At 68.1% G+C, this 55624-nt stretch carries 63 protein-coding genes; 34 read left to right on the top strand and 29 right to left on the bottom strand.

All coding sequences use genetic code 11. The features are described from left to right. The coding region (locus tag IEY88_RS18790; protein ID WP_189156097.1) for an aldose 1-epimerase family protein at window positions 1-887 on the bottom strand (887 nt) is incomplete at its 3' end. Between the two features lie 38 nt (window positions 888-925). Here IEY88_RS18790 and IEY88_RS44320 point away from each other — a divergent pair. After that, window positions 926-1702, top strand: a complete 777-nt coding sequence (locus tag IEY88_RS44320; protein WP_229693530.1) for an MBL fold metallo-hydrolase — start codon at window positions 926-928, stop codon at window positions 1700-1702. Continuing rightward, on the top strand, window positions 1699-2415 hold the full coding sequence (locus tag IEY88_RS44325) for an AAA family ATPase (RefSeq protein WP_229693531.1): 717 nt from the start codon (window positions 1699-1701) through the stop codon (window positions 2413-2415). Before IEY88_RS44320 ends, IEY88_RS44325 begins: the two co-directional genes overlap by 4 nt. A 15-nt stretch (window positions 2416-2430) precedes the next feature. On the opposite strand, the gene IEY88_RS18800 is transcribed toward IEY88_RS44325, so the two are convergent. Then, window positions 2431-3825, bottom strand: coding sequence for an APC family permease (locus tag IEY88_RS18800; RefSeq protein WP_189156098.1), 1395 nt, complete (start codon window positions 3823-3825; stop codon window positions 2431-2433). Between the two features lie 80 nt (window positions 3826-3905). On the opposite strand from IEY88_RS18800, the gene IEY88_RS18805 reads away from it, so the two are divergent. After that, window positions 3906-4700: a hypothetical protein gene (locus IEY88_RS18805; protein WP_189156099.1), complete on the top strand. Its 795-nt coding sequence runs from the start codon at window positions 3906-3908 to the stop codon at window positions 4698-4700. Here the strand turns inward: IEY88_RS18805 and IEY88_RS18810 are convergent. The 8 genes from IEY88_RS18810 to IEY88_RS18845 form a co-directional block, all read right to left on the bottom strand. After that, window positions 4684-5907 carry an MFS transporter gene (locus IEY88_RS18810; RefSeq protein WP_189156621.1) on the bottom strand — a complete coding sequence of 408 codons (1224 nt, stop codon included), beginning with the start codon at window positions 5905-5907 and terminating at the stop codon, window positions 4684-4686. The genes IEY88_RS18805 and IEY88_RS18810 overlap by 17 nt on opposite strands. 98 nt (window positions 5908-6005) lie before the next feature. Continuing rightward, a complete protein-coding gene (gene asnB / locus IEY88_RS18815) occupies window positions 6006-7940 on the bottom strand; it encodes an asparagine synthase (glutamine-hydrolyzing) (protein ID WP_189156100.1) in 1935 nt (644 codons plus the stop codon). Window positions 7941-8496: 556 nt separating this feature from the next. Then, entirely contained in the window at window positions 8497-9153 is a 657-nt protein-coding gene (pdxH, locus tag IEY88_RS18820) for a pyridoxamine 5'-phosphate oxidase (protein ID WP_189156101.1), read from the bottom strand. Window positions 9154-9308: 155 nt separating this feature from the next. Next, the gene (locus tag IEY88_RS18825; protein ID WP_505744123.1) at window positions 9309-10028 is read right to left on the bottom strand and encodes an urease accessory protein UreD; all 720 of its coding nucleotides are present in this window, start codon (window positions 10026-10028) and stop codon (window positions 9309-9311) included. After that, on the bottom strand, window positions 10007-10669 hold the full coding sequence (gene ureG / locus IEY88_RS18830) for an urease accessory protein UreG (RefSeq protein ID WP_189156103.1): 663 nt from the start codon (window positions 10667-10669) through the stop codon (window positions 10007-10009). Before ureG ends, IEY88_RS18825 begins: the two co-directional genes overlap by 22 nt. Continuing rightward, window positions 10632-11243 (bottom strand): urease accessory protein UreF, encoded by a 612-nt coding sequence (locus IEY88_RS18835; RefSeq protein WP_189156622.1) that lies wholly within the window; start codon window positions 11241-11243, stop codon window positions 10632-10634. Before IEY88_RS18835 ends, ureG begins: the two co-directional genes overlap by 38 nt. Continuing rightward, window positions 11240-12922 (bottom strand): urease subunit alpha, encoded by a 1683-nt coding sequence (locus IEY88_RS18840; protein WP_189156104.1) that lies wholly within the window; start codon window positions 12920-12922, stop codon window positions 11240-11242. Before IEY88_RS18840 ends, IEY88_RS18835 begins: the two co-directional genes overlap by 4 nt. Then, entirely contained in the window at window positions 12919-13518 is a 600-nt protein-coding gene (locus tag IEY88_RS18845) for an urease subunit gamma (RefSeq protein WP_189156105.1), read from the bottom strand. The genes IEY88_RS18840 and IEY88_RS18845 overlap by 4 nt, the downstream gene beginning before the upstream one ends. A gap of 144 nt (window positions 13519-13662) precedes the next feature. On the opposite strand from IEY88_RS18845, the gene IEY88_RS18850 reads away from it, so the two are divergent. From IEY88_RS18850 to serC, 6 genes are all read left to right on the top strand, one after another. Continuing rightward, complete coding sequence (locus tag IEY88_RS18850; protein ID WP_189156106.1) at window positions 13663-14487, top strand: ABC transporter ATP-binding protein; 825 nt, start codon at window positions 13663-13665, stop codon at window positions 14485-14487. Then, window positions 14484-15281, top strand: a complete 798-nt coding sequence (locus IEY88_RS18855) for an ABC transporter permease (RefSeq protein WP_189156107.1) — start codon at window positions 14484-14486, stop codon at window positions 15279-15281. The genes IEY88_RS18850 and IEY88_RS18855 overlap by 4 nt, the downstream gene beginning before the upstream one ends. Continuing rightward, window positions 15260-16315, top strand: a complete 1056-nt coding sequence (locus IEY88_RS18860; RefSeq protein WP_189156108.1) for a sensor histidine kinase — start codon at window positions 15260-15262, stop codon at window positions 16313-16315. The genes IEY88_RS18855 and IEY88_RS18860 overlap by 22 nt, the downstream gene beginning before the upstream one ends. Further along, on the top strand, window positions 16312-16914 hold the full coding sequence (locus tag IEY88_RS18865; protein ID WP_189156109.1) for a response regulator: 603 nt from the start codon (window positions 16312-16314) through the stop codon (window positions 16912-16914). Before IEY88_RS18860 ends, IEY88_RS18865 begins: the two co-directional genes overlap by 4 nt. A 163-nt stretch (window positions 16915-17077) precedes the next feature. After that, window positions 17078-17968, top strand: coding sequence for a hypothetical protein (locus IEY88_RS18870; RefSeq protein ID WP_189156110.1), 891 nt, complete (start codon window positions 17078-17080; stop codon window positions 17966-17968). 272 nt (window positions 17969-18240) lie between these two features. Continuing rightward, window positions 18241-19368, top strand: a complete 1128-nt coding sequence (gene serC / locus IEY88_RS18875) for a phosphoserine transaminase (protein ID WP_189156111.1) — start codon at window positions 18241-18243, stop codon at window positions 19366-19368. Window positions 19369-19431: 63 nt separating this feature from the next. Here the strand turns inward: serC and IEY88_RS18880 are convergent, their stop codons facing one another. From IEY88_RS18880 to IEY88_RS18895, 4 genes are read right to left on the bottom strand one after another with little or no spacing between them, the layout of a single operon-like run. After that, window positions 19432-20544, bottom strand: a complete 1113-nt coding sequence (locus tag IEY88_RS18880; protein ID WP_189156623.1) for an ABC transporter permease — start codon at window positions 20542-20544, stop codon at window positions 19432-19434. Between the two features lie 29 nt (window positions 20545-20573). Beyond that, window positions 20574-21224, bottom strand: coding sequence for an ABC transporter ATP-binding protein (locus IEY88_RS18885; RefSeq protein ID WP_189156112.1), 651 nt, complete (start codon window positions 21222-21224; stop codon window positions 20574-20576). Beyond that, on the bottom strand, window positions 21221-22261 hold the full coding sequence (locus IEY88_RS18890; RefSeq protein WP_229693533.1) for a peptidoglycan-binding protein: 1041 nt from the start codon (window positions 22259-22261) through the stop codon (window positions 21221-21223). The genes IEY88_RS18885 and IEY88_RS18890 overlap by 4 nt, the downstream gene beginning before the upstream one ends. A gap of 8 nt (window positions 22262-22269) precedes the next feature. Next, window positions 22270-22767 (bottom strand): hypothetical protein, encoded by a 498-nt coding sequence (locus IEY88_RS18895; RefSeq protein WP_189156114.1) that lies wholly within the window; start codon window positions 22765-22767, stop codon window positions 22270-22272. A gap of 89 nt (window positions 22768-22856) precedes the next feature. Here IEY88_RS18895 and IEY88_RS18900 point away from each other — a divergent pair, with 89 nt between their 5' ends. From IEY88_RS18900 to IEY88_RS18930, 7 genes are all read left to right on the top strand, one after another. Beyond that, window positions 22857-23516 carry a response regulator transcription factor gene (locus IEY88_RS18900; RefSeq protein ID WP_189156115.1) on the top strand — a complete coding sequence of 220 codons (660 nt, stop codon included), beginning with the start codon at window positions 22857-22859 and terminating at the stop codon, window positions 23514-23516. Then, window positions 23513-24664 (top strand): sensor histidine kinase, encoded by a 1152-nt coding sequence (locus tag IEY88_RS18905; protein WP_189156116.1) that lies wholly within the window; start codon window positions 23513-23515, stop codon window positions 24662-24664. The genes IEY88_RS18900 and IEY88_RS18905 overlap by 4 nt, the downstream gene beginning before the upstream one ends. 101 nt (window positions 24665-24765) lie before the next feature. Next, the gene (sepH, locus tag IEY88_RS18910) at window positions 24766-25704 is read left to right on the top strand and encodes a septation protein SepH (RefSeq protein ID WP_189156117.1); all 939 of its coding nucleotides are present in this window, start codon (window positions 24766-24768) and stop codon (window positions 25702-25704) included. Between the two features lie 16 nt (window positions 25705-25720). Next, window positions 25721-26089 (top strand): hypothetical protein, encoded by a 369-nt coding sequence (locus IEY88_RS18915; RefSeq protein ID WP_189156118.1) that lies wholly within the window; start codon window positions 25721-25723, stop codon window positions 26087-26089. Between the two features lie 39 nt (window positions 26090-26128). Then, window positions 26129-26560 (top strand): hypothetical protein, encoded by a 432-nt coding sequence (locus tag IEY88_RS18920; protein ID WP_189156119.1) that lies wholly within the window; start codon window positions 26129-26131, stop codon window positions 26558-26560. Next, on the top strand, window positions 26557-26934 hold the full coding sequence (locus tag IEY88_RS18925) for a hypothetical protein (RefSeq protein WP_189156120.1): 378 nt from the start codon (window positions 26557-26559) through the stop codon (window positions 26932-26934). Before IEY88_RS18920 ends, IEY88_RS18925 begins: the two co-directional genes overlap by 4 nt. A 69-nt stretch (window positions 26935-27003) precedes the next feature. Beyond that, window positions 27004-27426: a hypothetical protein gene (locus IEY88_RS18930; protein ID WP_189156121.1), complete on the top strand. Its 423-nt coding sequence runs from the start codon at window positions 27004-27006 to the stop codon at window positions 27424-27426. On the opposite strand, the gene IEY88_RS18935 is transcribed toward IEY88_RS18930, so the two are convergent. Continuing rightward, complete coding sequence (locus IEY88_RS18935) at window positions 27413-27637, bottom strand: hypothetical protein (RefSeq protein ID WP_229693534.1); 225 nt, start codon at window positions 27635-27637, stop codon at window positions 27413-27415. The genes IEY88_RS18930 and IEY88_RS18935 overlap by 14 nt on opposite strands. Window positions 27638-27793: 156 nt before the next feature. Here IEY88_RS18935 and IEY88_RS18940 point away from each other — a divergent pair, with 156 nt between their 5' ends. The 3 genes from IEY88_RS18940 (at window position 27794) to IEY88_RS18950 (ending at window position 32101) form a co-directional block, all read left to right on the top strand. Beyond that, window positions 27794-29533 (top strand): ABC transporter ATP-binding protein, encoded by a 1740-nt coding sequence (locus IEY88_RS18940; protein WP_229693535.1) that lies wholly within the window; start codon window positions 27794-27796, stop codon window positions 29531-29533. Continuing rightward, window positions 29530-31365 carry an ABC transporter ATP-binding protein gene (locus IEY88_RS18945; RefSeq protein ID WP_189156123.1) on the top strand — a complete coding sequence of 612 codons (1836 nt, stop codon included), beginning with the start codon at window positions 29530-29532 and terminating at the stop codon, window positions 31363-31365. The genes IEY88_RS18940 and IEY88_RS18945 overlap by 4 nt, the downstream gene beginning before the upstream one ends. Before the next feature lie 136 nt (window positions 31366-31501). Continuing rightward, window positions 31502-32101 carry a DUF2537 domain-containing protein gene (locus IEY88_RS18950; RefSeq protein ID WP_189156124.1) on the top strand — a complete coding sequence of 200 codons (600 nt, stop codon included), beginning with the start codon at window positions 31502-31504 and terminating at the stop codon, window positions 32099-32101. Here IEY88_RS18950 and IEY88_RS18955 read toward each other — a convergent pair. Further along, complete coding sequence (locus IEY88_RS18955) at window positions 32098-32889, bottom strand: TrmH family RNA methyltransferase (protein WP_189156125.1); 792 nt, start codon at window positions 32887-32889, stop codon at window positions 32098-32100. The genes IEY88_RS18950 and IEY88_RS18955 overlap by 4 nt on opposite strands. A 209-nt stretch (window positions 32890-33098) precedes the next feature. Between IEY88_RS18955 and IEY88_RS18960 the strand changes: the two genes are divergently transcribed. Next, complete coding sequence (locus IEY88_RS18960) at window positions 33099-34595, top strand: glutamate-cysteine ligase family protein (RefSeq protein ID WP_189156126.1); 1497 nt, start codon at window positions 33099-33101, stop codon at window positions 34593-34595. A gap of 1 nt (window position 34596) precedes the next feature. On the opposite strand, the gene IEY88_RS18965 is transcribed toward IEY88_RS18960, so the two are convergent. Then, window positions 34597-34905, bottom strand: coding sequence for a hypothetical protein (locus IEY88_RS18965; RefSeq protein WP_189156127.1), 309 nt, complete (start codon window positions 34903-34905; stop codon window positions 34597-34599). An 89-nt stretch (window positions 34906-34994) separates the two neighbouring features. Here IEY88_RS18965 and IEY88_RS18970 point away from each other — a divergent pair, with 89 nt between their 5' ends. Beyond that, entirely contained in the window at window positions 34995-35285 is a 291-nt protein-coding gene (locus tag IEY88_RS18970; RefSeq protein ID WP_189156128.1) for a hypothetical protein, read from the top strand. Between the two features lie 15 nt (window positions 35286-35300). Here IEY88_RS18970 and IEY88_RS18975 read toward each other — a convergent pair whose 3' ends face one another. From IEY88_RS18975 to IEY88_RS18985, 3 genes are read right to left on the bottom strand one after another with little or no spacing between them, the layout of a single operon-like run. Beyond that, a complete protein-coding gene (locus IEY88_RS18975) occupies window positions 35301-35483 on the bottom strand; it encodes a hypothetical protein (protein ID WP_189156129.1) in 183 nt (60 codons plus the stop codon). A 34-nt stretch (window positions 35484-35517) separates the two neighbouring features. Then, entirely contained in the window at window positions 35518-35928 is a 411-nt protein-coding gene (locus tag IEY88_RS18980) for a hypothetical protein (protein WP_089949907.1), read from the bottom strand. Then, complete coding sequence (locus IEY88_RS18985; RefSeq protein WP_189156130.1) at window positions 35925-37577, bottom strand: ABC-F family ATP-binding cassette domain-containing protein; 1653 nt, start codon at window positions 37575-37577, stop codon at window positions 35925-35927. The genes IEY88_RS18980 and IEY88_RS18985 overlap by 4 nt, the downstream gene beginning before the upstream one ends. Window positions 37578-37663: 86 nt before the next feature. Here IEY88_RS18985 and IEY88_RS18990 point away from each other — a divergent pair, with 86 nt between their 5' ends. Further along, on the top strand, window positions 37664-38287 hold the full coding sequence (locus IEY88_RS18990) for a superoxide dismutase (protein ID WP_189156131.1): 624 nt from the start codon (window positions 37664-37666) through the stop codon (window positions 38285-38287). A gap of 123 nt (window positions 38288-38410) precedes the next feature. On the opposite strand, the gene IEY88_RS18995 is transcribed toward IEY88_RS18990, so the two are convergent. After that, window positions 38411-39175 (bottom strand): ABC transporter permease, encoded by a 765-nt coding sequence (locus IEY88_RS18995; RefSeq protein ID WP_189156625.1) that lies wholly within the window; start codon window positions 39173-39175, stop codon window positions 38411-38413. 61 nt (window positions 39176-39236) lie between these two features. Here IEY88_RS18995 and IEY88_RS19000 point away from each other — a divergent pair, with 61 nt between their 5' ends. Both IEY88_RS19000 and IEY88_RS19005 read left to right on the top strand, forming a co-directional pair. Continuing rightward, window positions 39237-39704: a hypothetical protein gene (locus IEY88_RS19000; protein WP_189156132.1), complete on the top strand. Its 468-nt coding sequence runs from the start codon at window positions 39237-39239 to the stop codon at window positions 39702-39704. 95 nt (window positions 39705-39799) lie between these two features. Next, window positions 39800-39949, top strand: coding sequence for a hypothetical protein (locus IEY88_RS19005; RefSeq protein WP_229693536.1), 150 nt, complete (start codon window positions 39800-39802; stop codon window positions 39947-39949). On the opposite strand, the gene IEY88_RS19010 is transcribed toward IEY88_RS19005, so the two are convergent. Then, window positions 39946-40212, bottom strand: a complete 267-nt coding sequence (locus tag IEY88_RS19010) for a DUF2530 domain-containing protein (protein WP_229693537.1) — start codon at window positions 40210-40212, stop codon at window positions 39946-39948. The genes IEY88_RS19005 and IEY88_RS19010 overlap by 4 nt on opposite strands. Before the next feature lie 16 nt (window positions 40213-40228). Between IEY88_RS19010 and IEY88_RS19015 the strand changes: the two genes are divergently transcribed. Genes IEY88_RS19015 through IEY88_RS19025 form a run of 3 tightly spaced genes read left to right on the top strand, consistent with a single transcriptional unit; the run spans window position 40229 to window position 43449 of the window. Further along, window positions 40229-41662: an NCS2 family permease gene (locus IEY88_RS19015; protein ID WP_189156135.1), complete on the top strand. Its 1434-nt coding sequence runs from the start codon at window positions 40229-40231 to the stop codon at window positions 41660-41662. Between the two features lie 40 nt (window positions 41663-41702). Then, complete coding sequence (locus tag IEY88_RS19020; RefSeq protein ID WP_229693538.1) at window positions 41703-42128, top strand: MarR family winged helix-turn-helix transcriptional regulator; 426 nt, start codon at window positions 41703-41705, stop codon at window positions 42126-42128. 58 nt (window positions 42129-42186) lie between these two features. Then, window positions 42187-43449, top strand: coding sequence for an MFS transporter (locus IEY88_RS19025; RefSeq protein WP_189156137.1), 1263 nt, complete (start codon window positions 42187-42189; stop codon window positions 43447-43449). Between the two features lie 346 nt (window positions 43450-43795). On the opposite strand, the gene IEY88_RS19030 is transcribed toward IEY88_RS19025, so the two are convergent. Next, complete coding sequence (locus tag IEY88_RS19030) at window positions 43796-46570, bottom strand: sacsin N-terminal ATP-binding-like domain-containing protein (protein WP_189156138.1); 2775 nt, start codon at window positions 46568-46570, stop codon at window positions 43796-43798. Beyond that, window positions 46567-47304: a DUF3027 domain-containing protein gene (locus IEY88_RS19035; protein WP_229693539.1), complete on the bottom strand. Its 738-nt coding sequence runs from the start codon at window positions 47302-47304 to the stop codon at window positions 46567-46569. Before IEY88_RS19035 ends, IEY88_RS19030 begins: the two co-directional genes overlap by 4 nt. A 58-nt stretch (window positions 47305-47362) precedes the next feature. On the opposite strand from IEY88_RS19035, the gene IEY88_RS19040 reads away from it, so the two are divergent. The 3 genes from IEY88_RS19040 to IEY88_RS19050 are packed head-to-tail and all read left to right on the top strand — an operon-like array spanning window position 47363 to window position 50085. After that, window positions 47363-48115: a glutaminyl-peptide cyclotransferase gene (locus tag IEY88_RS19040; RefSeq protein ID WP_189156139.1), complete on the top strand. Its 753-nt coding sequence runs from the start codon at window positions 47363-47365 to the stop codon at window positions 48113-48115. A 4-nt stretch (window positions 48116-48119) separates the two neighbouring features. Then, the gene (locus tag IEY88_RS19045) at window positions 48120-49619 is read left to right on the top strand and encodes an MFS transporter (RefSeq protein WP_229693540.1); all 1500 of its coding nucleotides are present in this window, start codon (window positions 48120-48122) and stop codon (window positions 49617-49619) included. 31 nt (window positions 49620-49650) lie between these two features. Next, complete coding sequence (locus IEY88_RS19050; RefSeq protein WP_189156140.1) at window positions 49651-50085, top strand: DUF2771 family protein; 435 nt, start codon at window positions 49651-49653, stop codon at window positions 50083-50085. On the opposite strand, the gene IEY88_RS19055 is transcribed toward IEY88_RS19050, so the two are convergent. Continuing rightward, window positions 50086-50670, bottom strand: a complete 585-nt coding sequence (locus IEY88_RS19055; RefSeq protein ID WP_189156141.1) for an HD domain-containing protein — start codon at window positions 50668-50670, stop codon at window positions 50086-50088. A 13-nt stretch (window positions 50671-50683) separates the two neighbouring features. Beyond that, window positions 50684-51073 (bottom strand): cold-shock protein, encoded by a 390-nt coding sequence (locus IEY88_RS19060; RefSeq protein ID WP_093605520.1) that lies wholly within the window; start codon window positions 51071-51073, stop codon window positions 50684-50686. Window positions 51074-51195: 122 nt separating this feature from the next. Between IEY88_RS19060 and IEY88_RS19065 the strand changes: the two genes are divergently transcribed. Beyond that, the gene (locus tag IEY88_RS19065; protein WP_189156142.1) at window positions 51196-51399 is read left to right on the top strand and encodes a hypothetical protein; all 204 of its coding nucleotides are present in this window, start codon (window positions 51196-51198) and stop codon (window positions 51397-51399) included. Here the strand turns inward: IEY88_RS19065 and IEY88_RS19070 are convergent. Continuing rightward, on the bottom strand, window positions 51371-51988 hold the full coding sequence (locus IEY88_RS19070; RefSeq protein WP_189156143.1) for an HAD family hydrolase: 618 nt from the start codon (window positions 51986-51988) through the stop codon (window positions 51371-51373). The genes IEY88_RS19065 and IEY88_RS19070 overlap by 29 nt on opposite strands. 52 nt (window positions 51989-52040) lie before the next feature. Between IEY88_RS19070 and IEY88_RS19075 the strand changes: the two genes are divergently transcribed. Next, on the top strand, window positions 52041-52583 hold the full coding sequence (locus IEY88_RS19075; protein ID WP_189156144.1) for a TetR/AcrR family transcriptional regulator: 543 nt from the start codon (window positions 52041-52043) through the stop codon (window positions 52581-52583). Between the two features lie 55 nt (window positions 52584-52638). After that, window positions 52639-53844 carry an Nramp family divalent metal transporter gene (locus tag IEY88_RS19080; protein WP_189156145.1) on the top strand — a complete coding sequence of 402 codons (1206 nt, stop codon included), beginning with the start codon at window positions 52639-52641 and terminating at the stop codon, window positions 53842-53844. Here IEY88_RS19080 and IEY88_RS19085 read toward each other — a convergent pair. Next, window positions 53823-54776, bottom strand: a complete 954-nt coding sequence (locus IEY88_RS19085) for a Gfo/Idh/MocA family protein (protein WP_189156146.1) — start codon at window positions 54774-54776, stop codon at window positions 53823-53825. The two genes, IEY88_RS19080 and IEY88_RS19085, sit on opposite strands and share 22 nt — an antisense overlap. A gap of 21 nt (window positions 54777-54797) precedes the next feature. On the opposite strand from IEY88_RS19085, the gene IEY88_RS19090 reads away from it, so the two are divergent. Continuing rightward, window positions 54798-55172 (top strand): YccF domain-containing protein, encoded by a 375-nt coding sequence (locus IEY88_RS19090; RefSeq protein ID WP_189156147.1) that lies wholly within the window; start codon window positions 54798-54800, stop codon window positions 55170-55172. Window positions 55173-55229: 57 nt separating this feature from the next. On the opposite strand, the gene IEY88_RS19095 is transcribed toward IEY88_RS19090, so the two are convergent. After that, window positions 55230-55622, bottom strand: a complete 393-nt coding sequence (locus IEY88_RS19095; protein ID WP_189156148.1) for a VOC family protein — start codon at window positions 55620-55622, stop codon at window positions 55230-55232. Window positions 55623-55624: the final 2 nt, after the last annotated feature.

The following is a 55624-nucleotide window of genomic DNA, read 5'->3' on the forward strand; positions in this document are numbered from 1 at the left end:
GCGCCCAACGGCCGAATCCCCCACCGACCACCCCAAGACTCCCCAGGAGAAACCCAAATCAAATCCACCCCGGAGTTCAAAGCATCCGGCGGACAGGTCATCGGCTCAACAGCAACAGCCCGCCCCCGCCCAGGATAAGAATCGGGCGTATAAACCTGAACCCACCGAAACACCGGATCGGCCCACACTTCAACGCCACCCTCCTCAGAGGTGAGCGTGTGATGAACGAGCCCGTCCTCGGAGGGTTCGCAGCCACCAAACGGCGTGTCCAGCTTCACGCCCTCCAAGACCCGACCACTCCGAAAGTCGAACGACGTCCCCTCGACAGGCACAGCCGGCCCGGAAGGCACCATCCGCTGGGTGTCGAGAGGCAACACAGTGGTGGCAGCCAACGTAAGAGTGCAGGCGTCCGTGGCCGCGTTCCCAGCCCGCGGATAAGGATGAGTCCCCACCCCGAACGGCGTAGCAACATCCCCAACGTTCGAAACCCCATGCGTGACCGTCAACCCACGATCATCCAACGCATAGGACACAGTGACGTCCAAAGCAGCGGGCCACCCAGCCTGAGGCTCGATCAAAGCTCGCAACGACACCAAAGACCCGGTGTGCTCCACAACGGACCAGGGCCGGCGCCGCAGCAACCCGTGCACCGCGTTCCCACGGGCGGGCTCGGTCACCTCGAGGTGCTGAACGACCCCGTCCAACACCCAGGTGGCCCCAGCAGTCCGGTTGGGCCAGGGCACCAGCACGGCCCCAGCACTCATCGGCGGCTTCTCGTCAGCCCCGAATGTCTCCACGTACGGAACACCGTCCACCTCGAAAGACCGCAGGCCTGCGCCTACAGTCGTGATCACAGCGGTGGCACCCTCGTACGAGATCCCCAACATGAGGCTGAAGCCTACGGGGCCTGCGGAAGGATTTGCCCATGAAGGTTCATCACCTCAACTGCGCCACGTTCCGGCCTCCCCTGGTCGCGGGCGGTCTGGTGGCACATTGCCTGCTGATCGAGTCCGACCGGGGCCTGGTCCTGGTCGACACGGGCTTCGGCATGAACGAGGTGACCGACCCGAAGGCGACGATCGACGGGCTGAGCCGCGCGCTCCTCAAACCCGCGCTCGACATCACCGAGACCGCGATCCACCAGGTCGAGAAGCGCGGATACACGGCCGACGACGTGCGGCACGTCCTGCTCACCCACCTCGACCTGGACCACGCGGGCGGGCTGCGCGACTTCCCCAAGGCCACCGTGCACGTGCTCGACTCCGAACTGGAGGCCGCGACCAACGCGAGGAGCGCCAAGGAACGTTCGCGTTATCCGAAGGCCCAACGAGAAGGCGTGAACTTCCAGACGCACAAGGCCGAGGGCGAGGACTGGTTCGGCTTCCAGGCCGTCAAGGACATCACCGGCCTGCCCGACGACATCCTCATGGTGCCGCTCATCGGCCACACGGCAGGGCACACCGGCATCGCGGTCCGCTCCGACAACGGCTGGCTGCTGCACGCCGGCGACGCGTACTTCTACCGCGGCGAGATCGAGACGCCGCCGAGCAACATCTTCGCGCTCAAGCTCACCGCCAAGCAGACCGAGACGATCCGCGAGCAGCGCGTGTCCAATGTGGAACGTCTGAGGGAACTGAAATCAAGCGGCGAAGCCGAGGTCTTCTGCGCCCACGACCCGGTCGAACTGGCGCGCCTCGCGTGACGTTCATCCACCAGATCCGCCTCGACCAGGCCGACGACACCCACCGCTACCCGTTCACCCTGCCGGTCGTCCAGCACCTGATCAAACACCCGCTACACCTCAACACCCCCGTCACCTTCCTGACGGGAGACAACGGCGCGGGCAAGTCGACCCTGGTCGAGGCGATCGCGGTGGCGGCCGGCTTCAACGCCGAGGGCGGCACCCAGTCGTTCAACTTCGCCACCAAAGCCACGGAATCGTCGCTCGGCGACTACCTGACCCTCCGCTGGGGCACCAGAAAACCGAGGACGGGGTTCTTCCTCAGGGCCGAGTCGTTCTACAACGTCGCCACCGAGATCGACCGGATCGGCGGGGGAATCCACGCGTCGTACGGCGGAAAGTCGTTGCACGAGCGGTCACACGGCGAGAGCTTCATCGACCTGATGAACCACAGGTTCGGCAGCAGGGGCCTCTACATCCTCGACGAACCCGAGGCCGCCCTCTCGGTCAAAGGCTGCCTGACAGTCCTGCGGCGCATGCACGAACTGGTCAACGAGAGTTCGCAGTTCATCATCGCCACCCACTCGCCGATCCTGCTGGCCGCACCCAACGCCACGATCCTCGAGATCACCGACACGATCGACGAAGTCTCCTACGACACAGCGGAACCGGTCCGGCTCACCCGCAACTTTCTGGGCGACCCGAACCGGTTCCTGAAGCACCTGCTGGACTAGCGAACCACCGGCGAACTACTTCCTGAGGTTTTCCGGGTGGATCTCCACCTTGCCGTGCAGCACGCGGTTGATGCCCCAGAGCACCAGACCGGCGAGCAACAGGTAGCCCGCGATCACGTAATCGCCCGCCGGACGACCGGACGTCCACGGGATCGCGAGGTAGGCGCACGTGATCGCACCGAGCACCGGCGCCCACGTCGGCGCACGGAAGTGCTTGTGCTCGGACGGCTCGCGGCGAAGCACGAGACACGCGACGTTGACGATCGTGAAGACGATCAGCAGCAGCAACGACGTCGTGCCGCCGAGCTTGCCGATGTCCGCGGTGGACACCAGGATCACCGCGACGCCGGTCGTGAAGACGATCGAGATCCACGGCGTGCGGCGGAACGGGTGCACGGCGCCGAAGAACTTCGGGATGATCTTCTCGTTCGCCATGCCGTACAACAACCTCGACGCCATCAGCATGTTGATCAGGGCCGAGTTGATGACGGCCAGCAGGCCGATCAACGCGAAGATCCACAGCGGGAAGCCGGGCGCACCAACGGTGACGACCTTCAGCAACGCGCCGCTGCTCGCCTTCGCGAGCTCGTCGGCCGGGATCAGCAGCGACGACGTGAGCGCGACGAGCACGTAGATCAGGGCCGCGATGCCCATGCCCCACAGCATCGCGCGCGGGAAGATCTTGACGGGGTTCCGGCACTCCTCCGCCATGTTCACCGAGTCCTCGAAGCCGACCATCGCGAAGAACGCGAGCGCCGTCGCCGAGGTGACCGCGAGCATCACGTTGCTGCCGGACGGCACGTTGATCTCGGTGAGCCTGCCGGGCTCGCCGTCACCGTTCACGACGGCCCAGGCGCCGATCAGGATGATGATCACCAGACCGGACAGCTCGATGCAGGTCAGCACCACGTTGGTCTTGACCGACTCGGACACGCCGCGGAAGTTGATCAGCGCGAGACCACCGATGAAGATGATCGCGAGTCCGGTGAACACCAACGACTCAGGGCTGAGCGCGACGTCGAAGAACTCCACCAGCAGCTGCCGCAGGTACGTGCGGCCGAACGCCAGCGCGGCCGACGAGGCCGACGTGATGCCGGAGCACATGACCGCGAACGCGACCATGAACGTCAGGAAGTGGATCTTGAACGCTCTGTTCGTGTAGAGCGCGGCACCGGCGGCCTTGGGGTACTTGCCGACCAGTTCCAGATAACTGAACGCGGTCAGGAACGCCACCACGAACGCGAGCAGGAAGGGCAGCCAGAGCGCGCCGCCGATCTTGCCTGCCACGTTGCCGGTGAGGGCGTAGATACCGGTGCCGAGGATGTCGCCGACGACGAAGAACAGCAGCAGCTTCGGGCCGATCGCCCGATGTAGCTCTGGTTGCTCCGTTTGTGGAGTCGCTTCAGCCATGCCCGAAGATTCTGCACCTTTTGCCCGGCTACCTGCGGCAACAGACGGTCACCTCACCCAATTGGTGTAACAATCGCGCCATGAGACTCGCGGCAATCGCGATCATCGCCGCCGTGGCGCTGACCGCCTGTTCCTCATCCGAACCCGCGAGCGAGAACGCCTCCCAGCACCGCGACGTGAAGAGCCTGGTGGCAGCGGTGACCAAGAGCGTCGGCGAGAAGGGTTCCTACCGCTTCTCGATCACGCCACCGCCCACGGGAGGCGGCGTGCGGGCACCGGCGAGCGGCAGCGTCCGGCTGGGCGGCGAGGTCCCGAGCATGGACGCGACCACCACACGTCCCGTGCAGACCGGCGGCGACCCGGTCGAACTGAGGCTGCTCTCGACGACGAAGGACAGCGCGTTCGTGAAGCTGCCCGCCGCCGTCTTCGGCCTGCCCGCCGACAAGCCGTGGGTGAAGCTGGACCGCAAGCTCGACGACGATTTCACCACGACCCTGCTCGGCTTCCACGACGTCGTCTACCAGCAGGCCGTCTTCACGACCTACCACCTGCCGGTGATGGAGGCGGGCGGTGAGCTCGAGCTGACCGCGCAGGTCGGCGGCACCACCCGGTACTCGGTCTCCGTCGACTACCAGAAGGCCTACGACACCCTGAAGGACGAGGGCCTGCGCACCGAGGTCAAGCTCGCGCTGGACCAGAAGGTCGCCGGCTCGACCGGTGAGATCGAACTGAACGGCGACGGCCTGCCGATCCGGATCACCTTCTACACCCAGTTCCAGGGCGCGCAGATCGTCGACGAGGCCCGCTTCACCGACTGGGGCCGCGATACAACGATCACCGAGCCGAACCCGGCGGAGATCAGCTCGCGGAACTGAAGCGGTAGCGCCAGATCGCGGGCATCAGCGCCACCATCGCGACGCTCGCGACGACGACCAGCAGGCCACCGACCGACACCGCCGCGGCCGTGCCGAACGCCGCGCCACCCGTGCCGTGCAGCAGGTCGGCGATGCGCGGCCCACCGGCCACGACGACGATGAAGACGCCCTGCATCCGCCCACGCATCTCGTCCGTCGCCGCCGACTGCAGGATCGCGCCGCGGAACGCCATCGACACCATGTCAGCAGCACCGGCCAAGGCCAGGAACGCAGCCGCCACCCACAACGACCCGGCAAGCCCGAAGCCCATGATCGCGAGACCCCACCCCACCACAGCCAGGGTCAACGCCACACCGTGCCGACTGACGTTGGAGATCCAGCCGGACGTGAGCCCGCAGATCACCGCCCCGACCGGAATCGCCGCGAACAGGACACCGAGCGCGAACCCACCACCGGCCGGGTCGCCGAACGTGTGCTGGGCCATCTCCGGGAACAGCGCCCGCGGCATGCCGAACACCATCGCGATGATGTCGAGCAACATGCTCGCCATCAGCACCTTCTGCGCCCACAGGTACGTGAAGCCGGCCAGCACGTCCCGCAACCCGGCACGCCGGACCACCCCGTCCAGCGGCGGCATCGAGGGCAGCTTCCACACCGCGTAGACCGTGACGGTGAGCGCGATCGCATCGATGAGGTAGAGCGTCGAGAGCCCGACGACCGGCATGAACGCACCCGCGAGCAACGGCCCGAGCACCGCACCGAACTGCATCACCGTCGACCCGAGCGCACCGGCCGACGGCAACAGCTCAGCAGGCACCAACCTGGCGATCGACGCCTGCCGCGCCGGAGCGTTGGCCGCGAAGAACACCTGCTGGAGACCGAGCAACGCGATGATGAGCCACACCGAACCGACGTTCATCGCCGCCTGCGCCCACAGCAGCACCGACGAGACCGCGATGCCGATGTTCGTGACGAGCAGCAGCTTCCGACGATCCACGGTGTCCGCGATCGCCCCGCCCCACAACCCGAACACGAGCAGGGGCACCAGCGCCACACCGGCGGCGATGCCGACCCACGCCGAGGACCCGGTGAGGTCGTAGACCTGCTTGGGCACGGCAACGGCGGTGAGCTGGGAGCCCACCGCCGTCACGATCGTGGAGAGCCACAGCCGGCGATACGCGACGATCTTCAACGGTCGCGTGTCGATCACGAACGTAGAGCGCGCGCTTCTCCCCACAGTGGCCACTTCGTTAGCCTATGACAACTAACAAGCGCTTTCCGCAAGTCTGTCGCCAACACCACTCGTCAGAGACGGACCGGGTACACCGGCTCCGGCACCTTCGGGCTGATCCGGCCCTCGACGAAGATCCCGTGCCAGATCATGAAGCAGAGCAGGCTCCACAGCTGCCGGCTGCGGTCGAACTGCTCGGACTTGTGCTCGGCGAGCAGATCGAGCACCGCGTTCTTGTCGAGCAGGTGCCCGGTCTGCGAGTCGTTGATGATCCCGCGCGCCCAGTCGTACATCTCGGCACGCAACCAGTGCCTGATCGGCACCGGGAACCCGAGCTTGGGCCGGTTGAGCACGTGCGCCGGAATGATCTTCGCCAACGCCTTGCGCAACGCGTACTTGGTCGTCCCCTCGGTGAGCTTCTGGTCGAGCGGCACCTCGGCCGCCACCCGGAACACCTCAGGATCCAGGAACGGCACGCGCAGCTCGATGGAGTTGGCCATCGTCACCTTGTCGGCCTTGACCAGGATGTCGCCGCGCAACCACGTGAAGAGGTCGATGTGCTGCATGCGCGCAACGGGGTCCCAGTCCTCGGACTCGCGGTACCAGGGCGCCGTGACGTCCTGGAAGCCAATGCCCTCGACATAACCCGGGAACACCGCACGCACCTGCGCGTCACTGAAGTTGCGAGCGTTCCCGTAGTACCGCTCCTCCAACCGCAGCGCCCCACGCCGAAGCAGGTCCTTCCCGCGCACACCCTCCGGAATGGACTTGGACACAGCACCCATCAACTTGCGCACACCACCGGGCACCTTCTCGAAGGGCGCCAACGACAACGGCTCGTGGTAGATCACGTACCCGCCGAACAGCTCGTCCGCACCCTCACCGGAAAGCACAGCCTTGACGTACTTCCGCGCTTCCTTCGCGATGAAGTACAACGGCACCAACGCCGGGTCCGCCACCGGGTCGTCGAGGTACCAGAGGATGAGCGGCAGCTCCTCCATCATCTCCTCAGGAGACACGGTCCGAACCACGTGCCGCACCCCGATGGCCGCCGCAGTCTCCGCCGCAACATCCACCTCCGAGTACCCCTGCCGGTCAAACCCGCTGGTGAACGCGATGAGGTTCGGATTGTGCTGCTTCGCCAACGTGGCAGTGGCCGTGGAGTCGATCCCACCCGACAGGAACGCACCGACCGTCACATCGGGGTCGGAGATCATGTGCTTGGCCACCGAGTCCCGCATCACCTCGGCAATGCGCTCGTGCAGCGCCTCAGCCTCATGCGCCCCGTTCACCGGCCGAGGCGAAAACACAGGCTTGAAGTACCGGTTGAACAGCACCTGCCCACCCGGCGACACCTTGAACGACGTCCCGGACTCCACCCGCCGAATCGCCTTGTGCAGCGACTCAGGCTCTGGCACGTACTGGAGCACCAGGTAGTGCTGCAACGCAGTCTGGTCCAACTCCTGACTGATCCCCAGAACCCCAGTCAGCTGCAACAAGCTCTTCTTCTCGGACGAGAACCCAACCCCACCGGGCCCGGTGGCCCAGTACAACGGCTTGATCCCGAACGGATCCCGAGCGCCGAAGACCACCCGCTCCTGCGCGTCCCAGATCATGAACGCGAACATGCCGCGCAACATCTTGACCCAGTCGGCCCCGAGGAAGTGGTAACCAGCGACGATGGCCTCACCATCACCGTTGGTCCGGAACTGCGCCCCGAACTTCCGCATGAGCTCAGACCGGAGCTCCTTGTAGTTGTAGATCTCGCCATTGAAGTTCAACGTGTACCGCGTCGGGTTCTCTGGCGGCCCCCACACCAGCGGCTGGTGCGAGTGCTCAAGATCAATGAAGCCAAGCCGGTTGAACCCGTAAACGACCTCTTTGTCAGCCCAGGTGTCCTGCTCGTCCGGCCCACGGTGCCGCTGACAACGCAACGCCGCAGCCACAGAGGCGCGCGCGGAGGCCGCAGTGGCTTCGGTGGAACAGATGAGTCCGAGCACTCCGCACACGTGAAATCGCACCTCGTAGCTAGCTGTTGCTGAAATCCCAGTATGACGAAGCCGGGAACCGGACATTCGTGCACCCGAAGGACGCCTGACTCACCGGTCAGGTTCCAGCCACAACAAGACGCGATGCCGCAGGCGAGCCGCCCTCGGCCAAGCGATGCCGCAGGCGAGCCGTCCTGGTCTTTAGCAAGCGCACTGGGCGGTGGGGTCCCATCACGAGTCGCGCCATAGCACTTGCTGCACCTGAGGGGTGAGGTCAAGTCGACACGCTTTTCGTCGACTTGACCTCACCCCTCAGGTGTGGCCCGCTCTTGGCTCGGCTCGTGATGGGACCCCACCGCCGACGCCACCCTTCTAAGCAACCGGCAGCCGCCCAACGCAACAGGCGTGCCATCTACCTACGGGCGGCGTGGACCCCCTGATCAGATTGCCGGGGGTCTGGGGGCAGAGCCCCCAGGGGAAGCACGCAACAGCACCCCGCCAACGCAACAGCGGGAACCCAACAAAAACGGGGCGCCCCCCGCCCACAGGAAGCGCCCCAACACCAAAGCCCAACAACCTACGGAGCTACTCGCTCCAACGACCACCCATCCCGCCCATCCCGGAACCGCAACCGATCATGCATCCGATCCCGCCGCCCCTGCCAGAACTCGACCTCCTCAGGCCGAATCCGCCACCCACCCCAATGCGGCGGCACAGGAATCTTCTCGGTATCGGCAAACTGCCGCTCGATCTTGTGCAACGCAGAATCCAAAGTGGACCGCCCAGTGACCACCCGCGACTGAGGCGAAGCCCAGGCCCCGATCTGCGACCCCCGAGGCCGCGAGTTCCAGTACTCAGCGGTCTCCACCGGCCCGACCTTCTCGACCACCCCACGCACATGCGCCTGCCGCTGCATCGCGAACCACGGGAACGTGGCCGACGCATACCGAGTGGCCATCAGGTCGTGCGACTTGTTGGACGTGTAGTTGGTGTAGAACACCAGACCACGGGCATCCAGCCCCTTCGCCAGCACGGTCCGCGACGAGGGCCGACCCTTCACGTCGGTCGTCGCGAGCACCATGGCGTTGGGCTCGGCAAGTCCAGCACCCGCGGCCTGGTCGAGCCACAGCTGGAGCTGGTCGTGCCAGGTGGCGGCAAGCTCGGTCTCGCTGAGCGAGCCCTGCTCGTAGGACACGCGCATCGCCGGCAGTGCGATGTTCGTGGTCTCCGTCATCGGCGAACCTCCAAGCAGCGGCAGAACTCGTGGTCCCTGGACCCGCGACCATACGCACGGGCGCGCGATCCCGAAACCGCCTGCGCGGTGATGACCACCACCTGAACGGTGACTGTCCGTACAAAGAACAGTTCTGGATCGAGTCCGTGATCGAGTCAGATGGCATCGAGCACACGTGTGACGGTGACCACGTCATCACCCAGTGCGGTGGCGAGGGTTCCGCCTGCTGCCAACGGAACCACGCTCCACCACTCACCGCCGTCAGCGGCCCGCACCGCCGAGTCGAACACCAACTCGGACCCGACGACTCTCTTCCCAGCCAACCCGGCAGCCGAAGAATCCACCAACGGGTCACCCACAACCAGCTGCTGGTGCAACAACGGCGCCCCACAACGGGTTGCGCGCACGGAGGACGACAGTATCCCGGAAGCCTCGCCCACCCGCCCCAGCACCAGAACTTCACGCATCAACAACTCTGCGTGACCGTCCAATTCGGCCTCCACCACTGCGGTGTGGTTCGCGCGCCGAGTCACCACAGTCGGTTCAGGCAGGTAGCGAACAGATCCCTGAACCACAAACCTCACCAAGGACGAAGAGGCCGCACCGGACGAACCGGGCAGCAACAACGTCGCCGCAACACCTCGAAGCTCGAGTGACGCTCCAGGACCGACTTCGACGGTCAGGGACAACGAATCGCCGCCCAGCGGTGCCGTCACCGAGGAAACCAGGTGCACCAACGCAACGGGCCCCACCCGTCGTGCGGGCACCAGTGTCAACGGTGTCATCGACCTCAGGACTCGCACGACGCTGTTGCCGTGCGAGTCCAGCGCGACCACCAACCGAGCCGAGGCCTTCACAACTGGGCCAGCACCCACTTCGCGACCTCGGGCGCGTCCGGTGTCTCCACCAGGGACTGGGCGATCACGGGCAGTTCGCCGCGCATCCGGTGCGCGTCGGAGATCATCACGTCCATGTCCGCGCCGACGAACGGGGCGAGGTCGATCTTGTTGATGACCAGCAGGTCCGCGGTCGTCACCCCGGGCCCGCCCTTGCGCGGCACCTTGTCGCCGCCGGCCACGTCGACGACGAAGATCTGCCGGTCCACCAGCCCACGCGAGAACACCGCCGTCAGGTTGTCCCCACCACTCTCGATGATCACCAGGTCAAGCCCGGAGTGCCGATGCTCCAACCTCTCCACCGCATCCAGGTTCGCGGTGATGTCGTCCCGGATCGCCGTGTGCGGGCAGCAGCCCGTCTGCACGGCCTCGATGCGCGACGGGTCGAGCACGCCGGCGCGACGCAGGAAGTCCGCGTCCTCGGTCGTGTAGATGTCATTGGTGACGACGGCCAACTCCAACTGCGAGCCGAGCGCGCGGCACAACGCCGCGGTCAGCGCGGTCTTGCCGCTGCCGACCGGACCGCCGATGCCGATCCGCGGCGCGGCTCCGTGGTGGTGGTCGTGCGGGTCGGGCCCGTGGTTAGCTCCCAAAGAGACGCACCCCTTCTCGTCGTGCATGTGCTTCGGCCAGGAGATCCAGAGCCGGTGACCCCAGTGCGGGCAGTTCCTTGCAGGCCCGCGCAGCAACGTCCTGCACGGGCAGCGCGGCCACGATCGCGTTGACCCCGAACGGATCCAGCCCCAGCAACCGCACAGCCGCCGACGCCGGCCCGCTCACCGCCAGATAAGCGCAGGTCAGAGCAGCCTCGAACGGATCAGCGACCAACACCCCGATGACCAACGGCTGGTGCGGGTCGCGCGGCAACGCGTCCAGCCGCTCGGAGGGCCACGCCCGCCGAGCAGCCCGCAACATCCCCCGCCCCTGCGCCCGCGAAGCCGCACGCTGAGCCGGAGAAGGCGTGCGCGCGTCCAACTCCGCGTCCAGCCACCCGAGGTCCTCGCCCCGAGCCGCCGCGGCACCGAACCCGGCCGCCAGCAACCCGGCCCCGAGCAAACGCCCGCGCAGGAACGACTCCAGCGACGGCTCGTCGTGCACGAGCCCGCGCGCGGCAGCCTCCTCCAGTCCCCCGGAGTGCACGTGGCCGCCGCCAGGGAAGCGGGAGTCGGCGAGGATCAGCGCGGTCAGCATCAGAACAGGAAGTACCGCTGGGCCATCGGCAGCTCCGCGACCGGCGAGGGCTCGACCAGGTCACCGTCGACGTGCACGGCGAAGCTGTCCGGATCGACCCGGACGTCCGGCATCGCGTCGTTGTGCACCATGTCCGCCTTGGTCACCGACCGGGTCGACGCCACTGGCAGCACCCGCCGCGCGTACCGCTCCCCGATGCCCGCCTCGACGGCCTCGGGCGCCACGAAGAACACCGAGGAGGCCGCACCCGCCGTCGCGCCGAACATCGGCCGCGCCCACACCGGCTGCGGCGTCGGGATCGAGGCGTTCGCGTCCCCCATCGCACCCCACGCGATGAACCCGCCCTTCAGCACCACCGAGGGCCGCACGCCGAAGAACTTGGGCTCCCACAACACCAGGTCCGCGAGCTTGCCGACCTCCACGGACCCGACCTCGGACGCGATCCCGTGCGCCACCGCCGGGTTGATCGTGTACTTGGCGACGTACCGCTGAGCACGCAGATTGGAGTCCAAAGACCGCCGCGACGACATGACGTGCGCGGTCTGCCAGGTCCGGATGATCACCTCACCGACCCGGCCCATCGCCTGCGAGTCGGACGAGATCATCGAGATCGCGCCCAGGTCGTGCAGCAGGTCCTCGGCCGCGATCGTGGTCGGGCGGATGCGCGACTCCGCGAACGCCAGGTCCTCCGGCACCGACGGGTTGAGGTGGTGGCACACCATCAACATGTCGAGGTGCTCCTCCAGGGTGTTGACCGTGTGCGGGCGCGTCGGGTTCGTCGACGACGGCAGCACGTTCGGCAGCGAGACCACGCGGATGATGTCGGGCGCGTGCCCGCCACCGGCGCCCTCGGAGTGGTAGGCGTTGATCGACCGGCCCGCGATGGCGTCCACAGTGGACTCCAGGAACCCGGCCTCGTTCAGCGTGTCCGTGTGGATCGCGACCTGCACACCCGACTCGTCCGCCACCCTCAGACACGCGTCGATCGCGGCGGGCGTGGTGCCCCAGTCCTCGTGCAGCTTGAACCCGCCGGCTCCGCCCGCCAGCTGCTCGCGCAGGCCCTCCTCCGAGACCGTGTTCCCCTTGCCCAGCAACAGGACGTTGACCGGCATGTGGTCCATCGACGTCAGCATGCGGTCGAGGTACCAGGCTCCGGGCGTGACCGTCGTGGCCTTCGTGCCCTCCGCCGGGCCGGTGCCGCCACCGATCAACGTGGTCAGCCCGGACGCCAGCGCCTCGTCCACGATCTGCGGGCAGATGAAGTGGACGTGGCAGTCGATGCCGCCCGCGGTCAGGATCTTCCCGTTGCCGGACAGGATCTCCGTGGACGGGCCGATCACCAGCGCGGGGTGCACGCCGTCCATCGTGTCCGGGTTGCCGGCCTTGCCGATCGCGACGATCCGGCCGTCGCGCACGCCGACGTCGGCCTTGACGACACCCCAGTGATCGAGGACCACCGCACCCGTGATGACCAGGTCGGGAGCGCCTTCGGCCCGGGTCGCGACGCCCTGGCCCATCGACTCGCGGACCACCTTGCCGCCGCCGAAGATCACCTCGTCGCCGGACGCCGCACCGCGCGAACGGTCCTCGGTGACCTCGATGAACAGGTCGGTGTCAGCGAGCCGGATCCGGTCGCCGACCGTCGGCCCGAGCAGCTCGGCATAACGTTCGCGGTCGATCATCGCTGCAACCCCCGGACGATTCTCAAGCCTGCCAGCGGAACCAACGTGACCTCGCGCTCGACGCCGGGCTCGAACCGCACCGCCGTGCCCGCGGGGATGTCGAGCCGGTAGCCGAACGCCGTCTCCCGGTCGAACGAGAGCCCCGAGTTCACCGACGCGAAGTGGAAGTGCGATCCGACCTGGACGGGCCGGTCGGCGACGTTCACGACGACCATCGTGACGCGCGGCCGTCCGGGGTTGAGCTCGACGGGTTCCGAACCGACGACCACCTCGCCCGGCGCCGGTCCGGCCGAGGGCGCGATCGGGTGGTGCACGGTGACGAGCTTCGTGCCGTCCGGGAACGTGGCCTCCGCCTGCACCGAGTCGATCATCTCCGGCACCCCGCGCATGACCTGCTCGGGCGCGAGCACGGTCCGCCCGCTCTCCATCAGCTCGCTGACCGTGCGGCCGTCCCGCGCGCCCTCCAGCACGTGGTCGGTGATCAACGCGACGGCCTCGGGGTAGTTGAGCAGCACCCCGCGCTCCAGCCGGCGGCGGGCGACGTCGGCGGCGACGTGCACGAGGAGCTTGTCGCGTTCATGCGGCGTCAGATGCACTTCGCCGTTCTAGCACGCGAAAGCGCGCTATCCCCGAGTGGAAACACGGCCGAAACACGACCGCGTGTCCACCGACCGGTTGACAACCGGAGTCAGCGGCACGGTCGTCCCGCGCGGCCCCCTCCGAATCGCAGGATTTACGACATGAACGCGATCCGGGTGAGGGGCCTGAAGAAGGCCTACAAAGACCACCAGGCGGTGGCAGGGGTGGACCTCGACGTCGCCCGCGGGGAGGTCTTCGCCGTGCTCGGCCCGAACGGCGCCGGCAAGACCACCAGCGTCGAGATCCTGGAGGGACACCGCGACCGGGACGCCGGTGAGGTCAGCGTGCTCGGCGCCGACCCGGCCAAGGCCGGCCGCGAGTGGCGCGCGAAGCTCGGGATCGTCCTGCAGAGCGCGACCGACGCCGCGAACCTCACGGTCCGCGAGGCCGTGCACCACTACGCGAAGTACTACGCGGACCCGCGTGACCCGGAAGAGGTCATCGACCTCGTCGGGCTCACCGAGAAGGCCAAGTCCCGCGGCGGCACGCTCTCCGGTGGCCAGCGGCGCCGCCTGGACGTGGCGCTCGGCATCATCGGCCGCCCGGAACTGATGTTCCTGGACGAGCCGACCACCGGCTTCGACCCCGAGGCGCGCCGCCAGTTCTGGAGCCTGATCAAGCGGCTGGCCGCCGAGGGCACCACGATCCTGCTGACCACGCACTACCTCGACGAGGCGGAGGCGCTCGCGGACCGCGTCGCGGTGCTCGCGGGCGGCCGGGTCGTCGCCGAGGGCACGCCGCAGACGCTGGGCGGCCGGGCGCACGCCGACGCGACCGTGCGCTGGCTGTCCGACCGGGGCCACCAGGAGATCCGCACCGCCGAGCCGACCAAGACGATCGCCGAACTGTCGAGGCATGGCGAGCTCGCCGAACTCACCGTCACCCGCCCGTCGCTGGAAGACGTCTACCTGGAGCTGATCGCGTGACCACCGCAACGTTGCCCGGAACCCTGTCGCTCGGTCTCTCGAGGGGTGCGACCGAGCTGCGGGAGTTCTTCCGGCAGAAGGAAAACCTCATCTTCACGATCTCGCTGCCCGCGCTGCTGATGCTGCTGCTCGGCACCGTGTACGTGAAGGAGGCCGCGGCCGCGCAGATGTTCGCGGCCAGCATGATCGGCGCCGGCATCATCTCGACGTCGTTCGTCGGACTGGGCATGAGCGTCGTGGCCGACCGCGAGGACGGCACGCTCAAACGCCTGCGCGGCACGCCGATGCCGTTCACCTCGTACTTCATCGGCAAGATCGTCCTGGTCTTCGTGTCCAGCCTGTTCGAGGCCGTGCTGCTGCTGGCCGTCGGCGTGCTGCGGTTCGACCTCGAACTGCCGACGAGCGCGGAGAAGTGGTTGACGTTCGCCTGGGTCTTCACCCTCGGCGTCATCGCGTGCTCGCTGATCGGCGTGGCGCTGAGCTCGATCGCGAAGTCCACGCGCAACGCGGCGGGCGTGCTGAACCTGCCGTACATCGTGCTGCAGTTCCTCAGCGGCGTGTTCATCATGCAGACGGCGCTGCCCGAGTCGCTGCGGACAGCGGGTTCGCTCTTCCCGCTGAAGTGGGTGTGTCAGGGTTTCCGCTCGGTGTTCGCACTGAACGACGACTACGCGGTCATGGAGGCGGCGGGATCATGGGAGCTCGGCAAGGTCGCGCTGGTGCTCGGGGCCTGGACGATCGTGGGCCTGGTCCTCGTCGGCAGGACCTTCAGGTGGAGCAACACCAGCCGCTGACGACCTGGTACGTGCTCTTCGCACTGACCCAGGTCACGACGATCACCCTCGTCCTGGTGGACGCCAACCCCCTCGCCGACCGGTTGTCGGCGGCGGGGTTGCTCGTCCTGAACTCCCTGTGGTTCGTCGGGTACGGCCTGAGGCTGATGAAGAAGGGCGTCGAGGACTGGCGCGGCCTCGTCTACGCGGCCGGCTCACTCGCCCTCTGGGCCCCGGCGGTGTGGCTGACCGGCAACGCCACGTTCGCGCTGTTCGGCCTGGTGCCGCAGATCTACATGATGATGCCGGTGACGTGGGCGTTCTTCCCCATGGTGGTCTTCGTCTTCACGCCGCAGCTGCTGACCTGGCTGGCCGGCGCCGACCCGGCGCTGCCGTGGCCCGGCGCCCTGCTGATCGTCGGCTTCTCCCAGGCGTTCGGATGGGCCGTGAGCCGGATAGCGCAGCAGAACGCGCAACGCGGTGAGCTGCTCGAACGCATCGAGGCACTGACGCTGGAAGCCGAACGGGCCCGCTGGTCCGCCGAGATCCACGACACGCTCGCCCAGGGCTTCACGTCGATCATCACGCTGCTGCAGGCCGCACAACCGAACGTGGACCTGGCCCTGCGGACCGCACGGGAGAACCTGCGCGAGGCCCGCGCACTGGTCGCGTCCAACGCACCGTCGCCTTTGGACGGTTCCTCCCTGGAGGACGCGTTGCGGCGACTGGTGTCCGGGGTGTCACCGCCGTCCACGTTTCGGGTGATCGGGGACGCCCGGCCGTTGGCGACCTCGGTCGAGGTGGTGCTGCTGCGGACCGTGCAGGAGGCGCTGACCAACGTCGCCCGGCACTCCGGCGCCACGCGGGCCGACGTCGTGATGAGGTTCGACGAGGAGGGCGTCTCGCTGGAGGTGCGCGACGACGGCCGCGGGTTCGGCGACGCTCCGGAGGGCTTCGGCCTGCGGGGCATGCGCGCCAGGCTCGAACAGGTGGGTGGGACGCTGTCGCTGTCCTCGGACGAGGGGGCGTCGGTGTTGGTGGAGGTACCGCTGTGATCAGGATTCTGCTGGTGGACGACCACCCGGTGGTGCGCCAGGGGCTGCGCGGGATGCTCGTGGGGGACGACCTGGAGGTCGTCGGCGACGCCGGGTCGGGCCAGGAGGCGATCGCGCAGGCCGCGTTGCTGAAGCCGGACGTCGTGCTGATGGACTTGCGGATGCCCGAAATGGACGGTGTGGCCGCGACCGCCCGGATCGTCGGCACCGGGCCGCGCGTGCTCGTGCTGACGACGTACGAGACGGATTCGGACATCCTTCGCGCTGTTGAGGCCGGGGCGTCCGGGTACCTGTTGAAGGACTCGACCACCGAGGACCTGATCGCGGCCATTCGGGCGGCTTCGCGTGGGGAGACGGTGCTGGCTCCGTCGATGGTGGCCAAGGTGGTGGGGCAGGTTCGCACCCCGCCTCTGTCGGCGCGCGAGTCGGAGGTGCTGAGGTTGGTGGCCAAGGGGATGTCCAACGTCGAGATCGGCCGGGCGCTGTTCATCTCGGAGGCGACGGTGAAGACGCATCTGCTGCGGGTGTTCAACAAGCTGGGCGTGTCGGACCGGACGGCGGCCGTGACGACAGCCATGGATCGCGGCATGTTGCAGTGACGCACCGATGTCGCGGACTAGTGCACAACGGTGAACAGGCCCCAGATCAGGCGGCTGTTCGAGTGACGCCCGCCGACGTCCTGAAAATCAGCGTGACAATCTGTTCATTCGACTATTGCGGCCAGCTACCAACACTGTTCGCAATATCAGTCGGGGGGATCAGGTGCTGCGAGAGACGATTCTCTTCCTGGAGGAATTCCTCAGAGGCCACGGTCCGTCAGCCGTGGCCAAGGCCGCCGTCGGCCTGATGTCGTTCGCCGTGCTGCTGGGCGCTGTGCTCGGCAGCACGGCGATCAAGGCGGGCGCACTCGTCACAGCGATGCTCTTGATCGTTGTTGCCGGCATCGCGCTGCTGACACGCCGCCGCGCTGAACGACGTGAACTCGAGGACCACAGAACCCTGGTCTCCGAATACTGCAGGCTCATCGACGACAAGTGGCCCGCGTTCCAGGTCGCCAATTGGGAAGAGACCGCCGTCATCGGCGAACGGGGTGACACACACAGCAAGCTGAAGATCAAACTCAAATTGATCCGCGATGACGTGCGCTTCATCCGGCTGCGGTTCGATTGCGGATGGCCGCAGCCAGCGCGCTACCGACGGAGCGTTCACATGACCGTGCGTAACCTGCTCATCGACGGTTCGCCTGGGACTACGTTGCGCACGACGGTCTCGTGGCCACGAGCGGGAGCCATGGCGGCGATCGCGCACTTCCACACACCTCTGCCGGCGAACTCCGAGGTGTCCTTCACCGTCGACCTCATCTGGCCGAGAAGATGCGCACCGCTTCTGGACGGCGCACCAGATGAGTTCGGACTGATGTTTCGGGAACCGACTCGTCGAGCCACCTATCGAGTACTGCTTCCGGAAGGTGCAGAAGCCTACGTCGAGCCAGTAGGGCGAACAGAGTCGTTCAAGCGAATCCAGCTGGGCAGAAATGTCGACGACCGCGGTCGAGAAACGATCATTGTTCGCCTATCTGACCCACCGATTCGCCATCGCGCAGGCGTGCGCCTGCAGTTGAAGGAAGCACGCCGCGCGTCACCGTTGCGTTGAGCTCCGGCTATTCGTCCTCGTCGCTACTTCCGCTGTTGCCACCTCGGACTGCGCGTAACCCACACAAGGCCGGCCTCCGTTCCTTGACCACATCTCGATTCAGAGAAGTAACAGGAGGCGGTAACTATGATCAACTAGAGGCCCACTTGACACGAGTGACCCACGACACCCGGTTGTCACCTCCCGGCCACCGGCCTGCAACACTGTGAACTCCGGCAACGGCGCCGGTCAGGTCCCTGAAGCTCAGTCAATCGCCCCGGAGGCGTGACCACATGACCCAGACCGCCGATCCGACCTCGTTGGTGCTTCCCGCCGAGCTCAAGCCGTCTGACGGCCGCTTCGGCTGTGGACCGTCCAAGGTGCGTCCCGAGGCCGTCGCGGCCCTCGCGTCCGAGGGCGCGGCCCTGCTCGGCACGTCGCACCGGCAGAAGCCCGTCAAGAACCTCGTCGGCCGCGTCCGCTCCGGACTGCGCGAGTTGTTCCAGCTGCCGGACGGCTACGAGGTCGTGCTCGGCAACGGTGGCACCACCGCGTTCTGGGACGCGGCGTCGTTCGGCCTGGTCCGCGAGACCGCGCAGCACTTCACCAACGGTGAGTTCTCCTCCAAGTTCGCGAAGGTCACGCAGACCGCGCCGTTCCTGAAGGACTCGCTGGTCACCAAGGCCGAACCGGGCACCACGCCCGAGCTCTTCTACGCCGAGGGCGCCGACCTGGTCGGCTGGGCGCAGAACGAGACCTCGACCGGTGTCGCGATGCCCGTCACGCGCATCGAGGGCTCCGGTGACGCGCTGATCGCGATCGACGCGACGTCCGCCGCCGGTGGCCTGCCGGTCAAGGCCGAGGACTTCGACGTCTACTACTTCGCGCCGCAGAAGTCGTTCGCGAGCGACGGTGGTCTGTGGCTCGCGCTCATGTCGCCCGCGGCTCTCCAGCGCGTCGACGAGCTCAAGGACCGCTGGGTGCCGGAGTTCCTGTCGCTGCCGACCGCGCTCGACAACTCCACCAAGGACCAGACGTACAACACGCCGTCGGTCGCCACGCTCTTCCTGCTGGCGCACCAGATCGACTGGATCAACGGCAACGGTGGCCTCGACTGGTCCGTCGCGCGGACCAAGGACTCTTCGGACCGCCTCTACACCTGGGCCGAGAAGACCGCGTACACCACGCCGTACGTCGAGAAGGCCACCGACCGCTCGCAGGTCGTCGGCACGATCGACTTCTCCGACGAGGTCGACGCCGCCGTCGTGGCGAAGGTGTTGCGCGCCAACGGCATCGTGGACGTCGAGCCGTACCGCAAGCTCGGCAAGAACCAGCTGCGCGTCGCGATGTTCCCGGCCATCGAGCCGAACGACGTCACGATCCTCACGCAGGCGATCGACTGGGTCGTCGGCCAGCTCTGACCTACAGCTGAAGACAGCAACCTGGGGTGCACCGAACGAGTTCTCGGTGCACCCCAGGGCTTTTCAGGCGAGTGCTTCCGTGGGCGACTGACGTGCCGCCCGCACCGCGGGATAGACGCCGGCGATGGCGCCGATGAGGATCGCCGAGCCCACTCCCCCGAGCAGGGCCGGCCACGGCAGTGCCGCGGGCCATTGCTGACTGATCGAATATCCGGCCGTGACCGCGATTCCCACGATCACGCCGACCAGTCCGCCAAGACCGGACAACAACACCGACTCGGTGAGGAACTGCCACCGGATCTGCCGCCGGGTCGCCCCGAGCGCCCGCCGCAGTCCGATCTCCCTGCGCCGTTCCAGCACCGAGATCACCATCGTGTTCGCCACGCCGACGCCACCCACCAACAACGCGACTCCGCCCAAGCCCAGGAACAGCGCGTTGTAGGAACTCTCGGCCAGCTGCTGCGCCTCCAGCGCGTCAGAGGGCCGGGAAACCTTGACCTCGTTGGACTTCTGCGGGTTCAGCGTCGGGCCGAGCAGGTTGCGGACGTTCTCGACCTGTTCCGGGGACGTCCGCACGTAGACCGTGTTCGCGTTGCCTTCGAACCCGAAGGCCTCCTTGGCCGCGTCCCAGCCGATCAGCACGGACCTGTCGATCTCCGGCGAGAGCGGCAGCGGCCCGAGGATGCCGACGACGGTGAACCACTGCCCGTCGATCCACAGCTGCACACCGGGCTTGTCCACACCCAGACGTGCCGCCGCGGTGCCCCCGAGCACCACCGACTTCTCGCCCGACGACAGCCAGCGGCCGGCGCGGACCTCGGCGTCCAGCACCTTCAGCAGGTCCTGCTCCGCCGCCTGCACCTGCAGGCCGAGCGTGTCACTCGACGGCACGAGGTCGTTCTTGCGAGCGTTCGCGGAGATCTTGCCCGTCGCACTGGCCGACGACACCGCGCCGATCCGCTTGGCCATCGGCACCGCCGTCTCCGGCAGCTTCGCGTCCTGGCCGAAGAAGTCCTGGCCGGGCGCGGCGGTGAGGAGGTTGGTGCCCAGCTTGGACATCTTCGCCGAGAGGGCCGCGGCGCTGGAGGCCGGGATGCCGACGACCGCGACCACGGCGGCGATGCCGATGGCGATGCCCAGTGCGGACAGCACCGCGCGGATCGGGCGGGTCCGCATGCCGAAGAAGCCGAGGCGCAGCAGGTCGATCACACGATCACCCCGTCGCGGACCTCGACGCGACGCGGAGCCCACGCCGCGATGTCCCGGTCGTGCGTGATCATCACGATCGTCGTGCCGTCGGAGTTGAGGCTCTCCAACAACTCCAGCACGCCCGCGCCGTTCTTCGTGTCCAGGTTGCCGGTCGGTTCGTCGGCCAGCAGGATCCCCGGCGTGTTCACCACGGCCCGTGCGATCGCGACTCGCTGGCGTTCACCACCGGACAGCTCGTGCGGCTTGTGCAGCGCGCGGTGGATCAGGCCGACCCTGTCCAAAGCGGACATCGCCATGGACCGCCGCTTCGACCGGGGCACACCGGCGTAGACGAGGCCCGCGGCCACGTTCTCGATCGCGGACAGTCCCTCGGTGAGGAAGAACTGCTGGAACACGAACCCGATCGTGCGTGCCCGCAGCGCGGACAGGGCGTTGTCGGACAGGGTGGAGATGTCGTTGCCGTCGATCTCGACCTTGCCGGCGGTGGGCTTGTCGAGCGTGCCCATCAGGTGCAGCAGCGTCGACTTCCCCGAGCCGGACGGTCCCACGATCGCGAGCATCTCCCCGCCCCCGACGGTCAGGGAGACGTCGCGCAACGCCTGTACGCCGCCGGGATACGTCCGGCTCGCGTGGTCGACGGTGATCACTCGGTGGTCACCACCTTCATACCCTCGCGCAGGCCCTCGCCCTGCACCTCGACCTGGCCCTTGGCGAAGATCCCGACGGTGACCGGGATGGTCTTGCCGTCGTCGGTCACGACGCCGTAGCCGCCCTCGTTCAACGCGAGGAGCGCACCGATCGGGACCGCGAGCACGTTCTGCTTCTTCGCCACCGTGAACAGCGCGGTGACGCTGCCGCCCTCGACGCCCTCGACGGCCTTGGGGTCGTCGACCGCGATGGTGAGGACGATCTTCGGCTTCTGGCCCTGGTTCGGGTCGCCGGGATTGCGGGTCGTGCCGGAGATCGTGCCGGTGGTGGGTTTGCCGCCAGTGATCGACAGCTCGACCTTCTCGCCCACCTTGGCAAGGCGCTGCTTGGACTGCTCCAGCTCGACGGTCACGGCGCGTTCGGTGCCGGTGACCTTCATCAGGTCGCCGCCGGCGGGAGCGCCGAGCTGGCCGGTCAGCGACGAGACGCGCAGCGCACCGGGCTGGACGATCACGTCACCGGAGGCGAGTTTCCCCGTCTGCTCGAGGCCGTTGGCCTTCTGCCACTTCTTCAGCGCGGTGGCCGTGTAGTAGGTGAACTTCTCGTCGGGGGCACCGAAGTCCTTGAACCCCAGAGCGGCGAGGTTCTCCTCCACCACCTTGACATCGGGTCCGTTCGACATGCCCGACTCGAGGTCGCGGAAGAGCGGCATCGTTCCGTAGAACAACGGCACCGGTTTGGCGTCCGACCAGAACACCGGCTTGCCCTGCTCGATGACATCGCCCTGCTTCGGCAACCCGGTGACGGTGCCGCTTTTCCGGCTGGCCAGCGCTCGTTCCGCCCCGAAGCCGAGCTGGCCGGTCACCGACTGCTGGTCCGCGAGGTTCGTCTTCTTGACCTGCGTCGTCTTCGACGGAGCGTTCTGCAACGGTGCGGCGTTGGCCTGGTTGGACGCGATTCTCGTGAGCACCACGACCCCGCCGGTGCCGAGCACCACCGCGGCGACGAGCACGGCGATGAGGATCTTCCTGTTCATCTGGCGCTTCATCCGATGGGCCTCGTCGCCACCATGCCGTCACCGAGGCCGCAGTCCTTCATGTCCTGCTTGACCTTGTCGTCCTCCATGTCCGGCAGCTCGATCGACTCGGCCGCGCCGCCGCCCTCGAACTTCGGGTCAGGCCAGTTGTAACCCCTGTCCCGCATGCACTTCGCCTGCTGGCGCATCTTGTCCTGCTCCTCCGGCGACGGCGGCTTGAACTCGCCGCCGTTGGGCAGGTGCTGCTTGCAGGCCTCGTGGGCGGTCTTCATCTTGCCCTCGTCGATGGACGAGGCGTCGCCGCCGGGCATCGCCTCGATCACGATGCCGCCACCGTCCTCGCTGGTCTTCGGGTCCGGCATGTCGATGCCGTTCTCCCGCATGCACTGGGCGAACTTGACCATGTCCCCCTTCTCGTCCTTCTTCGCGTCGGCCGGCTGGTCCTTCGAGCCGCACGCGGTGAGCGCCAGGAGCAGACCCAGCAGCACTGCGATGGTGGATTTCATGGGGACAGGTCTACGGAGGGCGTCATTCGGCGGCGTTAAGCGAAAGGCCTTATCCGGCGCTTATGCCCGTTGCGCGGAAAATAGGCGTCATGCGTGTGCTGGTGGTCGAGGACGAACAGCTGCTCGCGGACACGATCGCCGAGGGGCTGCGCAGGTTCTCGATGGCGGTCGACGTCTGCTACGACGGCGAAGCGGCGTTGGAGCGGGTGGGGGTGCACGCGTACGACGTCGTGGTGCTCGACCGGGATCTACCTCTCGTGCACGGTGACGAGGTGTGCAAGGCGGTGCACGCGACCGGTGGCGAGGCACGGGTGCTGATGCTGACGGCAGCGGCTGAAGTGGACGACCGGGTGGCCGGGCTCGGGCTCGGTGCCGACGACTACCTGACCAAGCCGTTCGCGTTCGCCGAGCTCGTGGCCCGCGTGCAGGCGCTGGGCCGGCGGGCTCGTCCTGCCCTGCCGCCCGTGCTCCAACGTGCGGGCGTGACGCTCGACCTGCCGCGGCACCAGGCGTCGCGGGACGGGACGTTCCTGCCGCTGTCCCCCAAGGAGTTCGCCGTGCTGGAGGTGCTGATGCGGGCGGAGGGCAACGTGGTGAGTCCCGAGGAGCTGCTGGAGAAGGCCTGGGACGAGCACGCGGACCCGTTCACCAACGCCGTGCGGGTGGCGGTGATGACGTTGCGCCGCAAGCTGGGTGCGCCGCAGGTCATCCAGACCGTGCCCGGCGCCGGCTACCGGTTCGGCTCATGACGCTGCGGACCAGGCTGACGGCCTGGTACGCCGGGGTGTTCCTGATCGCGGGCATCGCGCTGGTCGGGCTCAACTACTGGTTCCTCGCCGACTGGGTCGTGCCCGCCGCAGGGGTGGCGGCGGCCCCGGTCGGCGGCACGGCGGTGCAGCGCACGGTCCCGTTGGAGACCATGCAGACGCTGGAGGTGTCGTCGCTGCCCGCCGACGCCGTCGTGTGGTCACCCGCGGCGGTCAAGTCGGACGTCATGACCACTGTGCTGTGGCAGTCCGCGATCGCGCTCGTGGTCGCGGCGATCATCGCCGTCTGGCTCGGCTGGGTCGTGGCCGGACGGGTGCTGGCGCCGCTGCACTCGATCACCTCGACCGCGCACCGGCTGGAGGCCGAACGGCTCGACCAGCGGATCGAGCTGGACGGGCCGCCGGACGAGCTCAAGGAGCTCGCGGACACCTTCGATGGCATGCTCGACCGGCTCGCGTCGTCGTTCGACAGCCAGAAGCGGTTCGTCGCGAACGCCTCGCACGAGCTGCGCACGCCGCTGGCCGTGCAACGGACGTTGATCGAGGTGGCGCTCGGCGCTCCGGACGCGTCCGACGACATCCGCCGTCTCGGAGCGCACCTGCTCGACACGAACGAACGAAGCGAGAAGCTCATCGACGGGCTGTTGTTGCTCGCTCGCAGTGACCGCGGGCTCGCCACGCGTGAGCTGGTGTGGCTGGACGAGGTCATCGACGACGAAATCGAGTCCTGTGAGGCTCTGGCGGCGGAGAAAAAGGTCACGTTTGCAGTTCGCACTCGCCGGTATCTGGTGGACGGCGACCCGGTCCTACTTGCCCACCTCGTCGGCAACCTGTTGCGCAACGCCCTTCTCTACAACAAGCCGGGGGGCACCGTCTCGGTCGAGCTTGATCGAGAACTCACCGTCACGAACACCGGTCCCACCGTGCCTGCCCAGGCGGTACCCGGCTTGTTCGAGCCCTTTCGACGTCTGCGCGACCGCACCGGGACGGCCGGATCGGGCCTCGGGCTGTCGATCGTGCAGTCCGTGGCGCGCGCTCATCAGGGTTCGGCGAAGGCTCGTCCGAACGGGGGAGGAGGCCTGGTGGTCCAGGTGAACCTTCCGGAAACGGGCGTGCGGCAACCCTCGTGAACTGGCAAGATCACGTAGAGATATCGGCGAGTCTCCCACTCATCGGCGACTCGTTGTCCTAACGTTGTCTGCTGGCGAGGTGCGGATTCAGGGAGGCCACGATGCGAGCGCTGCGAGTCATCGGGCTCGACGAGGACGGCAAGTCCGTCATCCTCGAGGACCCCGAAAACCGCGGCGAGCGCTTCACGCTCCCCGCGGACGAGCGTCTTCGGGCGGCCCTGCGTGGTGATCTGGCGCGCCTCGGCCAGATGCAGATCGAGTCCGGCGAGGCCCAGATGCGGCCGCGCGAGATCCAGGCGCGCATCCGTGCCGGCGAGTCGATCGAGCAGGTCGCGGCCGCCTCGGGCATGCAGGTCCACCGCATCGAGCGCTTCGCCTACCCCGTTCTGCTGGAGCGTTCGCGCACGGCGGACCTGGCCCAGCGCGCACACCCGGTCCGTGAGGACGGCCCGGACGTGCAGACGCTCGGTGAGGTCGTCGCGCACTCGTTCGGCCTGCGCGGACACGACCTGTCCGACACGAGGTGGGACTCGTGGAAGGGCGACGACGGCCGCTGGATCGTCCAGCTGCACTGGACGACCGGGCGTTCGGACAACCGCGCGCACTGGGCGTTCCACCCCGGTGCGCAGGGCGGCACGGTCACGGCGCTCGACGACGTGGCCGTCGACCTGATGGACCCGAACCCGAACCGGACGCTGCGCACGGTGCGCCCGGTGACGCAGCTCGCGCGCCAGGCACTGGAGTCGACTCCGGTCCTGCCGCCGATCCCCGTCATCGAGGAGCCCCTGCCGGTTCCCGCGCAGGCGACTGCCCCGGTGTCCGCTCCTGTCGTGGCCGAGAAGCCCGTGCAGGAGAAGCTGCCGGAGCCGGAGCCCGCTCCTGCCCCCGCTCCGCCGGCTGCACCGCCGGTGAAGAAGGAGCAGGAACCCGCTGCCGAGAAGCCGGTCCGCAAGGACCCTCCCCCGAAGAGGGGGAAGAAGAACCACCCCATCGTGCCTTCGTGGGAGGACGTTTTACTGGGCGTGCGGTCGAACCGCTGACTGAGACGCTGACATCGTGGGACGTCGTGTCGCGCTGGCTGCCGGAGTGGGTGCACTCCTCGGGCTTGCCTGGTGGGGAATGTTCGAGCTCTTCGCTTCGGGCTCTGTCTGCTCGAAGGACGAGTGGGGCTGTCTCGGGGCCTTCGTGATCTCGATACCGGTCTTCGCCGTGGCGGGGTCGGTGGCGGGCGGTCTCGCACTGCGATCGCTGAAGGTGTCGCGGGCATGGCTGGTGGCCGTGCCCGCGACCCTCATGGCGGTGGTCGCGATGGTGTTGCTGCTGGGGGTGACCTTCCTGGCGTTCGCGGTGTTCGCCGCGCTGTACGCGTTGATCGCCGTGCTGACGGGCGCGCGCCGTGAAGGTCCTGTGGAGAGTTCGGCCTGATCGGCCCTCCGCACGCCTTGATCAGGTAGCTCTGGACGCATGCTGTCGCGCACGGTCCTGGGGGCCGTCACCGGGGTGATCGCCGGCTTCGGGTTCCTGTTCACGCTGACCCTGACGGCCCGGTACTGCAACGGCGGGCCGCGCCGCGCCCTGTGCGGTGAGACCTTGTTGCTGCAGTACCCGCTCCAGTTCCTGTTCTGGGTGGCGGTGGCCGGGATGCTCGTCGTGGCAGGGTTCCGGTTCCTGCGGCAGCGACGCGGCTGGTGGGTGGCGGGGAGCGCTGCCGTGCTGTGGCTCGTGCTGGTCCTGGCCACCGGTTTCGTTGTCTACGAGCACCTCGACCTGTACCAGGCGGAACGTGGCCCCGTCCTCGTGACGGCGGCGCTGACCGCGGCGGGCGTCTCCTATGCGATCGCGGCGTTGTGCGTCGGCCGCCCCTTGACCGGCGCGGTGGGCCGGGACGGCCGGTGATCCGCGTTCTGCTCGGGGCGGTGGCCGGCGCGGTCGCCGGAGTCTGCTCGACGCTGACGTTGCCGCTGCTGCTGTCGCCGCACTGCCTCGCGCAGGACGACTGGGGATGCGGTGTCTCGCGGGTCTTCACCACGGCGGTCAACGCGCTCGCCTGGGGGATCGCGGGGTGCCTGCTGCTGGCCGGGATGCTGACGCCGCTGAAACGCCCTGATGCCGGCACGGCGTTCGTGCTCGGGTGCCTGTTCTGGCCGCTGACGGCCCTCGCGCTGGCACTGCTCGGGCTGCTGCACGGCGCTCCCGGCGCGAGCGCGGTGCCGGTCCTCGCGTTCGCGGTGGCGGCCGCGGTGAGCGGGCGGAGGTGGTCGGAAACGTGATGTTCGCCGTGGCAGGAGCAGGCGGCTGCACCTTGGCTCGCGCGGTGGCCGCTGGTTACGGTGGACGGCGTGACGGAGCAGAGCACCGCGGGCAAGACGGGCAGGACGGGCCGCCGGCTGTTGTTCCGGGTCGTGCTGTCGATGGCCGTCGGGGCCGGGCTGGTGCTCGGGTGGACGTGGGCGTACGAGTCGGGCTTCCTGAAGTCGTGGCTCGACAGCACGTCGATGTCGACGTTCCTGCTGCTCGTACTGGTCGGGCTGCCGCTCGCGCTCGTGTCGTCGCTGGTGCTCGCCGGACCGGTCCTGCGGATCTTCGGGGTGCGGCCGGTGTGGCCGATCATCCTGCTCGGGCCGATCGTGCTGGGCATCGGGCTCTACTTCAAGGTGCACGAGCCCGCGATGGCGTGGTTCACCAACCGGCACCACGCCGAGGCGTTGCTCGCGGCCGTCGCCTACGGGCTGGTCGGCCTCTTCACCTTCAAGAGGGTGTAGGGACCTCGTCGAGCAGGTGCAGGTTCCAGCCCTCGCGTTCGCACCAGTCCTCGGCGTCCTCACGCGAGACGAACATCGCGTGTCCGGGGCGTGGACCGGCCAGCCGGTCCCAGCCGTCCGGAGCCAGGACGTAGTTCACCCCATCGCGTGAGGCGATGAGCCGTCCGTGTGGAAACGCCATCGTCTGCTCACTCCGCAGAAACCGCGTCATGGTGGTCATCGTGCCCTTGACCTCGACCTAAGTCGAGCCTGAAGGCTCCAGTCGGGAGAAAACCGGATGCTGAAAGCCGGTCGGACTTCGTACTTTGGAGACGACCTGGAGGGGGCTCGTCGCGTGAGCGATCAACGTAACTCGACAATTCAGACCTTGCGGAGGTTGTGGCCGTACGTGCGGCCGCACCGCGCACGGATGACTGTCGTGCTGTCGGCGACGATGCTCGCGATGCTGTGCGGTCTCGGCATCCCGCTGCTCACGCAGCGCATCGTCGACGGTCCTATTCAGAACAAGCAGACCGGTCCGCTGCCGTGGCTGATCTTGGGCGTGCTGGTGCTCGGCATCGGCGAGGCGGCGCTGTTCTACATCCGGCGCAAGGTCGTCGCCCGGCCCGCGGCCGAGGTCGAGGCGACCATGCGGTTCGACCTCTACAAGCACCTTCAACGGCTGCCGGTGTCGTTCCACGACAGGTGGCAGTCGGGTCAGCTGTTGTCCCGCGCGACGAACGACCTCACGACCGTGCGGCGGTTCGTGGCGTTCGCGATCGTCTTCCTGATCGTGAACAGCGTCGTCGTGGTGATCGGGCTGGGCATCATCGCGGCGCTCTCGCCGTGGCTGATGGTCGTGTCGCTGTGCGGTGCGCTGCCGTTGATCGTCATCTCGTACTTCTTCGAGGCGAAGTTCAAGGTCGTCGCACGTCAGGCGCAGGACCAGGCGGGCGACCTGACCACGACCGTCGAGGAGTCGGTGCTCGGCATCCGGGTGCTCAAGGCGTTCGGGCGCGGGCCGGAGCTGTCCAAGCGGTTCCTGACGCAGGCTCGTGAGCTGCGGGCGACCGAGCTGAGCAAGATCAAGATCCTGGCCGCGCTGTGGTCGGTGCTGATCGTGCTGCCGGAGCTGTCGATCGCGGGCATGCTCGCCGTCGGCACGGTCGGCATCGTGCAGGGCTGGATGACGGTCGGCACGCTGGTCGCGGCGGTCGCGGTGAGCGCGTACCTGCGCTGGCCGATCGACTCCATCGGGTGGTTGCTGGCGGAGACGAACCAGGCCGCCTCGGCCCTGGAACGCTACTGGGAGGTCGTCGACTCCCCCGTCGCGATCACCGGCCCCGCCTCGCCCGTGCCGCTGCCCACGCCGCTGCGCGGGCACGTCCGTTTCGAGGGCGTGCGGTTCGCGTTCGACGACGGCCGCGAGGTCCTGTCGGGCATCGACCTCGACCTGCGTCCCGGTGAGACGCTCGCGCTGGTCGGTGCGACGGGGTCGGGCAAGACGACGCTGACCGCGCTCGTGCCCCGGCTCGCGGACGTGACCGGCGGCCGGATCACCATCGACGGCACCGACGTGCGGGACCTCTCACTGGAGGACCTGCGGACGGTCGTCGGCATGGCGTTCGAGGAGCCCGTGCTGTTCTCCGCGTCGGTGACCGAGAACGTGGGCCTGGGCCTGCCGGACGTCACCGAGACCCAGGTGCGCGAGGCGTTGCGGGTGGCCAAGGCGGAGGAGTTCGTCGACGCGCTGCCGTGGGGTCTCGCGACCCGGATCGGCGAGCAGGGCCTGTCGCTGTCCGGTGGTCAGCGGCAACGGCTGGCGCTGGCCCGCGCGGTCGTCGGCAAGCCGGCGGTGCTGGTGCTGGACGACCCGCTGTCGGCGTTGGACGTCCACACCGAGGCCGAGGTGGAGGGTGCGCTGCGGCGCGTGCTGCGCGACACGACGGCGCTGGTGGTGGCGCACCGGTCGTCGACGGTGCAGCTGGCCGACCGCGTGGCGTTGCTGGTCGACGGCAAGATCGAGGCGATCGGTTCGCACCGGGAGCTGTTGGACACCAACGAGGAGTACAAGCGTCTTCTGTCCTCGATGGACGACGACCTGGTCGAAGAGGAGGTGGCGTCGTGAGTGAAGTGACTGTCACGCAAGAAGAAGAGTGGCGCGGCGTCGCCGCCGAGGAGATCGAGGAGCTCTCGCACTCGACGGGTCTGCGGTTGCAGGCCCGCTCGCGCAAGCTGCTGGGCTCGTTGCTGCGCCCGCACGTCGCCCGCGCGTCGCTGGCGGTCGCGGCGGTGGTCGGCGGCAACCTGGCGGCGCTCGCGGGCCCGTTGCTGATCGCCGCCGCGATCGACCGGGGCATCCCGGCCGCGGTCGGCGGCGGTCCGGCGATCCTCGTCTGGTGCGTCGTGGGCTACGCGGTCTGCGCGCTGCTGACGACGTTCCTGCGCTGGGCGTTCCTGCGGGTCTCCGGCCGGGTCGGCCAGGACCTGCTGCTGGACCTGCGGGGCCGGATCTTCCGGCACTCGCAGGGCCTGTCGGTCGGTTTCCACGAGTCGTACACGTCCGGCAAGGTGATCTCCCGCCTGACGAGCGACGTCGACTCGCTGCAGGACCTGCTGGAGGAGGGCCTCGACAGCCTGTTCAACGCGGCGCTGTCGGTGGTCGGCATCGCGGTGATCCTGCTGTGGCTCGACGCACCGCTGGCGTCGGTCGTGATCGCGGGCTTCCTGCCCCTGTTCTTCCTGTGGCGCTGGTTCCGCCGCCGTTCGATGGAGGCGTACCGGGGCACGCGCGGTGCGATCGCCAAGATCATCGTGCAGTTCGTCGAGTCCATGAACGGCATCCGCGCGGTGCAGGCGTTCCGGCGCCAGCCCCGCAACGAGCAGATCATGTCGGGCTTCAACGGCCAGTTCCGCGACGCGAACACCGACGCGCTGGGCGTGATGGCCACGTTCGTCTCGACGATCCGCGCGATCGGCAACGTGTCGCTGGCGGTCGTGCTGGCGTGGGGTGCCTTCCGGGTCGCGGACGGCGCCGTCGAACTGGGCGTGCTGGCGGCGTTCATGCTGTACCTGCGCCGCTTCTACGACCCGTTCGACGAGCTGGCGATGTTCGCGAACTCCTACTCCTCCGCCACCGCCGCCCTGGAGAAGATCTCGGGCGTCCTGGAGGAACGGCCGTCCGTGCCGGAACCGTCGTCGCCGGTCGCCCTGGCGCACGCACGGGGTGCCGTCCGGTTCGCCGACGTGGAGTTCCAGTACCCCGGCACGTCCCGGCTGGTGCTGCCGCGCTTCTCGCTGGACGTGCCGGCGGGCCAGACCGTGGCCCTGGTCGGCGCGACCGGCGCCGGCAAGACCACGGTGGCGAAGCTCGTGGCCCGCTTCTACGACCCGTCGACGGGTTCCGTGCGGCTCGACGGCACGGACCTGCGTTCGGTCGCGGACGCGGACCTGCGCCGGGCCGTCGTGATGGTGACGCAGGAGAACTTCCTGTTCTCCGGTTCGGTGGCCGACAACATCGCACTGGGCCGTCCGTCGGCGTCCCGGGCGGAGATCGAGGCCGCCGCGGCCGAGGTGGGCGCGCACGAGTTCATCGCCGCCCTCCCGGACGGCTACGACACGGACGTGCGCAAACGGGGTGGCCGCCTGTCCGCCGGACAGCGGCAGATGGTGGCCTTCGCCCGCGCGTTCCTGGCAGATCCGGCGGTGCTGGTCCTGGATGAGGCAACATCGTCCTTGGACGTACCCACCGAACGCGCCGTGCAGGCAGCCCTGGAGACAGTGCTCGCCGACCGGACGGCGTTCATCATCGCCCACCGGCTGTCGACGGTCCTGATCGCGGACCGCGTCCTGGTGCTCGATGGTGGCATTGTGGTGGAAGACGGCTCCCCCGAGGAGCTGATCGGTGAGCGGGGCCGGTTCGCGGCCCTGCACACGGCCTGGCGCGACTCGCTCGCGTAGGCCTGAAGGTCGCGTTCGCGCCAATGGGGATCTGGCGCGAACGCGACCTCACGACTGACTCGATCAACTCGGCCGTTCTCCCGCGCCACCCCGTCCGATAGGTTCTGGCCGAACGCTCCAGACCGAGGAGGGCCCAGTGGAGTTGCGAGTCCGGGACGGCCGCGCCGTGCTCGCGGGGGAGGACGAGTCCGGTGAGCGCGAGGTCGACCCGCACAGCCTGCCCCTGGGCGCCGACCTGGCGGAGGCACTGCACGAGTGGGCGAAGGTGGCCGACGCGGTGGTGCGCACCGAGACACCGGCCGACGGCGTGGCCAGCACGTTGGTCGCACGCAGGGGCAAGCAGCTCGCCGGCCGGATCGCCGCGGTGATGAACTCCCCGGTCAGCTACACCGACCCGGTCAGCGGCGACCTGCTCACCGTCGACGCGCCCGAGGCCCCTGCGGAGAGCCCGGTGCTGACGCGGACCGAGCCGGAGCCGGAGCCGACGCCGTGGGGCACCGGGCTCACGGTCAGCGTCATCACGGCCGCGATCGTGACGGTGACGGTCGTGTCGCTGTCGCTGGGCCTGGGTGAGACCAGCCAGTGGCTCGCGCTCGTGGCGAACGTGCTGGTGGTCGGTGGCCTGGCCCCCAGCGTGTGGCTCGGGCGCAGGGTGCCGGTGTGGCGCTGGGTCGCGTACGGCGTCGTGACCGGGGTGCTCGTCGCCTGGCTCGCGCTGATCCTGACGCTTCTCTAAAGCAGGGCGTAGAACGCCACGGCGCCCGCGGTGGCCACGTTCAGCGAGTCCACGCCCGACGACATCGGGATGCGCACCGCCACGTCCGCGGCGTCGATCGCCTCGTCGGTGAGGCCCGGCCCCTCCGAGCCCAGCAGCACCGCCACGCGCCGGCCGCGCAACCCCGCATCCGCAAGATGCAGGGCGGACGGGCGCGGTGTCAGCGCGGCGACGGTGTAACCCTTTTGTCGCAACAAGTTCAGCGCCGCGGGCCACTCATCCGTGGTAGCGAACGGCACGCGCAGCACGTGCCCCATCGACACCCGCACGCTGCGGCGGTAGAGCGGGTCGCTGCACCCCGGGCCGAGAACCACGCCGTCCACGCCCAGTGCGGCGGCGTTGCGGAAGATCGAACCCAGGTTCTCGTGGTCGCCCACGCCCTCCAGCACGGCCAGGCGCCGGGACCTCTCGGCAAGCTCCTCGAACGACACCTCGGGCGCACGGTCCGCAGCCGCGAGTACACCCCGGTTCAAGTGGAAACCGACGACCGACGCCATAACCTCTGCTGACGTCACGTAGGCGGGAACGTCCAGGTCAGAAAGGTCCAGCGCCTCGATCCTGCGCCGCACCCCGAGCAGCCCGCGCACCGGGTACGGCGATGCCAGCAGACGTTCCACCACCACGACGCCCTCGGCGATGACGAGACCCCGTCCACCCGGCCGGTCGGGCCTGCGATCGGCCGTCGACAGGTCGCGGAAGTCGTCGAGCCGGGCATCAGCCGGGTCGTAGATCTCGATCACGTCAGCCACGCCGGAAGTTTCGCATCCGACCCGAGGTGGAACAGGCGAGGTAGTCCGGAGGGCGGAACCGCACACGCCCGACCAGCGGATGATCGCTGGTTGTTACCTCCACGTGACAGAGAGCACCGATTTGGGCGATGTAAAGGGGGATTCCGCTGTGTCACTTTTGGCGTTCCGCCTGGCCCGCGCCCACCGGCGCCGAGCGAAGGGGTAGCGGCATGGGAAGCGACGTGTCCAGCCGCACGTTCACCAGAGACGATCGCCAGCGTTATCGCGAGAAGATGCAGCGGAGTCTCGACGCACTGGCCACGATGCTGGCCGAAGACACATTTTCCTTCCCCCGCAGGCAGATGGGGCTCGAGATCGAGCTGAACCTCGTCGACGACGCGATGCGCCCGGCGATGGCGAACTCGGAGGTCCTCGAGAAGATCGACGATCCCTCCTACACCCTGGAGCTGGGACAGCAGAACCTCGAGATCAACGTCCCCCCGCGCGAGCTCGCCGGGGGTGAGATGCTCGGCCTGGAAGAGGAGTTGCGGCAGTCGCTCGACAACGCCGATGCCAAGGCGCACGACGTGGGCGCCAACCTGGCCATGATCGGTGTGCTGCCGACGTTGCGGGAGCGGCACTTCGACCGCAAGTGGCTTTCCGAGGCACCTCGGTACGCGCTGCTCAACGACACCATCTTCAAGGCGCGCGGCGAGGAGATGGTGCTGCGCATGGAGGGCCCGGCGATGCCAGGCAAGGGGCCGGAGAAGCTCCTCAGCTACGCCGAGTCGATCCTGCCGGAGGCCGCGTGCACCTCGGTGCAGCTGCACCTGCAGGTCGAGCCGACGCACTTCGCCGCGCACTGGAACGCCGCGCAGTGCCTGGCGGGCGTGCAGGTCGCCATCGCCGCGAACTCTGCTTTCCTGCTGGGCAAGGCACTCTGGCACGAGACCCGCATCCCGTTGTTCGAGCAGGCCACCGACACCCGCCCGGACGAGCTGAAGAACCAGGGCGTGCGCCCGCGCGTGTGGTTCGGGGAACGGTGGATCACGTCGATCTTCGACCTGTTCGAGGAGAACGTGCGCTACTTCCCCAGCCTGCTGCCGGAAACCGACGACGAGGACCCGTTGGAGGTCCTGGAAGCCGGTGGCGCGCCTCGGCTTTCCGAGCTGCGCCTGCACAACGGCACGATCTGGCGCTGGAACCGCCCGGTGTACGACGTCGTCGACGGCGTGCCGCACCTGCGCGTCGAGAACCGGGTCCTGCCTGCGGGTCCCACGGTGCTCGACACGATGGCCAACGCCGCGTTCTTCTACGGCGCCCAGCGCGCACTCACCTCGCAGGAGCGTCCATTGTGGACGCAGATGTCGTTCCAGGCGGCGGAGGAGAACCTCTACACCGGCGCCAGGCACGGCATGCACGCCCAGCTGTACTGGCCGGGCATCGGCTGGATCCCGCCGGACGAGCTGGTGCTGCGCCGGCTGCTGCCGATGGCGCACGAGGGCCTGCGCGACTGCGGTGTCTCCGACGAGGCCCGCGAGCGCTACCTCGGCGTGATCGAACAGCGCTGCCTCGCGCGGCGCACGGGTTCGTCGTGGCAGCGCGAAACCGTTGCGCTGCTGGAGGAACGCGGCATGTCGAGGGACGCGGCGTTGTCCGGCATGCTCAAGCGGTACATGGAGCTGATGCACGCGGGCGAGCCCGTGCACACGTGGCACGTCGGTTAGTTCACCACGTCGTCAGCTTCTCCTGGAACGCCCGCAGGATCTCATTGGGCAGGCCCGTCGCCGTGACCGGCCTGCCCCGCACCCCGGCGGTGGGTTCCCCGTCCACGAACACCACGACCGCCAGCCGCGGGGTGTAGCCGATCATCCAGACGTGCCGGACCACGTCCCCGTCCTTCACCTCGACGGGCAGGCACGCCGCCTCCGGGTCGTCGCCGCACAGCGGATCGGCCCGCAGCTCCTCGTTGACCCGTGCCGCGAACTCCTTGCCGCGCGCGGGATCCAGACCCAGCGCGGGCCTGGCCGTGGTCACCGCCCGGTACAGCGTCCTGCCGCCGGCATCGGTGACGTGGGTGATGAAGTGCGTGTCGTGGTGGACGCCCCTGGGCCCCTGCGACGGAGGTGGTCCGCCGGCTGGCGTCCGGGCGTCCGGCGTCGACCACCGCGGTCGACCCGGCCGGCGGTGGTGTGCGGGTGTACGCACCGGGCCTGAGCCCTGCCGCGGACTACGCGGGTGGCGTGGTGCGGGAGGCCGGTGCGGCGGCACGGCCGTTCGGGTCGGTGGCGCTCATGCGCGCGGCCGGGGTGCCGGAGTCCGCGGAGGTCGAGGGCAGGAGGACGAACCTGCTCGCCACCGGTGAGGCCCTGGTGAGGCCGCTCGACGTCGCGACCTTCGCAGGAATCCGAATCTAGCGGTGCCGTCCCGCCTCAGAGGCGCTCGGCGAACTGCCGGGGCAGGTCCGACTCCGCGATCCACGTCCTGTCTTCGGGGTGGTCGTACCGGGCGTCTCCCGTGACTGGAGGCGCGTCCTCGGGCCGTTGCCACACCACCACCGCGACAACGGCCCTGGCCAGCACGAGCACGCCTGAAACAGGCAGTGCTCGCTTCACGAACCTCCCCCAGAGCTCGATCTCCGGGGCCGGTCTAGCGGCGGCGGCCCGACTTCAACGGCGCGACGTCCGCACCGTCGTGGGAGATCCGGCACTCGTCCGGCGTGACGGCCTCGACCGCCAGCGTCAGCTCGCCCTTCACTCCCGTGTAGATCGACTCGCCGCGCGACGCCAGCGAGGCGTGCACGCGGTTCGAGTCGGTGAAGTCGCGTTCGTCCTTCACCCGCTTCTTGCCCGTCTCCTCGGGCCTCGTCGCACTGCGGAGGTTGACCTCCAGCCACGCGGCGACCTCCGCCGGTGACGTCAGGACTTCCTCAGGGGTGCGTTCGAGCCGAACCTGCCGGGGAGAGGCGTGATCGAGTGACGTGTGCTCCACATAGGCGTGCCAGTGGGTGTTGCGCATCGACCAGGTCTGTTCGACCGGCCAGTCCTCCTCGGTGGTCATGACTCATATCTTCCACCCTTCACACGAGGAAACGTGAGAAGGTCGCGGACGTTGATCTCGTGATCCACCCGCACGGCCGATGCGAGCCGTCGGTCGTGCGTGACCAGCAACAACGTTCCCTCGTAGCTGTCGAGTGCCTGTTCCAGCTGTTCGATGGCCGCGAGATCGAGGTGGTTCGTCGGTTCGTCCAACACCAAACAGGTCGTGCCGCGGGCTTGCAGCAAAGCCAATCCCGCGCGGGTGCGTTCGCCCGGTGACAGGTCCCAAGCGGGCCGCAGCACGGCGTCGGCGCCGAGCCGGAACTTGGCGAGCAACGTGCGCACCTCGACGTCCTGGAGACCGGTCGCGTCCGCCACGATCCGCAACGCGCTGGTGTCGCTCGCGAACTCGGCCCGGAGCTGGTCGACCTCCCCGACGACGACCCCCGGACCGATCGAACGGTCTCCCTCGCGCAGTGGGATGCGGCCGAGCAGCGCGCCGAGCAACGTCGACTTGCCGGAGCCGTTCGGCCCGGTGATCCGCCACCGCTCCCCCGCGCCGATCGTGAGGTCGACCGGCCCGAGCGTGACGTCGCCGCGGCTGACCACGGCGCCGCGCAACGTGAAGGCGACCGAGCTGCCGCGCCCGGCCGACGGCAGGGTGAGCCGGAGCTGCCACGCCTCGCGCGGTTCCTCGACCTCCTCCAGCCTCGCGAGCTGACGGTCCACAACGGACGCTTTGGCGGTGAGGCCCTCCGCGCCGCGCTTGTGGCCTGCCCGGACGTTGCGGTCCGGTTCGTCGTTGAGCATCTTCGCGCTCGTCGCCCGGCGCACGCCCTTGCGCGACCACTCCCGCACCTGCCGGCTGCGCTGCGTCAGCGAGTCGCGCTTGGTCTCGTACGCCTCGTACTCCTCGTGGGCTCGCCGTTCCGCGTTCGCCTTCTCGTCGACGTAGGCGTCCCAGCCGCCACCGAACACGGTGATCTTGTGGGTGAACTCGTCCAGTTCGGCGATCGCGGTCGTCGTGCGCGCCAGGAACTCCCGGTCGTGGCTGACCAGCACGATCGCGCCCTGATAGCCCCTGACGTGGGACTCCAGCAGGTCGAGCCCGGCGGCGTCGAGGTCGTTGGTCGGCTCGTCGAGCAGCAGCACGTCGGCACGCGTCAGCAGCACCGCCGCGAGCCGCAGCCGTGCCTGCTGGCCGCCGGACAGCTCGTCGGGCTCCCTGCCGTCGAGCAGGTCCACCGGCAGGCCGAGGCGTTCGCAGACGACGTCAGCGCGTTCGTCGAAGTCACCGGCACCGATGGCGGTCCAGTGGTCGAAAGCGTCGGAGTACTGCTCACCGCCGCCCTCCGCGAGGGCTTCGGCCTCCCGTTGCAGCCACTGCTCGGCCTGCGCGACGCCGGTGCGGCGGGCGAGGTGGTCCCTGAGCGACTCTCCAGTTACGTGGAGGGTCTCCTGCGTCAAGTGCGCGACGGTCCCGGTACTCGAGACAGATCCGGTTTCCGGTCGCAGCTCACCGGAGAGCAGACGGAGCAACGTGGACTTGCCGACGCCGTTCGGGGCGATCAGACCTACGCGGTCACCAGGCGAAACATCGAAATCAACCTCCGAGATCACGGTCCTCGGACCGAACGACAGCGAAATATTCCTGGCTGTCAGCACGGACACGCTTTCGAAGGTACGGCCACATGCAACTGGTTTACTCGACCTTGTTGCTAGTAAGTTGCAAGTACCAAGAGATTGCAGGAGATGTCATGGGCCAGTACGTGCTGCCGGATCTCGACTACGACTACGGCGACCTCGAGCCGGCGATCATCGGCGAGATCAACGAGCTGCACCACGGCAAGCACCACGCCGCCTACGTCAAGGGCGCGAACGACACGATCGAGCAGATCGAGGAAGCCCGCGACAAGGAGTCCTTCGGCTCGATCGTCGGCCTCGAGACCACGCTGGCGTTCCACCTGGCAGGTCACGCGCTGCACCAGGTGTGGTGGAAGAACCTCTCGCCCAACGGCGGCGACAAGCCGGTCGGCGAGCTCGCGGCCGCGATCGACGAGCACTTCGGCTCGTTCGACAAGTTCCGCGGTCAGCTCAACGCCGCCGCGTCGTCGATCCAGGGCTCGGGCTGGGGCATCCTCGCGTGGGAGCCGATCGGCCAGAAGCTGATCACGCTGCAGCTCAAGGACCACCACTCCAACCTGTCGATCGCGGTCACGCCGCTGCTCGCGTTCGACATCTGGGAGCACGCGTACTACCTGCAGTACCGCAACCTGAAGGCCGACTACATCTCGGCGCTGTGGAACGTCGTCAACTGGGAGGACGTTTCCGCACGCTTCGAGGCGGCGCGCTCGGGCCAGAACGGCCTGCTGCTGCCCTGATGCTTCGGCAGTGGATGCTCCGACAAGCTCCCACTGCTGAATACGATGAGGCCCCCCTCTGCCCAGAGGGGGGCCTCATCCGTTCCCGAACTGACTGCCGCTCCCACCACGAAGCGACGAGACTTAGGTTAGCCTAACTTCGCTTTCTTGGGAAGCCCTCCTGATCAGACCCCTCGCGACCAGCTCGACCACGGTGGCGACGGCGGCGGACTCGACGGCCAGCAACGCGAGGAGCACCACGATCTGCAGGGCCCCGGCCTGCCACACCGGCGCGCCTCCCAGCAACATCCCGACAAAAGCACCCGGAAGGGTGACGAGCCCGACCGTCCTGGTCTGGTCGAGCGGCGGCAGCAACGCCTCCGCCGCCGACCCCCGGATGATCAGGCGAACCGCATCGCGTTCACCGAAGCCCGTCGCCCGGGCCGCCTCGTACTCGCCGTAGCGCTCACTCAAGGTGTCGAGGGCTCGACGCGAGGAGAGAGTCGTGGCGGTCATCGCACCGCCGATCAGGATGCCGCCCACGGGGATCAGCGCGATCCCCTCCACCGGCAGCAGGCCGGTGGCGAGCAGCAGACCAAGGGCCGGGACCGCGCCCGCCAGGATCGCGAGCGCCACCCAGACCCCCTTGCGCCCGGTCCCGGTGCGGCGGGCCGAGGTGGCGGTGGCCACGGCGGCCATCACGACGAGGAACGCCCACGTGAGGCCGAGGTGGGTCAGGACGAACGTGATCACCGCGCTCACGGCCGCGAGCTGGACGACGGCCCGGACCGCCGCCTTGAGGAAGGGCTTCGGACTGGTGAGTCCGGTGAACCACGCGATGGCACAGGCGGCTGCGGTGAAGAAGACGCAGACGATCAGCAGGCGGACCCAGTCGGTGGTCAGGACCATGATCACGATCACACCTGATCGTGCAATTGCCAGCAATTCTGAATAAGTTCACACTCGCGAGGTGGGCATCGTCAGTGAAGTGCAGTGGAGCGAGTTGCAGCGCGACCCCAAGAGCGTCGCCGCCATCGCCGACCAACACGAAGTGAGGGTCAAGCGGCGCGATGGGGCCGACCTGATGCTGGTGCGGGCCGACCAGCACGCGAACCGGCACAGCGGAGCGATCATGGCAGCCCGCGCGATGCGTTCGGTGTTCCGCCAAGCCGGACCCGATGTGGTGGCCGACGCGCTGAAGGACGAGTTCCCGTGGATCGCGGTGCTACCCGAGTCCGATCGCGCTGAGTTCGTGCGGGAGTTCGTCCAGGCCATCCAGGCGTCCGCCGACCTCGGCCAGTGGTCCCTTCTCGGACAGGCCGTGCACGAGTGGGCGAACACCGCGATCGTGCACGCGGATCCCGACCTGCATCACGCGCTCAGCACACCGATCATGACCAAGGACTTCGACCAGGTCCCCTCTTCTGAAAACGAGTGAGCATTTGCCAGCCAAACGCGGCGACCGCGTCGCCCCACCACAGCGTCCCGGTGGCTAGGGCCAGCACAACCCGCCAACATCGGCTGAAGGGTGACTTGGCTCGCCTGGCCGTTGATGGCGTCGACCTCGACCAGTGGCAGTACGAGGTCACTGCGGGAGGACGCATCTGGTACGTCGTCGCAGAAGAACGCAAGACCGTGTGGATCGTCCGCGCTGGCACCGGCCACCCCAAGCTGACCGACTAGACGTCGTCGAGCCCCTGCTGCGCCCCTCGTGACCCTCGCCTCGCCGCCCGGCGTTGCCAGTAGAAGACCCCATACCCGATGATCCCGAGCAGGCTGCCGGACAGGGTCGTCCAGATCAGGGTGCTGTTCGAGCGGTCGACGACCAGCACGACCAGGAACCCGAGGAACCACAGCGCGGTCCCACCCAGCACCACCGGCACGGGGTCTGCCAGCCTGTGCGGCAACGACGGCGGGTGCGGCGGGGTGGAGTCGCGTTCGGACACATCGTTAGGAGACCAGATGCTGGACGGGTTCTTCAAGATCTCCGAGCGCGGATCGACCGTGTCCCGCGAGGTGCGCGGCGGCGTCGTGACGTTCTTCACGATGGCGTACATCGTCGTGCTGAACCCGCTGATCATCGGCAGCTTCGCGCCGTCGGGTCCCGGGGCGCACCCCGACGTGCTCGGCAACATCCTGCCGGTCGGGCAGGTGGCGGCGGTGACGGCCCTGGTCGCCGGGGTGATGACCATCCTGTTCGGACTGATCGCGAACTACCCGTTCGCGCTGGCCACGGGTCTGGGCATCAACTCGTTCGTCGCCGTGAGCGTGGCCGCCAAGGTCACCTGGCCCGAGGCGATGGGCCTCATCCTCGTCAACGGGTTGGTCGTCCTCCTCCTGGTCGTCACAGGTGTGCGGACCGCGGTGTTCAACGCCGTGCCGAACGAGCTGAAAGCCGCTATCGCGGTCGGCATCGGTCTGTTCATCTGCTTCATCGGACTCGTGGACGCCGGGTTCGTGCGCAGGGTCCCGGACGCCGCCGGCACTACCGTGCCGGTCGGCCTGGGCATCAACGGGTCGATCGCGAGCTGGCCGACGCTGGTGTTCGTCGTCGGGCTGGTGCTGACCGGCGTGCTGTTCGCACGCAGGGTCAAGGGCGCGATCCTCATCGGCATCGTCGCGACGGCGATCTTCGCGATCGTCCTCGAGGCGATCGTCAAGGCGGGCCCGTCCGCGGGTGTCAACGCCAAGGGCTGGAACCTCGGCTACCCCGCACTGCCCGACCAGGTCTTCGGCATCCCGGACCTGAGCCTGCTCGGCGACGTCTCGTTCGGCGCCTGGACCCGCATCCCCGCCCTCGCCGCCGCGCTGATCGTCTTCACCCTCGTGCTCACCGACTTCTTCGACACCGTCGGCACGATGACCGGTCTCGGCAAGGAAGCGGACCTGATCAAAGAGGACGGCCAGCTGCCGAACGTCAGCAAGGCCCTGTTCGTCGACGGCCTCGGCGCCGTGGCCGGCGGTGCCGCGTCCAGCTCGTCGAACACCGTCTACATCGAGTCGGCGTCCGGCATCGCGGAGGGCGCCCGCACCGGCCTCGCGAACGTCGTGACCGGCGTCCTCTTCCTCCTGGCGATGTTCTTCACGCCGCTCTACGAGGTGGTCCCGATCGAGGCCGCCGCCCCGGCACTGGTGATCGTCGGCGCGTTGATGATGATGCAGATCCGCGAGATCGACTTCACCGACTTCACCATCGCCCTCCCCGCGTTCCTGACGATCGTCGTCATGCCGTTCACCTACTCGATCGCCAACGGCATCGGCGCGGGCTTCGTCAGCTACGTGCTGCTGAAGGCCCTGACCGGAAAGTCGAAGAACATCCACCCGCTGATGTGGATCGTGGCGGCCGCTTTTGTCGTCTACTTCTCGTTGGGACCGATCCAGAGCCTGCTGAACTGACCTTTCGGCAGGAAACTATTTCGTGAGGTATGCTAACTACGTGGCGACCGATCAGCACGGACTGGCGAGCAAGCTGAGGCTTGCCGTCGTTCGCCTCAACCGCCGCCTGCGAGCACAGCGCACCAACTCGGCGGTGTCGCTCACCCAGGTGTCAGCCCTGTCCACACTGCACAAGTGCGGCCCGCTGACCCCAGGCGAACTGGCGTCGAAGGAAGGCGTGCAACCGCCGTCGATGACGCGCGTGATAGCCGCCCTGGAGGAGTTCGGCTTCGCGACGAGGAGCCCGCACCCCACCGACGGCCGTCAAGCGATCGTCGAGCTGACGAGCGAAGGCTCCTCGTACCTGCAGGACGAGATCACAGCCCGCGAGGCGTGGCTGGACAAGAGGCTGGCCGAGCTGGACCCGGAAGAACGGGAACTGCTGACACGCGCAGCCGACATCATCGACAGGATGGCGGGTCAGTAAGAACGTGTCGGGTTACGCGGGTGGTGGAGCAGCAAGTCCGCCACCTCGTCGTACCGGCATGTTCGGTTCGTTAGGCATATACAACTACCGCCTCTACGCCTCCGGCCAGATCATCTCGCTGGTGGGCGTCTGGATGCAGCGGGTGGCCCAGGACTGGCTGGTCCTGGAACTCTCGAACGGCTCCCCCATAGCCCTCGGCTTCGCCGCCTCACTCCAGTTCCTCCCGGTGCTCCTGCTCTCCATGTGGGGCGGCGTCCTCGCCGACCGCATGGACAAGCGCAAACTCCTGCTCTGGCTGGAATCAGCACTGGGCATCTGCGCCCTGGCACTGGGCATCCTCGACGTGACGGGCGTGGTGGAGCTCTGGCACGTCTACCTCCTATGCCTACTCCTAGGCGCCTTCTCAGCGGTAGAAACCCCGGTACGTCAGTCGTTCGTGGTCGAAATGGTGGGCCGCGACCAGCTGACGAACGCCGTGGCGATCAACTCGATGATGTTCAACCTGGCCAGGATCATCGGCCCGGCCATCGCAGGCGTGACGATCGTGGCGATAGGCACGGGCTGGGTCTTCCTGGCCAACGCCATCAGCTTCGTGGGCGTAGTAGGCGGCATCTGGCTGATGCGAACAACACAACTACTCCGCTCCGACCCCCTACCGCGAGAAAAGGGCCAACTCCTCTCAGGCCTCCGCTACGTCCGCAGCCGCCCAGACCTCATGACGGTCATGCTCCTGGTCTTCTTCATCGCCACCTTCGGCATGAACTTCTACATGACCCTGGCAATCATGGCCCGCAACGTCTTCGGCGGAGACGCGGACGCCTACGGCCTCCTCTCCACCCTGATAGCCGTGGGCACCCTCGCAGGCGCAACCCTTGCAGCCAAACGAAAAACGCCAAAGATGTCCGTCTTCATCGGCTCAGGCGTCATCTTCGGCATCCTGGAAGTCATCTCGGGCCTGATGCCCACGATGCTCCTCACCGGCCTCATGATGATCCCGGTGGGCGTAGCGATGATGACCTTCAACACCACAGCGAACGCCACCATCCAACTAGCGGTGGAACCAGAGATGCGCGGCCGCGTGATGGGCATCTACATGCTGGTGTTCATGGGCGGCAACCCAGTAGGCGGCCCACTGATGGGTTGGCTGGGCGAGATCAACGGCAGAGCCCCGATCATCATCGGCGGAGCAGTCTCAACGCTGGTGACGATCACAGCGTGGATCATCCTCACAAGACGCGGCGACATCGGAAAGCCACGGCTGAGGCGCCAACAGCAGTCCCCGACAGAGGCGCTACCAGAACCAGCAGAGGCAACCAACTAGCCCGCGATGCCGCAGGCGAGCCGTCCTTGTCTTTCGTCCTTCGCAAGCGCACTGGGCGGTGGGGTCCCATCACGAGTCGCGCCATAGCACTTGCTGCATGCAGGTAGGGGTGTCAACTCGACACGCTTTTCGTCGAGTTGACACCCCTACCTGCATGTGGCCCGCTCTTGGCTCGGCTCGTGATGGGACCCCACCGCCAACGCACCCAAACTAAGAAACCGGCAGCCGCTCAAAGCAACAGGCGTGCCATCTACCCGCCCACAGCGCTGGCCCCCTGATCAGATTGCCGGGGGTCTGGGGGCAGAGCCCCCAGGGAAAGCACGCAACAGCAGGGCCGCCCGCAACCTCAGCCCAACAACGTCGCAGCCGACGGATCAGTGATCAAAGCGGCGAACGCATGCCGATCCCCCCACCGCCCAGAAACCCAAGCCAACCCCCGAGACAACCCCTCAGGCGTGTCCTCGACATGAGGCACCCCATCAGCCATCCACCAGGAAACCCGAGCCCCATCCACCATCAACGAGTCGTGCACAACCACAACCCCGTCAGGCAACGAAACCGAAAGCAACTCACAGGCCATCCGAACAGCCCCGAGCTCCCCCCAAGAAACAACCTCACCAACATGATCCGGCGACCCGTCGAACTCCTCAGACGCCAACGCCAAATCCAAGAGATCGGCCAACTCCTCAGACCCATCGGCCAACAGAACCCGAGAAGCCGGCACAACCCCCAACAACCAGGGGTGATCCAGAACAACAACGTCATCGGCAGCGACAACGCCACCGCTCAACACCCGAACCCGCTCAGGCGGCGCGAAATCCCCTTCAGGCAGCCCGGCATAGGCCCGCAACACCACAGCATCCGCAACAACACGATCAGCATCGCCAAGCCGCGACAGAACGAACTCGGCATCCTCGTCATCCAGGATCTCCAACGAGGACCGAACCCCAGCCGCCCGCAAAACATGCTCAGGCAACTCAAGATCCGGCACAACGTCAAAAAGCCCGTCCAACAACGAAGCCCCGGCCAACCGGTAGGACCGCGGCGCAGCCCCACCCAGCGACGCGTAGCGAGCAATCCACCAGCCCGTGTACCCGTCAGGCTCGGTCACCGCGCGCCAGGTCACCGGATCAGATGCCAGCAACCGCAACGCGGCAGGCCAATCCGCAACCAGGTCCAGATCCCGGACGGCCACCACCCGCGCAGGCTCGTCAAGTGCGGACGACCACCAGGCAGCCTCATCGGCAAGGTCGTGATCAGGCCCGGAAGGCGCGTCGTCGACGACCACTGAGAACCCGTCGACCACCCCGACCGCAACCAACGCGGCACGCGGGTACGAGTCAGCGATCTCCTTGGCCAGCAACGGGAACGCATCGGCCTCGACCACGCCGACCAGCGGCGAGTCGGGCAGCAGCAGCTCGTCGGCGCGGTGCCACTCGCCGTCCGCGTCCTGCAGTGCGAGGGCGCCCAGCCAGGGCTCCTCGCCCGCCCGCAGCGCGGCCCGGTCCACCAGCTTCAGCACGGTCTCGACCAGGTCGAGGCTGTCGAGCCCGGCTTCGGCGTCCTCCAGCGACCGCGCCACGTTCTCGCGCAGCGACGGGTCGGCGAGCAGTTCGGCGGCACCGGCCTCGACCGCACCCAGCCGCACCAGCAACGGGTGCACAGCGTCCGGATGCACTACCCGCAACCCGGGCAACGGCTCATCGGCGATCAGCGTCGTACGAGGCCCGGTGACGACCCGGCCGTCGGCCAGCGGCACCGGCAGCGAAGCCAGCGCCTCGCGGACGTCCGGGTCCACCTCGGCGAGCGGCGCGAAGGCGGCGTAGACGTCGTGCCACCAGCCGGGTTCACCGGAGACACCGGCCAGCGCCGCGACGACCTCGGCCGTCGTGACGCGCGGAACTTCCAAAGCCGCCAAAGCCGCAGCATGCACAGGAGCGGAAAGCTCAGCATCCAGCAGCCCGGGCAGAGCATCCTCGACGAGCTCGACAAGCTCCTCGGACCCAACGTCGAGAACCCGAGCCCGCGAGGGTTCGATCCACTCCCCAGAAGCCAACGGCAACCAAGCAGAAGCACGCAACGACCGCAGAACAGCCGTCCGCAACCGATCATCCACTTCGGACAAGGGGAACCCTGGCAACGGCACCAACGCCGTCCGCTCCACAGCAGGCACCCGAGCGACAAGCGCCGGATAGGTGGCAGCGGCCGAATCAAGAACAGACCAGGCAGCAGGCCCAGGCAGAATCCGGCGCCGAGAAGGCTCAACCGGCAGAGTGGCGATCAACCGAGCAGGCAGCGACAGCCGCTCATCGGTAGGGGTGGGCGCATGCAGCACGTCCTCCCCAAGCGGAGCATCCAGCGGATAAGCCCACGCAACAGTCCACTGAGGACGATGCTCGACACCCTGCACCAACTCGGCAGGCAGCTCCCCGACAGTCCGCTCGACCAGCCAACGCGAAGACCCGACGGTGACAACACCGTCAGCAGCGACGAACCGCTCCCAAGACTGGGACCCGATCTCCACCCGCTGCAACCCGGGCAGCGCCAGCAACAGGTCCGGGACCTCGGCAGCCAGGTCGTCCAACGACAGGTCGACCTTCAACGGCAGCCGGACCTCGGTCGTGAACCCGTCCGGCACGGACTCGACCACCGGCCAGACCAGCCGCAGAACAGGAACGTCGCCGCCACGCTCGGAGGCCAGCTCCGGCACCTCGGCCCGAGTCCGAGCAGCGGAGAACTCGACACCGCCGGAGACCGACACCACCCGAGGCGCGTCGGACACGGCCAGCACGGCGGCGAACCCGACGCCGAACTGCCCAACACCGGACTCCTTGGAAGAAGCCCGCAACGAAGCCAACGCGGCAACACCGGCGGAAGTCAGAGGAGCACCAGTGTTGGCGGCACGCAGCTCACCATCGACGAGAGTGATCCGCAACACACCGGGTTCGACCCCGGCGGCGTCGGCCGCGTTCTGGGCCAGCTCCACCAGCAACCGGTCCCGGTAGCCACCGAGGCGCAGGTCTTCCTCGGCGTTCGCGTCTTCACGGAAACGGGTGGGCGAACCACGCCATGCGGCGAGGACCGAGGTGCGCAGGGCCTCGGTGCCGAACGGGTCGGTCACTCCGAGACGTCCAGGACGTCCAGCTGCGCGTCGTCGTAGACCAGGTCGGCCACCGGCACCATCGGGCTGATGTCGACCTCGGCCTGGGAGTGCGCGCCGCAGCCGTACTCGACGTGCACGACGTGGCCGTCCGCCGGGGCGATCTCGTTCGCGCAGACGCCGAACGCCGCGCCGAACGCGCCGGCCACGCGGGTGTAGAAGCCGCAGGTGCCGCAGTGCGCGGGGGCGCTGCGGGCCATGTCGGAGCGCGGGCCGAAGTCCGAGGACGCCCAGCGGTCGGCAGCCTCCAGGCGGCCTTCGCGGGACAGGACGCGCTGACGGCCGAGACCGACCTCCAGCGCCACCTCCTCGACCGCGGGGTCGTCGGACTGCACGTACGCCTCGACCAGGCGCGGGTCGTTCTCGCGGGGCGGCATGAGGTCGCCGACGCCCAGGTCACCGGCGCGGACCCGGTCGCTCCACGGCACCCACTCGGGGGCGACCAGGGCGTCCTGGCCCGGCAGCAGCACGACCTCGCTGATCGAGACCGGGGAACCCTCGCCCGCGTAGGCGACGGTCACCGCCCAGGACCAGCCGCGGTAGCCGGCGTGCTCGGCTTCGAAGAGGTGCGTGACGGAGTACTCGTCCTCGCCGTGCACCCCGACGTGAGCGCCGACGCGTTCCACGCCTGCCTCTTCCTGCGCAGCGGCGCGGGCGAGATCAACGGCGTCGAGGAGCATCTCAGTCGCGGTCACGACATGAATTGTGCCGCAGGACTTCGCCGGGACGAAAACTCGTGCCACCCTCCGTTGGGTGCGCTCACCCGTCTGGCTGGTCATCGTCGCGGTCCTGGCCGCGTGTTCGTCGCCGCAAGAAGCAAAACCGCAGGTAGAAGTCCTGCAGAAAATTCCGCATGACGCAACGGCGTTCACCCAGGGGTTGGAACTCGTCGACGGCGTCCTCTACGAGGGCACCGGCCTCGAGGGCCAGTCGACGATGCGCGCGCTCGATCCGTCGACCGGGAACGTCCAGAAGAAGGTCGACCTCCCGCCGGACTTCTTCGGCGAGGGCATCACCGTCGTCGGCGACACCATCTGGCAGATCACGTGGCAGAACGGCGTGGCGATCGAACGCGACCGCAGGACGCTGGACGAGCTCCGCCGCGTCGAGTACCAGGGCGAGGGCTGGGGCATCTGCGACGACGGCCAGCGCCTGGTCATGAGCGACGGCACCGCGAAGCTGACCTTCCGCGACCCGAGGACGTTCGCGGAGACCGGGAGCGTGCAGGTCAGCAGGGACGGCAAGCCGCTGGCCCAGCTCAACGAGCTGGAGTGCGTCGGCGGCAAGGTCTGGTCGAACGTGTGGAAGACCGACGAGATCGTGCGCATCGAACCGTCGACCGGCCAGGTGACGAACACCTACGACCTGTCCTCGCTCAAGCCGCAGGGTGACGTCGACGTCCTCAACGGCATCGCGCACGTCCCCGGCACCAACGAGTTCCTGGTCACAGGCAAGAACTGGCCGACCATCTTCCGAGTGAGGTTCAACGGCATGGGGCAGGATTGACGGTGTGACGGGCGACCGCGGGTGGAGTGACGAAGAGGCTCCGAAGCGCTACCCGTGGCAGGACGACGAGTACCGGCCGCGGGAGCGTCGCGGAACCGCGTCCGAACACGGCTTCCAGCCACCTCCCCGGCCCCAGGACACCCGTCCGCTGCCGAACCAGGACCAGCAGACGACCCCGACGCCCAAGCCGCCGCGCAAGCTCACGGTCACGCGCGTCGCGTGGTTCCGGAGCAAGCAGATCTCGCAGCAGGCGGTCGCCGCGTTCCGGCGCGCGGCCCGTGCCGACGGCGCCGGCAAGTCCGGCATGACGTCGGTCACCTACTCGGTGATGATGAACTACGCCGCCGACGCCGCGATGGCCGTCGCGCTGGCGAACACGCTGTTCTTCTCGGCCGCGAGTGCCGAGTCCAAGTCCAAGGTCGCGCTCTACCTGCTGATCACGGTCGCGCCGTTCGCGTTGATCGCGCCGGTGATCGGCCCGCTGCTCGACAAGATCCAGCGCGGCCGGCGGCTCGCGCTGGCGGCGTCGTGCGTGCTGCGGATCGGGCTGTCGGTCGTGATGGCGCTGAACTTCGACAACTGGCTGCTGTACCCGGCGGCGCTGGGCAGCATGGTGCTGTCCAAGTCGTTCACCGTGCTGAAGTCCGCGATCACCCCGCGGGTGCTGCCGCCGGAGATCACGCTGTCCAAGACCAACGCCCGGATGACCATCTTCGGTCTCGCGGCGGGCGGGGTGTTCGGTGCGTTCGCGGCGGGCTTCGCGAACCTGTTCGGCTCGCCGGGCGCGTTGTGGTTCACCGCCGTGCTCTGCGGCGTGAACGCGTGGCTGTGCATGCGGATCCCGTCCTGGGTCGAGGTGACCGACGGCGAGGTCCCCGCGACGCTGACGTCCAAGCCGGCGAAGCAACACATCTCGCGGCACGTCGCGGTCTCGCTGTGGGGCAACGGGTCCATCCGCGTGCTGACCGGCTTCCTGACGCTGTTCGCGGCGTTCGTGATCCGCGAGCAGACCGAGGGCGACGCGGTGCAGCAGCTGCTCCTGCTCGGCGTGATCGCCGGTGCGGCCGGTGTGGGCAGCTTCCTCGGCAACGCGATCGGCGCGCGCCAGCACTTCGGCAAGCCGGACGAGGTGGTCCTCGCCTGCGTCGCCACGGCGCTGGCCGCCACGATCGTCGCCGCCGCGCTGCCCGGCCTGGTCACGGCGGCCGTCGTCGGTCTGCTCGGTGCCACGGCGTCCTCGCTGGCCAAGATCAGCCTCGACGCGGTGATCCAGGACGACCTGCCGGAGGAGTCGCGCGCGTCGGCGTTCGGCCGTTCCGAGACGATCCTGCAGCTCGCATGGGTCTTCGGCGGCGCGCTCGGCGTGCTGCTGCCCGCGACGTTCTGGATCGGCTTCACGGTGCTCGCCGTGCTGCTCGCGCTGGGCCTCGCGCAGACGTGGATGTACCGCAACGGCACCTCGTTGCACAGGCTGGTCCGCAGGCCCGCCCCGGTGACCCCGTAGGCTGCCTGACGTGCGTCGACTTGCTTCTGTAATGGCTGCCAGTGTTCTCGTGCTGTCCGGTTGCTCCCTGCAGCAGCACGACCCGGAGGTCACGTTCTACGCGAACGGCAAGACCATCCGACTCGAGCCGACGATCTACTGCGACGTCGAGGGCTCCAACTGCGCCGAGAAGAACGCGGCCGGCACGTTGAAGGTGCCGGCGGGCAAGGTCGTGCAGATCTCCGTGGACGGGCGGCTCGCGGACGGCCTCTGGGAGGTCGTGTGCGTGTACGAGAACGCCGCTCGCGTGCAGGAGGGCTGCACCTCGCCGTTGCTCGGCAAGGGCGAGAACTACACGTACACGCTGGCCGTGCCGAACGAGTCCGACCAGCTGCTGCGCATCGAGGTGCACGAGGCGGCCGGCGCGGTGCTGGAGACCGGCCAGCCGCTCATGCGCGGTTCGTGGGTCGTCGACATCACCCGCTGATCAACGCCTGCCGAACGCCTCCCACCACTCCGTCGGAGCGATGCGGAGAGCCGAGTCCATCAGAGCCTTGCCGGTGTCGGTCACGACCGACGCCTGCATGGTCTGGATGAAGCGCTCCATCTTGGACACGCCCGCGGCCTGGTACTCCCTGGCCTGCAGCAGCAGCTCCAGCTTGTCCGCGTCACGTGAGCAGCGCGCCTCGGGCGTGTGGTCGATGTCCTTGGCCGCCTCGTGCTCGGCCACCAGCGCCTCGATGTGCGCGGCGAGCGGTGCGGGCAGGTGCTGGACCTGGTCGCGTGCCACGGCTTCGGGCGGCACCTTCACGTCGAGGTAGAGCTTGCCGACGTACGGGATGTCGCCGATGCGGGCCTCCGGCACGTCGTGGAAGAGGCCCAGGGTCGCCGCCCGGTCGGGGTTCGCACCCTCCTGCACGGCGAGTGCGAACGCCAGAACGCCCACCCGGAACGAGTGGGCGGCCACCGTCTCGGGGTGCTGCACCCCGGCGAAGAGCCACCCCGCTCTGGGCAGGCGTTTGAGCTGGCCGACCTCGTAGACGAACTCGACGATCCTGTCAGCGTCAGACATGACGCCGATCCTTTTACGGATCGAGGTCCCGCGCCACCACGCGGACGGCCTCGGCGACGAGCTTCATGGTCTTCTTGTCGGACGGGTAGCGGCCGCGCCGCAGGTCGGGCTGCACCTTGTTCTCGAGGAGCCTGATGACTTCCTCGATCAGGCCGTGCAGCTCCTCCGCGGGCCGGCGGCGTGCCTCCACGACGGACGGCGCCGGGTCGACCAGGCGCACGGACAGCGCCTGCGGCCCGCGACGACCCTCGGCCATGCCGAACTCGATGCGCTGACCGGCTTTGAGGCCGTCGACGCCGGGGGGCAACGCCGCTTTGCGGACGTAGACGTCCTCGCCACCGTCCTGGGTGACGAATCCGAAGCCCTTCTCCGTGTCGTACCACTTGACCTTGCCGGTCGGCACCGCGCTCACCATTCCCTTGTCTGCACGACGAACGCGCCCCGGGCGTACCCAGGACGCGTCCCACCAGAGTAGCCAGAAGACCTTGGGGAAGGCACCTCCGTTAGCGCGACTACCCTGCTCGTATGACCGCTCCGAAGTTGATGCCGCTGGCCATCGGCCTGTTCGCCGTGGGCGTACTGGCGATCGTCGTGGTCTTCGCGCTGTTCCTCGCGGGCCACAGCGACCTGCCCGTGGCGCTGAACGTCGCGGCCACCTACCTGCCGGCGATCGGGCTGGGGCTCGGGATCATCGCGGTGATCAGGAAGTCACGGCAGAAGAAGTCCTGAGCCACTCCGGGAACTCCCGCAGGTCCTCCAGGACGACGGCGGCACCCGCCTCGGCCAGTTCCGCCCGCGAGCACGGCCCCGTGACGACGCCGACGCCCAGCGCTCCGGCGGCCGCGGCACCGCGCATGTCACCGACGTGGTCTCCCACGTAGACCGCGGCCCCGTGCAGCTTGAGCGACTCGGCCTTGCCCGTCGCCCACAGCTCGCCGTAGAGGTGGTCGACCTCCCAGCCCATCGCTTCGAGGTGCAGCGCGGCGTTCTTGCGGTACTTGCCGGTGACGACCATGGTCTGCCCGCCCAGCTCCCGCACGCACTGCAGGGCCATGGCCGCTCCGGGCAGCGCGACGGTCGACGGGATCACGACCTCCGGGTACAGCGCGCGGAAGAGCGAGACCAGGTCCGGGACCTCCTCCTCGGGCACGCCCATCTCGCGGTAGATCATGTCGAGGGGCGGGCCGAGGTTCGACGCGAACTTCTCGCCGTCGAGGGCGTACCCGCTGCGGGCACCCACCTCGTTCATCACGGCGGCCATTCCCGGTCGCGGGTCGATGAGGGTCATGTCCAGGTCGAAACCCACGGTGAACGGCACAGAACCCGACTCTACGTCTTTACAAAAGCCATAACTGTGTAAAGGTGAGGTGGTGAGCGACATCACCGAGCTCCTACTGGATGCGGCCGCCGACCTCCTGGCAGCCCGGGGCTTCCACGGGCTGCGCATGATCGAGGTCGCCAGTCACGCCGGGGTGAGCAGGCAGACCGTCTACAACGAGTTCGGCAACAAGGAGGGACTCGTCCAGGCCGTCGCGGTCCACAAGACGGAGGAGTACCTGACCGGGGTCATGACCCGGCTCCAGGACGACCCCGACCCGTGGGAGGCGATGCGGTCGGCGTTCCGCTTCACCTTCGAGCAGACCGAGCGGGACCGGCTGGTCTCGGCCGTGCTGACCGGCCAGAACGCCGAGGACCTGTTGCCGTTCATCACGATCCGCGGCCACCCGATCCTGTTCCACGCGACCGAGGTCGTGGAGCAGCACCTCAGCAAGCACTTCCCCGGCCGGCACGTGCGGCTCACGGCGGAGACGACCGTGCGACTGGCGCTGAGCCACCTGCTGATGCCGAGCGGCGACCTGGACAGCGCGATGGACGCCGTCGTCAGGGTCGCCAGAGTGACGATGGACGCATGACCGACTAGAGCCCGGCCCCTTGTTGCAATAATCCTGCAACAAGGGGAGGTGTCCGGTGGCCGCTGTCTCGGCGCGCCTGCGCGCGGGTGCGGCGTTGCTCGGTCCGGCGTTCGTCGCCGCGATCGCGTACGTCGATCCGGGGAACGTGGCCACCAACACCGCGGCGGGCGCGAGGTACGGCTACCTGCTGGTGTGGGTGCTCGTCGTCGCGAACGTCATGGCGGGGCTCGTGCAGTACCTGTCGGCGAAGCTCGGCCTGGTCACCGGGAAGTCGTTGCCGGAGGCGGTGCGGGACCACCTGCCCCGCCCGGTGCGGCTCGCGTACTGGGGCCAGGCCGAGGTCGTCGCGATGGCGACCGACCTCGCCGAGGTGCTCGGCGGGGCGATCGCGCTGCACCTGCTCTTCGACCTGCCGCTGCTGCTCGGCGGCGTGATCACCGGTGTGGTGTCGACGCTTTTGCTGCTGGTGCAGGACAGGCGCGGGCAGCAGCCGTTCGAGCGCGTGATCACCACGATGCTGGTCGTGATCGCGGTCGGGTTCATGGCGGGGCTCTTCGTGTCGCCGCCTTCGGTCTCCGGTGCTGCCTCGGGTCTGGTGCCGCGGTTCGACGGCGCGGACAGCGTGCTGCTCGCGGCGGGCATGCTCGGCGCGACCGTGATGCCGCACGCCGTCTACCTGCACTCGGCGCTGGCCCGCGATCGGCACGGCAGGAACCCCTCCGTGCTCGGCGCGACGAAGGTCGACGTCGTGGTCGCGATGGTGCTGGCGGGCGCGGTCAACATGGCGATGCTGCTGCTCGCGGCTTCCGCGCTGCAGGGCCGCGAAGGCGTGGACACGCTGGAAGGTGCGCACGCCGCCGTTGGTGCCACGTTGGGCGGCGGGGTCGCGCTGCTCTTCGCACTTGGTCTGCTGGCTTCGGGTTTCGCTTCCACCGCTGTCGGTTGCTATGCGGGCGCGGTGGTGATGGACGGCTTGCTGCGCGTGCGGATTCCGTTGCTGGCACGGCGTTTGATCACGTTGGTGCCGGCGCTGGCGGTCCTGGCGTTCGGGGTCGACCCGACGTTCGCGCTGGTGCTGTCGCAGGTCGTGCTGTCGTTCGGCATCCCGTTCGCGCTGGTGCCGCTGGTCTGGCTGACCGCGCGCCGGTCCGTGATGGGTAGCTACACGAACCGGCGCGTCGTCACGATCTCCGCGTGGGTGGTGGCCTTCGCGGTCGTCGTGCTGAACGTGGCGCTGATCTACCTGACCGTCGTCGCGTAGGAGACACCCTGCTGGCGCAGCGCCTCCTCCAGGGTCCGCATGACTTCGAGGGTGTTCTGCCAGGTGATCCGCGGGTGTTCGGTGAGCCCGGCCGCGACGCTCTCCTCGACCGCGCGGATCTGGTGCTGATAGCCCTCGTCCTCGATCGCGTGCTCGACGCCGTTGATCACCACGGCGGTCGGGTTGAACATCGGGTCGACGATCTCGATGCGCCCGGCGGTGCCGAAGATCTCCGCGCGGGCACCTGTGTTCGCGAGGAGCGAGCAGCTCAGCAACGCGTGGGCGCCGTTGTCGTAGGCCAGCAGGATGCCGGCGTCGGCGTCCACTTCGGACGGCGCGAGACTGCCGTGCGCGTGGATCCGTGCCGGCACGCCCAGGATCTGGTGGGCGAGGGCGATCGGGTACACGCCGAGGTCGAGCGTCGCGCCACCGCCGGCGCCCTTCGCCCACAGCCGGTCGTTGTCGTCGAAGGCGTGCCGGAAGCCGAAGTCGGCGCGGATCATCCGGACCTCGCCGATCTCACCGTCCCTGATCGCCTGCTCGACCTTCTGGATCAACGGGTTGAACCGCGTCCACATGGCCTCCATGAGGAAGAGGTTCTTCGACCGTGCCCGCTCGACCATCTCCTCGGCGTCCGCGACCGTGAGCGCGAAGGCCTTCTCGCACAGCACGTGCTTGCCGGCGTCGAGCGCGGCGAGCACGACCTCGTGGTGCTGGCCGTGCGGCGTCGCGACGTAGACGACGTCGACGTCCGGGTCGGCGAGCAGGTCGTGGTAGCTGCCGTACGCGCGCTCGATGCCGAAGTGCTCGGCGAACTTCTGTGCCTTCGCGATGTCCCGCGACGACACCGCGAGCACCGTGACACCCGCCCTGACCATGTCGGCCGTCACGGCATGCGCGATTCCACCCGTTGCGATCACACCCCACGTCATGGCTTGAGCTTAGATGGAGGCATGCGCCTCATCCTGAACGTGATCTGGCTGGTGCTCGCCGGTTTCTGGATGGCCGTCGGTTACGCCGTGGCCGGCGTCATCTGCTGCATCCTCGTCATCACGATCCCGTGGGGCATCGCGTCGTTCCGGATCGCGAACTACGCGCTCTGGCCGTTCGGGCGCGAGGTCGTCGACAAGCCGGGCGCGGGCACCGGTTCCCTGCTGGGCAACGTCATCTGGATCGTCGTGGCGGGTGTCTGGCTCGCGATCGGCCACGTCGTCACCGGCATCGCGCTGTGCGTCACGATCATCGGCATCCCGCTCGGGCTCGCGAACTTCAAGCTGGTGAAGGTCTCGCTCGTGCCGCTGGGCAAGGAGATCATCGACGTCCCGTGAGGATCTCCCGCTCCCGGTCGGGTGCGGGGAGCGGGAGACCACTCAGTGGCACGGCCGTCAGACTTCGCTGTCCGACAGCTCGTGCAGGCACAGGATGTTGCCCTCGGTGTCGTGGAACCACGCCGCGCGCTCGGTGCCCATGACCGCGATGTGGTTCGTGGTCTTGAAGTCGGGCAGGTCGTAGTCGTCGAAGCGCACGCCCCTGCCTTCGAGCTCGCGGATCTCGCCTTCGAGGTCGGGCACCTCGAAGCTCAGCACCGTGTGCCCGGTCTGCGCGCCCTTCTCCGCAGGCATCAGTCCCAGCGCGTCACCCTGGCCGAGCGCGAAGATCCGCGTGCCGTCGGGGTTCGTCGTGACGGGCTTCAGGCCGAGCACGTCCGCGTAGAAGCGGCCGGCGCGTTCGGCGTCCTCGACGGGCAGCATCGTCGTGGTTCTGGTGGCGGTGAGCATGC

The organism is Lentzea pudingi, assembly GCF_014646255.1.
Lineage (GTDB): Bacteria > Actinomycetota > Actinomycetes > Mycobacteriales > Pseudonocardiaceae > Lentzea > Lentzea pudingi.

Excerpts from the sequence above, each read along its gene's own strand:
- IEY88_RS44320 (WP_229693530.1), top strand. The coding sequence starts at position 926 with ATGAAGGTTCATCACCTCAACTGCGCCACGTTCCGGCCTCCCCTGGTC.
- IEY88_RS18800 (WP_189156098.1), bottom strand. The coding sequence starts at position 3,825 with ATGGCTGAAGCGACTCCACAAACGGAGCAACCAGAGCTACATCGGGCG.
- IEY88_RS18805 (WP_189156099.1), top strand. The coding sequence starts at position 3,906 with ATGAGACTCGCGGCAATCGCGATCATCGCCGCCGTGGCGCTGACCGCC.
- pdxH (WP_189156101.1), bottom strand. The coding sequence starts at position 9,153 with ATGACGGAGACCACGAACATCGCACTGCCGGCGATGCGCGTGTCCTAC.
- ureG (WP_189156103.1), bottom strand. The coding sequence starts at position 10,669 with ATGCACGACGAGAAGGGGTGCGTCTCTTTGGGAGCTAACCACGGGCCC.
- IEY88_RS18840 (WP_189156104.1), bottom strand. The coding sequence starts at position 12,922 with ATGATCGACCGCGAACGTTATGCCGAGCTGCTCGGGCCGACGGTCGGC.
- IEY88_RS18850 (WP_189156106.1), top strand. The coding sequence starts at position 13,663 with ATGAACGCGATCCGGGTGAGGGGCCTGAAGAAGGCCTACAAAGACCAC.
- serC (WP_189156111.1), top strand. The coding sequence starts at position 18,241 with ATGACCCAGACCGCCGATCCGACCTCGTTGGTGCTTCCCGCCGAGCTC.
- IEY88_RS18880 (WP_189156623.1), bottom strand. The coding sequence starts at position 20,544 with ATGCGGACCCGCCCGATCCGCGCGGTGCTGTCCGCACTGGGCATCGCC.
- IEY88_RS18890 (WP_229693533.1), bottom strand. The coding sequence starts at position 22,261 with ATGAACAGGAAGATCCTCATCGCCGTGCTCGTCGCCGCGGTGGTGCTC.
- IEY88_RS18895 (WP_189156114.1), bottom strand. The coding sequence starts at position 22,767 with ATGAAATCCACCATCGCAGTGCTGCTGGGTCTGCTCCTGGCGCTCACC.
- IEY88_RS18900 (WP_189156115.1), top strand. The coding sequence starts at position 22,857 with ATGCGTGTGCTGGTGGTCGAGGACGAACAGCTGCTCGCGGACACGATC.
- IEY88_RS18905 (WP_189156116.1), top strand. The coding sequence starts at position 23,513 with ATGACGCTGCGGACCAGGCTGACGGCCTGGTACGCCGGGGTGTTCCTG.
- sepH (WP_189156117.1), top strand. The coding sequence starts at position 24,766 with ATGCGAGCGCTGCGAGTCATCGGGCTCGACGAGGACGGCAAGTCCGTC.
- IEY88_RS18920 (WP_189156119.1), top strand. The coding sequence starts at position 26,129 with ATGCTGTCGCGCACGGTCCTGGGGGCCGTCACCGGGGTGATCGCCGGC.
- IEY88_RS18935 (WP_229693534.1), bottom strand. The coding sequence starts at position 27,637 with ATGACGCGGTTTCTGCGGAGTGAGCAGACGATGGCGTTTCCACACGGA.
- IEY88_RS18960 (WP_189156126.1), top strand. The coding sequence starts at position 33,099 with ATGGGAAGCGACGTGTCCAGCCGCACGTTCACCAGAGACGATCGCCAG.
- IEY88_RS18980 (WP_089949907.1), bottom strand. The coding sequence starts at position 35,928 with ATGACCACCGAGGAGGACTGGCCGGTCGAACAGACCTGGTCGATGCGC.
- IEY88_RS18990 (WP_189156131.1), top strand. The coding sequence starts at position 37,664 with ATGGGCCAGTACGTGCTGCCGGATCTCGACTACGACTACGGCGACCTC.
- IEY88_RS18995 (WP_189156625.1), bottom strand. The coding sequence starts at position 39,175 with ATGGTCCTGACCACCGACTGGGTCCGCCTGCTGATCGTCTGCGTCTTC.
- IEY88_RS19015 (WP_189156135.1), top strand. The coding sequence starts at position 40,229 with ATGCTGGACGGGTTCTTCAAGATCTCCGAGCGCGGATCGACCGTGTCC.
- IEY88_RS19025 (WP_189156137.1), top strand. The coding sequence starts at position 42,187 with ATGTTCGGTTCGTTAGGCATATACAACTACCGCCTCTACGCCTCCGGC.
- IEY88_RS19050 (WP_189156140.1), top strand. The coding sequence starts at position 49,651 with ATGGCTGCCAGTGTTCTCGTGCTGTCCGGTTGCTCCCTGCAGCAGCAC.
- IEY88_RS19055 (WP_189156141.1), bottom strand. The coding sequence starts at position 50,670 with ATGTCTGACGCTGACAGGATCGTCGAGTTCGTCTACGAGGTCGGCCAG.
- IEY88_RS19065 (WP_189156142.1), top strand. The coding sequence starts at position 51,196 with ATGACCGCTCCGAAGTTGATGCCGCTGGCCATCGGCCTGTTCGCCGTG.
- IEY88_RS19085 (WP_189156146.1), bottom strand. The coding sequence starts at position 54,776 with ATGACGTGGGGTGTGATCGCAACGGGTGGAATCGCGCATGCCGTGACG.
- IEY88_RS19090 (WP_189156147.1), top strand. The coding sequence starts at position 54,798 with ATGCGCCTCATCCTGAACGTGATCTGGCTGGTGCTCGCCGGTTTCTGG.
- IEY88_RS19095 (WP_189156148.1), bottom strand. The coding sequence starts at position 55,622 with ATGCTCACCGCCACCAGAACCACGACGATGCTGCCCGTCGAGGACGCC.